The following is a 46,580-nucleotide window of genomic DNA, read 5'->3' on the forward strand; positions in this document are numbered from 1 at the left end:
ACCGGTCAACAAATCAAAAGCAGGACAGTCGAAGACGTCAGTCTCTAAGCGGGTCAGACCACTCGGATGCCATCAACATCATCCTCACAGTCTCTTATCTTTTGTCTTTAGACGGAAGGAGCGGCACCGTAGGAACCCAAGAGCCAGTCGTTGGGTGAGAACAGCTCGAAATGCACCCGCTCGCTGGGGATTCCGGCCGCCAGTAGCTGCGCGTGCAGCGATTGCAGGAAGCCTGCGCCGCCGCAGAGGTAGTAGTCGGCGTCCTCGGGGAGATCGACCTCGGCCAGGTTCATTCGGCCGTGGTCGAGGGCGGAGTACCAAACTCGGAGGTCGGCGTTGTGGAGTGCGGCGACCAAGTCCACGACCGTGTCATGCAGCGGGTGAGTGATGGCTGAGCGGTCGGCGTGGAGGACGAGTGTTCGGCGGGAAGGGGTTTCGGCGGCTAGGTGTTCGAGGATGCCTGCCATGGGGGTTACGCCGATACCTGCTGAGATCAGAACCAAGGGGGTGGTGGCGGCGGGGTCGATGGTGAGATCGCCGAAGGGGAGGGTGATTTGGAGGCGGTTGCCTGGAGAGATGGTGTTGTGCAGCCAGGTTGAGACTTCGCCTGCGGGGGTGTTCGAGTCGGCGGGAACCTTGCGGACTGTGAAGGCGAGGCGGGCGGAGCCGGGGTGGTTGGTCAGGCTGTATTGGCGGAGTTGGCGGGCGCTGTCGGGGAGGTCTGCGCCTACCGAGATGTACTGGCCGGGTTGGAAATCCGGGAGTGGGAGCGCGGGGGTGGCGGATTCGACTATGAAGGTGGCTGCACCGGATGGGTCGTCGATGCGTTGCACCACACAGGTTTCGCGGAATACGTCACCGGGTTGGACACCGGCGGATTCGTAGAGGGACTGTTCGAGGTCGATGAGAGTGGTTGCCATCAGCCAGTAGACGCGGTCCCAGGCGGCGGCGATTTCGGGGGTTACGACGTCTGCGCCGAGGACTTCGACTATGGCGGAGAACAGGTGCTCGTGCACGATCTTGTACTCATCGGGGGTGACGCCGAGGGAGGCGTGTTTGTGGCCTATGCGGGACAACAGTTCTCGGGGGTGCGGGAGTGTCGGGTCTACCAGGTGAGTGGCGAAGGTGGCGATGGAGGCCGCGAGTGCTCGCTGCTGGGCGCCTTGCTTTTGGTTGCCTCGGTTGAAGCGGTCACGTAGGAGCTCGGGGTGGGCCTGGAACATCTTGCGGTAGAACAGCGGAGTGATGTCGTCGATGCGCGAACCGACCAGTGGCAGCGTCGCCCGGATGAGGTCGGCGTGGTCGGGGTCCAACTCCGGAACCGTATGCGGAGCGGAGTTCGGTGCGATCGTCATTGATGTCTCCTACTCGTTGACCAGTGCTACCGCCGGGAAGACCGGCAGATGCAGCAGCTCGACCGTGCGGCGGTCCACCAGATCGGCGAGGGTGTATTGGTCGAGTTCCCGGTAGAACGCGGCTTGCGCTTCGGCGAGGAGTTTCCGCAAACGGCAGGCGCTCGCCAGGGGGCAGGGATTGTCGCCGAGGCATTCGATTACCTCGGTATCGCCTTCGAGGGCGCGGACAATTGTCCCGACCGTGGTGGATCGGCCTGATTCGGTGAGGAAGATTCCGCCGGTGCGGCCCCGATGGGACTGGACGTAGCCCAGCTCGGAGAGTCTGGATACGGCTTTGGCCACGTAGTTCTCGGACGCGTTCACCTGTCGCGCAATGAGTTTGACGGTGACGCGCTCCTCGGCGTCGCCACTGACGGCCAGCCGCATGAGCGCCCGCAAGCCGAGATCGGTGAACCGGGAGAGCTGCATGCCCCCTACGGTACTAATTCCGACTCGGAAAAGCCGATTTGGAGCGTGTGGGCTTTAATACGCGAATTCTCGCAGATTATGTAACCGGCGCCACAACCGTTCACTGAGCCGAATGGATAGCGAGCAAATCCCCGGCAGCGCGAATGGCCTCCGGGGAATTCGCGTCAGGCGGGCTGTGCGAGCTTGGTGCGCGAGGCGAGCACGTAGTAGATGGGCAGGGCCAGGCCGCAGCCGATGAACCAGCTGTATTGGGCTGCGGTGTGCATGCCGTAGACGTCCTTGGCCAGTACCGGGAAGACCGCGGCCGCGGCGCCGAGGACGGTGGCGATCACCGCCACGGGGTTGAATCCCTTGCGGTACCAGTACTTTCCGGTCTCGGACATGGTGAACAGCTCGTCGACCACGATCTCCTTCTTGCGGATCAGGTAGTAGTCGGCGATCAGCACGCCGAACAGCGGGCCGATGAACGCGCCCAGCACTTCCAGCGTGTAGTGGATGACTTCGGGGTTGTTGTAGAGGTTCCAGGGCGTGATCAGCACCGAGCCGACGGCGGCGATCATTCCGCCCATGCGCCAACTGATCTTCTGGGGGCTGACATGGGAGAAGTCGAAGGCCGGGGAGATGAAGTTGGCGACGATATTGATGCCGACCGTGGCGATGGTGAAGGTCAAGGCGCCCAGCACGATCGCGAACGTGGAGTCGATGCGCGAGACGGTCTCGACCGGGTCGGTGATGAGTTCGCCGTACACCGGGATCGTCAATGACGCGGTGATCACCACGAGCAGCGAGAAGGCCAGGAAGTTCACCGGCAGGCCGAGCAGGTTGCCGCGCTTCACCGCGGGCATGGACTTGGCGTAGCGGGAGAAGTCGCCGAAGTTCAGCATGGGGCCGCAGAAGTACGAGACGACCAGGGCGATCGCGCCGAGCACCACCGGCAGGGCGTCCCAGCCGTGGTACTTGACCTCGCCCAATTGCAGGTTGATCGAGCCCCAACCGGCCTTGTAGATCAGGTAGCCGCAGAGCAGGAACATCACGACATACACAGCGGGACCGCAGAAGTCGATGAACTTGCGAATGGACTCCATGCCTTGCCAGAACACGGCCGCCTGCACCACCCACAACACCAGGTAGGCGCACCAGCCGAGCAGCGACAGCCCGAGGAATCCGTAGTCACCGGCCACGGCGTACGGCGCGAGGCTCGGGAACAGTTTCACGGCAACGACTATCAGCGCGGCCGAGGCCAGATAGGTCTGAATCCCGTACCAGGCCACCGCGATCAGGCCGCGGATGATGGCCGGAATATTCGCGCCGATCACGCCGAAGGAGCTGCGGCACATGACCGGGTACGGCACTCCGGCCTGCTGACTGGGTGCGGCGACAAGATTGCACAGAAAATATACGATCGTGATGCCGATCAGCAGCGCCGCCAGCACCTGCCAACCGGCAATGCCCAAGGCGAAAAGGCTTCCGGCCGTGACGTATCCGCCGACGCTGTGCACATCCGACATCCAGAAGGCGAAGATGTGGTAACTGCCCCAGCGTTGTTCACGCAATGGGGCCAGATCGTCATTGGTGAGCCGAAGGTCGTACGCTGTGGAAGGAGCCGCGGCAGGGGATGTCACGGCGGGGGTGACGATATCGGTCATGGCCAATCCGATCCGATGTCAAACGATGGTCGGACCAAGGTAAGAATCGGCCATTGCCCCGCCGTTGCACTTCCATTGCCCGCGTATTGCGGAATCCATATATCGTTTCGGGCGCGCGTTCGCGCAGGTCACATCATGTCGGCGTGCAAACGGCCGGGGCCGGTGGTGATTCCGGGGCCGAGGCAGCCCATGACCATTTCCGGGGTCATCATCTCGTATTCGGCACTCACCCGGACCCAGCCGCCCTGGCCCAGGCCGTCCATGACCTGCATCGGGCCGACGGTCGGCTGCGTCATGCCCACCGGCCACGGCGCCCACAGGGTGGAGGTCTCACCGTCGTTCCAGGTGATGTTCACGGTGAGTGGGCCGTCGGCCGGGTGCATGCAGTCCGACCACGCCTCATGCACTCCGGTGAAGCTGCCGCCGGTAATGCCGGGGACCCCGACGCAATCCCACAGCCTGCCCACGGAGGTGAAGGTCAGCAGCTTGGGCGTCATGCCGATCGCGCCGTTGACGGCGGTCCAGCGGAAGTCGCCGCCATTGCAGCTGCCGATGGACGCCTGGGTGGCGGCGGTCGAGGGCGCGGCGGGCCAGAGGACTGAGGCGACGGAAACAGCCAGTGCCGCCGCGACTTTCATAGCCACGGGCATCGTCGGGGTCTTCGGCACAGCAACGAACCTCGGCACAGCGTTCCTCGCTTCCGGATCTCGGTGACGCGCGACTACGCAGGGCGGTTCTGCGATTCGGTCGAACGATAATCCGGGCGGGCGGCCGAGCCGCGGATTGGCGGTCGCGCGCGGCGTCCATCGGCGCGGCGACCGCCTGCCTCACTTCCGTTTCCGCAGGCTCGCGCGCGTCGCCTTGATGGTGTCCCACGGGATGTCGGGGCGCTTCATATTTCGGCGGCGCAGGTAGGCCGTGGCGGCGCGATGGCCCTGCCGAGCGAGGCCGATCATCTGCAGGGGCGAGCCGGTATTGTTCACCAGCGTCACGGGCGTGAAAAACACTGCGCCGTCCCGGCTTTCGATCACTCCCCGGGACAGCACGGAACGCAGCCCCTCCCCCGCCTCGTCATGACTATGGGTCAGTAGCGAGGCCGGTCCGTCGGCGGCCTCGAACCATTTCGGCCGGTCCGCCACGAGTTCGTCATCATCCAGGCGGAGCCGACAGCGCATGCTGACCGGATAGCCGGTGAGATCGGCGGCGGTGAGCACGACGCCGTCCGGGAAGCGTTGTACTGAGGCGTGGACCTGCTCTGCGAGTGTCATGACAGCGTCACCTCGTGCGGGGTGGCCGTCATATCGCGGCCCGGCCACCATCGGATGCGGACGGGTTTGATGCGAATCTTCAATCGCATGTAGTACCACCAGAAGACGCGCTTGGTGATCGGATCATTGCCCATGCCGCGGGATTGCAGGGCCCACACCTTCCGGTATTGCCGCGCCAATTCCTCGTCCCACGTGATGATTTCGGAAACCTCGGCATCGCCCTGTACGAGGACGGCGGGCGGGTTGTCGAGACCACTGGCGGTGGGATTGGAATACAGCAGCGCCACCTTCGGATCGCGGCGTGCGTTGAATGCCTTGCGCGGGACACCGATTCCGGTGCTCACCAGAACTTCACCACGTTCGGGGAGCCAGAGCGGAGCCACCGGGACGGTGACGGGCGTGTGGTCGCGGGAGTAGGTGGACAGTTCCGCGGCGAAGAACCGATCCAGGACGGCTCCGACCTCCGCGGGTAATGGGGTGGGATTGGTCATGTACCACGATTGCGCCCACCCGCTGCCCGGCGCAACCGGCTCGGCGAGTCCGGCCGGGAGCGAGACAGGCGGGTTAACTCCTGGCAGCATGGCGCGCATGGACGTGATTTCCCAGATCGAAGCCGCGGCGACCCTGCTGGCACCGGTCATTCGAAGGACTCCCGTGGTGACCTCACGGGTATTGGCCGAACGCACCGGCCACGACGTGCGACTCAAATGCGAGAACCTACAACGAACCGGATCGTTCAAACCGCGCGGAGCCTACAACCGCATCGCGAATCTGTCCGAGGCCGAACGGGTTCGCGGCGTGGTGGCGGCCAGCGCGGGCAATCACGCGCAGGGCGTGGCCTGGTCGGCGACCTCGCTCGGCATCGAATCCACGGTGTTCATGCCGCTCGGCGCGGCGCTGCCGAAGCTCGTGGCGACCAAGTCGTACGGGGCGACCGTGCACCAGGTCGGCGACACCATCGACGAGTCCCTCGCGGCCGCCCGGGAGTTCGCCGAGCAGACCGGGGCGACACTGGTGCATCCCTTCGACCACGTGGATATCGTGGCCGGGCAGGGGACGGTGGCGCTGGAAATCCTGGAGCAGATTCCGGATGTCGGCACGGTGCTGGTGCCCACCGGCGGTGGCGGGCTGCTGGCCGGTGTGGCCGCGGTGATGCAGCGGCTGGCCCCGCAGGTGCGGGTGATCGGCGTGCAGGCCGAGGCCGCTGCGGCCTGGCCCGCATCCCTCGCGGCAGGCAAACCGGTCGCACTCGAATCCATGGCGACCATGGCCGACGGCATCGCTGTCGGACGGCCCGGCGAGGTTCCGTTCGAGCACATCCTGGAATGCGCCCCGACCATTCTCACGGTCGATGAGGACGCCCTGTCCAAGGCGCTGCTGCTCTGCATGGAACGCGCCAAGCTGATTGTCGAGCCCGCCGGTGCCGCCGCCGTCGCCGCGCTGATGACCTGCACCCCTGAGGAACTCGCGCTGCAAGGACCGGTCTGTGCCATCCTCTCGGGCGGCAATATCGATCCGCTGCTGCTGACCCGCGTGATCGGTCACGGCCTCAGTGCCGCCGGGCGCTATATGGCCGCCCGCGTCACCATCTCCGACCGCCCGGGCAGCCTCAGCCGTCTGCTCGCCGAGCTCGGCCGCACCGGGGCGAGCGTCCTCGACGTGGTCCACTCCCGTACCGGCGCTTGGCTGGCCATCGACGAGGTGGAGGTCCTGCTCACCCTGGAAACCCGGGGCCCCGCCCACCGCGACGATATGCTCTCCGCGCTCTCCGACGCGGGATATGTGGTGCACGTACAGGATTGAGCGCTCGGCTCAAGCCCCACCCAGTTCGAGAGCCAGCACGCCGGCGATCACCAGGCCGATCCCCCCGACCTGCACCAGCGTGAGGCTCTCGTTCAGGAACAGCGCCCCGATGGTCGCCACCGCGACCACGCCCACCGCCGACCAGATCCCGTACGCCACCCCGATGGACATGCCCCGCTTCAGCGCCTGCGACAGGAAGTAGAACGCCGCCCCATACCCGATCACCACGATGATCGACGGCACCAGCTTGCTGAATCCCTCCGAGATCTTCAACGAGACGGTCGCCGTCACTTCACAGGCGATCGCCAATCCCAGCAGCAACAAGGTCATTGCCGCAGGATAGCCGCGTCCTGATCAGCGCCGCGGCAGCGGTGGGACTCCGATGCGGAGTCCCACCGAAAAAAGAGGATGCACGATCGGACGGCGTGTGGTTAACCTGGATGCCATGTGGATCATCCTGTTCTCCTGATCGCGTCTTCAGCGAGCGCCCGGCCGTCTTCCGGCCCCGCGGCGCCGTTCCCTTTGCCGCACAGCGGCATTCCGATTCGACCGGCATCTCTCCGGTGGACCGGTCACGCATTCCCTAGGAGGACCTGTGCCTGATCACTCGTCTATGCACGACCCCAATTCCGCAGTCCCGCAAGACCGTCCACTCTCGCGGCGTGAACGCCGAGGCAAGCACAAGGCCGATCAGCAGCAGCTGAACAGCGGCAAGGTGCACTCCCCCGGCCGTGTCGCCGTTCCCGCCGCCAAGCACGTCAACTACCGGCGCGGCTGAGTCGCCCGCGCGGGCTCAACCGTCCTGGTCGATACCGTTGATCAGGCGATCGAGGTCGCGCGGTTCGAGCCGTTTCGGCTCTACCTCGAAGGCACGGGTGAGCTTCACTCCTCGTCCGTCCCGTTGATCAGGCGGTCGAGGTCGCGTGGATCCAGACGTTTGAGCTCTTCTTCGAAGGCGCGATCGTAATGGCGGTCGTTCGGGTCACCGCCATAGCGGCGGCGCGAGACTCGGCCGTACGCCCTCATGAAGGGCTCGATCTGGGCGCGGAGCCGGTCTTCCCGTTTGGACATCAACCGAAAGTAGCCACCGCGAATGCGCGGTGGCTACTGGTTTTCCGGGCGGGTCGGCGCTGGTCAGCGCAGCCAGGACCGCGCTTCGGCGGCGGTGGCGCGGACTTCCTCGATTTGCTTGGCGACCTGGGTGCCCGCGGTGCCGCCGCGGGCATTGCGGGAGGCGATGGAGCCCTGGACGGTCAGGACCTCGCGGACTGCGGGGGTGAGGGCCGGGTCTACGGCGGCGAACTCCTCGTCGGTGAGTTCGTCCAGGCCGACGCCGCGTGCTTCGGCGACTCGGACGCAGCCACCGGCGGCCTCGTGCGCCACGCGGAACGGGACGCCCTGGCGGACAAGCCATTCGGCGATATCCGTGGCGAGGGTGAACCCGGCCGGGGCCAGCTCGGCCATGCGGTCGGTGTGGAAGGTGAGGGTGGAGACCAGGCCTGCGATGGCGGGGAGGAGGAGTTCGAGTTGGGCTACCGAGTCGAAGACCGGTTCCTTGTCCTCTTGCAGGTCACGGTTGTAGGCGAGGGGCTGGGCCTTGAGGGTGGCGAGCAGGCCGGAGACATTGCCGATGAGGCGTCCGGCCTTGCCACGGGTCAGTTCCGAGACGTCGGGGTTCTTCTTCTGCGGCATGATCGAGGAGCCGGTGGACCAGGCGTCGGCGAGGGTGATGTAGCCGAATTCCGGTGTGCTCCAGATGATCACCTCTTCGGCCATGCGGCTCAGGTCGACGGCGATCATGGCGAGCACGAAGGCCGCCTCGGCCGCGAAGTCGCGGGAGGAGGTGGCGTCGATGGAGTTCGCGGCCGAGGCGTCGAAATCCAGTTCCGCGGCAATGGCTTCCGGGTCCAGGCCCAGCGAGGAACCGGCGAGCGCGCCGGAACCGTAGGGGGACACCGCGGCCCGCTTGTCGAAGTCGCGCAGGCGGTCGATATCGCGCAGCAGCGGGTGGGCGTGCGCCAGCAGGTGGTGCGAGAGCAGGACGGGCTGCGCGGCCTGCAAGTGAGTCTTACCCGGCATGACCGCATCCGGGTGCGCGGCGGCCTGCGCGACCAGCGCGTCCACCACCTCGAGCACACCGAAGGCCACGCGGCGCACGGCATCCCGCAGCCACATGCGGAACAGGGTGGCGACCTGGTCATTGCGCGAGCGGCCCGCGCGCAGGCGGCCACCGAGTTCGGTGCCGACCCGGTCGATCAGGCCGCGTTCCAGCGCGCCATGCACGTCCTCATCGGAATCGGCGGGGACGTACGCGCCCGACTCCACGTCCACCGCAAGCTGATCCAGGCCGACGAGCATGGCGGCGAGATCGCTCTCCGACAGCAGTCCGGCCTTGTGCAGCACGCGCGCATGGGCTTTCGAGGCGCGAATGTCGTAAGGCGCGAGCACCCAGTCGAAGTGGGTCGACTTGCTCAGCGCCGCCATGGCCGCGGCCGGTCCGGATGCGAAGCGACCGCCCCAGAGCGCGCCCTCGTTGGTGCCGTGCTGCTCGGTCATGGCGTGCTGTCTCCTCCGGGTCGGATTGCGGTCATCAGTATGTGCCTGGTCATTTCTTCGGCCGGGACCGCGGCTACTGCACGCCCGTGACCGGCGAGGACTTCCCTCGGATCGGCGGGCGTCACGGTCCAGCCCTGCTCCCGGAACCAGTCGACCGGGTGGTTGCGGCCTTCGAACGGGTACCACAGGGCATTGACGTCGACATGGACGCCCTGCGTGGCCATGAACTTCGCCCGTTCCCCGTCCGCCTGCTTGGCCTGCGGCGATCGGGCTCCCGACATATTGAGCGCGACCCTGCTACCAGGGGCGCTGGCGGCGATCACGTTTTCCAGCAGTCGATCCTGCGCGTCCGCCGGGAGATAGCGCAGCAGTCCTTCGATGAGCCATGCGGTCGGCGCGGCAGGGTCGAATCCATTGTCGCGCAAGGCGGCCGGCCAGTCGTGACGCAGATCCACGGCGACGGTCCGGCGATCGACGGTGAGCCGCGCGGCGTACTCGTCGAGCGCTTTCGCCTTGAAATCCAGCACCTTCGGCTGATCGAGTTCGAATACCGTGGTGCCGGTTGGCCATTCGAGCCGGTAGGCCCGAGCGTCCAGCCCGGCGGCCAGGATCACGAACTGCCGGATGCCCGCCTGCGCCGCGTCCTGGAAGTACGCGTCGAAATAGAGGGTCCGCGCGACCATGAAGTCATTGAACTGGGTGAAGTTCGCGGCGACCGACTCTTCGTAGTCGCCGCGACCCAGCCGCTGCCAGAGGGGCGAGTCGACCGCTGTCACAAGGATTTCCGCGTACGGATCCTGAAACAGCGCATCCGGGCGGCGCGTCTCCGCCGCACGCATGGCCGCGACCCCGAGCGCCGTGGCACCCACGCTCTCGGTGATCTCCCAGCTGTCGTCTTCGCTGCGCATGACCGCCTCCGTCCGGGCCGTCCACCGGGGGACGGGGCGGCCCGGTTTCGAGGCTACTTCTTGCCGAGGTCCCGGCGGGCCGCGACCTTCGAGGACAGGCCGTGGATCTGCACGAAGCCCTTGGCCATGGACTGGTCGAAGGTGTCGCCCGCATCGTAGGTGGCCAGGTTGAAGTCGTACAGCGACTCGTCGGAGCGACGGCCGTTGACGACCACGCTGCCGCCGTGCAGCACCATGCGGACATCACCGGAGACGTGCTCCTGGGTGCTGGCCACGAAGGAATCCAGGGCACGCTTGAGCGGCGAGAACCACAGGCCGTCGTACACCAGCTCGCCCCAGCGCTGCTCGACCTGACGCTTGTACCGGCCCAACTCGCGCTCGACGGTGACGGCTTCCATCTCCTGGTGCGCGGTGATCAGCGCGATGGCACCGGGAGCCTCGTAGATCTCGCGGCTCTTGATGCCGACGAGACGGTCCTCGACCATGTCGAGGCGGCCGACGCCCTGGCGTCCGGCGCGCTGGTTCAGCTCGGTGATGGCTTCCAGCATGGAGACCGGGCGGCCGTCGATGGCGACCGGAACACCCTTGTCGAAGGTGACGATGAGCTCGTCGGGCGCTTCGAAGTTGACGGTCGGGTCGACCGTGTAGTCGTAGACGTCCTTGGTCGGCGCGTTCCACAGATCCTCGAGGAAGCCGGTTTCGACGGCACGGCCCCAGAGGTTCTGGTCGATGGAGAACGGCGACTTCTTGCTGACATTGATCGGCAGCTTGTTCTCGGCGGCGAACTCGATGGCCTTCTCGCGGGTCCAGGCGTAGTCGCGGACCGGCGCGATCACCTTCAGGTCGGGCGCGAGCGCGCCGATGCCGACCTCGAAGCGGACCTGGTCATTGCCCTTACCGGTGCAGCCGTGCGAAACGGTGTCCGCGCCGTGGTATTCGGCGGCCTCGACCAGGTGCTTGACGATCAGCGGGCGGCTGATGGCCGAGACCAGCGGGTAGCGGCCCATGTACATGGCGTTGGCCTGAATGGTCGGCAGGCAGTACTCATTGGCGAACTCGTCACGGGCGTCCACCACGATGGACTCGACGGCACCACAATCCAGCGCGCGCTGACGGACCTCGTTCATGTCCTCACCGCCCTGTCCGAGATCGATCGCGACGGCGATCACCTCGGCCCCGGTCTCCTTGCCGATCCAACTGATGGCGACGGAGGTATCCAGCCCGCCGGAGTAGGCGAGTACGACGCGCTTGGTCATAGTCCGTGTGCTCCTCGATTAGTGCCTGTAGGTGTGTCCGCCCGCGCTGAGCGGATACCTGGCCGGGCCGGTGCGCTCTTCGCGGCCCTGGCCTTCGTCCTGCAAATGATTATGCATGATGATGCAATCCCATTCATAACCGGGGTCCCGCAACCGGGGCGATGATAGGTCTTGCCGTACGTCCGGCGCGATGCTGCCATGGAAGAACGTACGAACGCGCCAGGAGGCGTGATGCACGATCCGATCATCGGCCAGATTCCCGACTCACTCAGATACAGCGACGGCCGGTATGTGCCCGAGCGAGTTCCCTCCGACACCGCACCGACTCTGCGCCAGGTACGAAGAATCACGCGGCCGCTCAACATGGTGCAGCAGACCCTGTTCGCCATCCGGCTGCCGCGCGGCGTCGGCGTACTCACCACCACCGGGCGCAAGAGCGGCCAGGAGCGCCGCTGCCTGATCAAGGCGATGCGGGACGGGGACAAGGTCTACACGTACTCGATCCTGGGCGAACATGCGTTGTGGCTGAAGAACATTCGAGCCAACCCCGCGGTACGGGTGCGCTTGCGCGGCGGCACATTCGACGGGATCGCAAGGGACCTGCACGATGAGGAGGAACGCCGGGCCGCATACTCGGCGCTCTGCGAGGCGGTCCATCCGTTCGACTACCTCGAGAACGCGTTTCATCGTCGGGGGATACCTTCGCGAACCAAGATTCTCGAGCTGCACCGCGCTTGGTTCGCCGGTGGCACTCCGCTGGTGGTCGAGCTGCGGTAGGCGCTACTCGAGGTCTGCGACGCTTTGGCGGATCTGGGCGTCGGAGATCTCCCAGCGCCGGGAGAGGCGGTATTCGAAGTCGAGGCTCACGCTCATGTCGGCACGCTTGATTCGGAAGCGGCACACCTTCCAACCCGGCTCGCCGGGGTCGGTCATGGCGGAGCGCAGCTCTACGAAGCGGTCGAGGGCTTCGCGGTCCTGCGGGATCAGGGATCGGGCACGGCCGTCGGCGGTGTAGATGTAACCGCTCAGGCTTTCCCCGCGTTCGCGGATTTGGGAGATCAGGGTGAGGCCGTCCCAGGGACGGTTCTTGAAATTCTGGTCGTCGACAACGAGTTCCGCGAGGGACTCCACTATGCGCACCGCCTCCTCGGATACGAAGGCGGGCCCGGCCAACTCCCTGCGCAGGGCGATATCCGCCAGTGTCGTCCACTTCGTACGCTTCACGGCGTGAGCTTACTGGCGGACTCCGACATGCGGCCCGCAATGCCCTTCAACGGGATTCAGAGGCAAACGGGCCGGTACTCCCGGTGAGACTGGGTGCGATCCTGCGTCATCGCGGGCTCCGACAGGTCGAGTTCACATAGCCCGGCATCATCGGTGAGCCGGAGCAATTCCGGCGGGCTGGTGGGCAGGCGCAGGCCGACCCGGTCGATGTCCCGGGGGTGGGTCGGGAGTAGCCGGGCGGTGCGGCCGCCGGGCTCGAGCGGAGGCTCGGGAGGCAAGGGGCGCACCGGGAAAGCGGAGTACGCGTGGCGCATGACGGTCTGGCGTTCCGCGCGGAACAGGACGCCGCCGCGACGGAAGTCGAAGGCGAGCACCCGGCCCGTGAGCGCGACCTCGAGCGGTTTGAACCTGGTGTCGTACAGGCCCGGCGCGGGCGTCGACAGGGCATGAAACCCGCAGGTGCAGTAGACATCCGGGGCACGATGCGCCATGCCGAGCGCGCACGTGGCCACCGCGTCGATGGGATAGGGCGTGCCGCCGGTCACCGGCTGGAAGCGATCCCCCACCGGCCGGGCCACCTTGTGCGCCCACACCATCCACACGCCGTTCTCGGTCCGAGTCAGGCAGGACGCGATGGGTTCCGGCACCACCGGCCGTTCTCTCGTCCCGGCAATGAAGGATGCGACGAATCTTCCGCCTTCACACATAGTGCGTTACCTCGCTCGAAGAGCCCTTGCTGAGCACTGCTTTTTCTCGACGGTACGCCCGCACACGCGCAACGCCAGAGTTCTTCCAAGTCCACAGGAAAAGCTCAGCTCGCGTGGGCTCGAACCATGGTGTCGACGAGGGTGTCCAGGGGCGGCCAGGGGAAGCTGGGGCGATCCTGATGCAGCGTGATCAGGCCGTGCATGGCCGACCAGAGGCACAGCGCGGTGGATGTGGGATCGGTTGCGCCGCAGTCTGTTACATCGTCGACCAGGAGCTGGAAGGTGGGCAGTCCGGGCAGCTGATCGGCCGTCGGTTCCCACCCGGGAGTGCCCGCGGTGCCGAACAGGACTCGGTAGTGGCCGGGGTGCGCGACCCCGTAGTCGACGTAAGCGTGGCAGAGGGCATTCAGCCGATCCCCTGGAGTGTCGGCCGCGGCGTGTCGAGCGGTGTCGAGCGCGACCCGCAGTTCCGTGAACCGCACCGCATAGACAGCGGTAAGAAGTTCCCGCCGATCCGCGAAATGCAGGTACACACTCTGCGGAGCAATACCCGCCTCCCGCGCGACCGCCCGCAGCGACAGCGACTCCTGCCCCTCGAGCGATTCCAGCAGCCGACTCGCGGCCGCCACCAATTCATCCCGCAGCCGAGACCCTTCGCCGCGTGGATTCCGGTTTCGCGCAGTGGATTTCACCTTGACAGCATAACAAGACAAGCGTCTACTGACACCCGTAAGCAGACAGTCGTCTTCCCAGAGAGTCCCGCGATGCTCACAGTCACCCGCGTAGTCCACGCCAGCGTCCTCCTCGACTTCGGCGGAGCCCGAATCCTCACCGACCCTTGGCTTTCCGAACGCCGCTTCTACTACCAGGGCGAACCCCGCAGCATCGCCACCGCCGCCGACCTCCCCGACCTCGCGGGCATAGTGATCAGCCACGAGCACTACGACCACTGCGATCTCGATGCCCTGGCGTCCTACCCGGACAAGTCCGTCCCCTTCGCGGTCGCGAAGGGCATCGCCGCAAAAGTCCGCGCGGCAGGCTTCCCCAATGTCACCGAGCTAGACCCTTGGCAGACCACCAGATTGGGCCCGGTCGAAGTGATCGCCACCCCCGCCAGCCACGGAGTCCACGAAGTCACCTTCGTCCTCCGCGCCGACAACCACACCGTCTACTTCGGCGCGGACACCCGCCGCATAGACGACCTGGACGAAATCGCCCACCGCTACCCCGACGTCGACGTGGCCCTACTCCCCATAAACGGCTTGAAGATTCGACCGCTGGCCAACCGCCAAATGGTAATGAACGCCGCAGAAGCCGCCGAGTTCACCAGCACCCTGCGCCCCCGCCTCTCCATCCCCATCCACTACGCCTTCACCAGCGGCCCGATCGGCGACCGCCTCATGACCAAGTCCACCCGCAACCGCCCCGACCTATACCGCGACGCCGTAACCGACCTCGCACCAGACACGACCGTGCACATACTCGCCCCCGGCGAACCGCTGGCAGTTCCGGACTAGCATCCCCGCTGACCCATGGGTCAGCGTCGATCCCGTCTACCGCACCGCATTCAACTCCCGCCCACTGGAATTCGGCGCCCCCCTAGCCGACGCCGACCACTCCCCCGAATTCAACATCAACGCAAAGAATTTCCTGAACCTAGCCGACCAACTGAGCTGCTGACCACCAGTGAAACACGTTCAGGAGGGACATTAGGCAGGGGTAAACGGACAAAACCCCGGCTCATGTCCCCCTCGACGTCAAGGGGCCAAGAATTCGACCCGTTCGGCGAAGCGAAGCGAGCCGAGAGGGTCTTCTTCTCTTCTTGTCCAGGCATCTTTTATCTCTTGTCTTTTGTCTTTTTCTTGTTCTCTGCTCTATCCCCAGCTCAGACGCACGGGAGTAACACCAGCAAACCGTGAGCGATTTCCTCCACACAAACACCTATTCAGGAGGTCGGAATGCTATCTGCGAAGCGGCTTGCTGCCAGCGCCGTCGTTGCTACCGCAGCTGCGGCAGCTGTGCTGGCTGGTGGAGGTGCAGCACAGGCTGATGTGCCGGTATGGGAGGCCAATTGCCACCTGTACAACATCTTCAATACCGGCGGAATGTCCAATTGTGAGCTGCCGACCTGGCATCAGGTGAAGCTGACGTGTGTGGCGTGGCCTGTCCCGTTCACCTACTGGAAGTACGGCCCCATTCAGTACGGCCAGAACCAGTCGTGGGCCAGTTGCGACTCGTTCAACGCCCTGGTGGGCCTCGAGGTTATTCAGGCGTACCCGTAAGGGCGGTTACGGCTCAGGCCAGTAGTTCGATTTTGGAGGCCAGCTCGGCTCCGGTCATGGGCTCGCGGGCGATGACGGCAACGGTGTCATCGCCCGCAATCGTGCCCACGATCTCGGGGAGAGCGGCGCGGTCGAGGGCGCTGGCCAAGAAATGAGCCGCCCCGGGCGGGGTTCGCAGGACGGCGATATTGCCGCTGGAATCCGTGGAGACCAGTAGGTCTCCGAGAAGCTTCGACAGGCGTTCGGTGCCGCCGGTGACTCCCCGGACGGGGCTGCCGTCTTCGGGGACCACATAAACGCCCGCGCCGCCGTCGGCCGCGCGGAGCTTGACGGCACCGAGTTCGTCCAGGTCGCGGGAGAGCGTGGCCTGCGTGGTGTCGATGCCCTCACCCGACAGCAATACGGCGAGTTCGGATTGGCTGCGGACCTCATGCTGGGAGAGGATCGCGACGATTCGGGCCTGGCGGCCAGCTCGGGTGCGGGCTATGGCCGCACCCGATCTGCCGGATACCGGTGCGGGAGAGCGGCGTTCGCCGGTGCTCACGCTTCGCCTCGCTCGAACTTCTCGAGCAACCAGACGAGAAGAGCCTTTTGGGCGTGGAGGCGGTTTTCGGCCTCGTCCCAGACCGCGCTGTGGGTGCCGTCGAGGACCTCGTCGGTGACTTCCTCGCCGCGGTGAGCGGGGAGGCAGTGCAGGACGGTGACATCGGAGGCCGCCCGGGAGAGCAGGTCGGCGTTCACCTGGAAGGGACGGAAGGGGGCCACGCGGTCGCGGCCGTCGTTCTCCTGGCCCATGGACATCCAGGTGTCGGTGACCAGGGCGTCCGCACCTTCGGCCGCGGCCTGCGGGTTGTCCGTGAAAGTGATGGTCGCGCCGGTTTCGGCGGCTCGCTTCTGCGCGAGGTCGACGATCCACGGGAGCGGCTCGAAGCCGATGGGGGCGGCGATGGTGACGTTCAGGCCCGCGGTGACGCCGCCCAGTAGGAGCGAGTGGGACATATTGTTCGCGCCGTCGCCCAGGTAGGTCAGGTTGCGGCCGACGAGGTCGCCCTTGCGTTCCTTCAACGTCTGAAGGTCGGCGAGGACCTGGCAGGGGTGGAACTCGTTGGAGAGCGCGTTCACGACGGGAACGGTTGCAGCTCCAGCCATTTCGTCCAGGCGAGTCTGCTCGAAGGTGCGCCAGACGATGGCGTCCACGTAGCGGGAGAGCACGCGGCCGGTGTCGGCGAGGGTTTCCTCGCGGCCGAGCTGGGTGTCGCGGCCGTCGACCACGACGGCGTGACCGCCGAGCTGGGCGATGCCCATTTCGAAGGAGAAGCGGGTGCGGGTGGAGTTCTTCTCGAACATGACCGCGATGCCGCGCGGGCCCTCGAGGGGACGCCGGGACAGGGGGGCCTGCTTCAATTCCGCTGCGATGGCCAGGATTTCGGCCTGCTCGGCGGGGGTGACGTCATCGTCGCGCAGGAAATGCCGGATAGTCACTTGGTGCCCTTCTCCGCGGTGGCCTGCGCGACATCCAGGATGCCGGGCAGGTCGGACAGGAAATTGTCGACCTGGGTTTCGGTGAGCACCAGGGGCGGCGCCAGCCGGAGCACATTGGGCTTGGCGGGATTCAGCAGGTAGCCGGCCTCTCGTGCGGCCTCGTCGACCTGGGCCGAGACATTCCGGGTGAGCTGGATGCCGATCAGCAGGCCCGCGCCGCGCACACTGTCGATGAGCGGGTGGTCGAGGCTGTCGATGCCGTCGACGAGGATCTTGCCGACCTTCTCGACGTGAGCCAGCAGCCCGTCCTCGTCGATGGTGCGCAGCACCGCTAAAGCCGCTGCGGCACACACGGGATTGCCGCCGAAGGTGGTGCCGTGCATGCCGGGCTGCAAGAGATCGGCCGCGGCACCCTGGGCCAGCACCGCACCGATGGGCAGGCCGCCGCCGAGGCCCTTGGCCAGGGTGATGACATCCGGCACGATGCCCGCCGCCTGATGCGCGAAGAACGCGCCGGTGCGGCCGATACCGGTCTGCACTTCGTCCAGGATCAGCAGTGCGCCTTGCTGTTTGGTGATGGCGCGCGCCTTGGCCAGGTAGTCGGCCGGGGGCACCACGACGCCGCTCTCGCCCATGATCGGTTCGAGGAATACCGCGGCGGTGTCATTGTCGACGGCCGCGGCGAGGGCCATCGCGTCGCCGTAGGGCACGTGCACCACGCCGGGCGGCATGGGCTCGAACGGCGTCCGCTTGGACGGCTGACCCGTCAACGCCAGCGCACCCATGGTCCGCCCGTGGAACGCCTCCTCACACGCGACGATCTTGCGCTTGCCGGTGAGCCGCGCCATCTTGAACGCGGCCTCATTGGCCTCGGTGCCGGAATTGCAGAAGAACGCCTTGCCATGCCCGTCACCGAAGTGCGCGAGCAGCCGTTCGGCCAACTCCACAACCGGTTCGCTGGCATACAGATTCGACACGTGGCCGAGGGTGCCGAGCTGGTTGGTGACGGCCTCCAGAATCGCCGGATGCGCATGGCCGAGGCTATTGACCGCGATGCCGCCGAGGAAGTCCAGATAACGCTTGCCGTCGGCGTCGTAGACCACCGCGCCCGCGCCGCGCACCAGCGCGATCTTCGGGGTGCCGTAGTTGTTCATCAGCGCGGTGTTCCACCGCTGCTGAATATCGGCTGTGCTCATAGCTTCACTCCGTCCGAAGACTCGACCGGGGTGACCATCGTGCCGATGCCCTCCCCGGTGAACAGTTCCAGCAACACCGAATGCGGTACCCGGCCGTCGATCACATGCGCGGTCGGGACACCGCCTTCCACGGCGCGCAGGCAGGCTTCCATCTTGGGCACCATGCCCGCATCCAGACTCGGCAGCAACTTGGCCAGCTCGTCGGCGTCGATGCGGGTGGTCAGCGAGGACCGGTCCGGCCAGTTGGTGTACAGGCCTTCGACATCGGTGAGGACGACCAGTTTTTCCGCCCCGATCGCCTCGGCCAGGGCGGCCGCCGCGGTGTCGGCATTGATGTTGTGCACCACGCCGTTCGCGTCGGGGGCGATGGTGGAGACCACCGGAATACGCCCGGCGGCAATGAGATCCAGTACGGCGTCGGGGTTGACCGAGGTGACGTCGCCGACCAGGCCGATATCGGTCGGTTCACCGTCCACGTCCACGGTGCGGCGAGTCGCGGTGAACAGGTGCGCGTCCTCGCCGGAGATGCCGACCGCGTAGGGCCCGTGCGCATTGATCAGCCCGACCAGTTCGCGACCGACCTGTCCGAACAACACCATTCGCACCACATCGAGGACCTCGGGTGTGGTGACGCGGAAGCCGCCCCGGAATTCGCCTTGCAGGCCGAGGCGTTTCAGCATGGCGCTGATCTGCGGCCCGCCGCCGTGCACCACCACCGGGTGCACGCCGACCGTGCGCAGGAACGCCATATCCGCGGCGAAGGCCTGCTTCAACTCTTCGTCGATCATGGCGTTGCCGCCGTATTTGACCACCACGATCTTGTCGCGGAACTTCTGCAACCAGGGCAGGGCGTCCGCGAGAACGTGCGCCTTGTCCAGGGCCGAGAGCTGTGTGATGTCCGCGCTCATGAGCTGTATGCCGAATTCTCTTCGACGTAGCCGTGCGAGAGGTCGGTGGTCCGGATCGTGGCCTCACCCGCGCCAAGGCCCAGGTCGACCTGCACCTGAATATCGGGCCCGGACAGATCCACCTCGCGCGCACCGGGCGCACCCGCGCCATCGACGCAGACCGGAGAGCCATTGAACGACACCGAGATCCGGTTCGGGTCCAGCTCGATCGGCGCGATGCCGATGGCGGCCAGCACCCGGCCCCAGTTCGGGTCGGAGCCGAAGAACGCCGTCTTCACCAGGCTGTCCCGGGCGAGGGCACGCGCGCCGATCAGCGCCTCGTCCTCGCTGACCGCGCCGGAGACGGTGATGTGGACCCGCTTGGTGACGCCCTCGGCATCGCCCATGAGCTGCTCGGCCAGGTCGTCGCACACCGCGAGCACGGCGGCGTTCAGCTCGTCCTGGCTGGGCGCGACCTCGCTGGCCCCATTGGCGAGCACCAGCACGGTGTCATTGGTGGAGCAGGAACCGTCCACATCGAGGCGGTCGAAGGTCATGCGGGTGGCATTGCGCAGCGCTTCGTCCAGCTGAGCCGGAGTGGCCACGGCATCGGTGGTCAGCACGACCAACATGGTGGCCAGCGACGGCGCGAGCATGCCCGCGCCCTTGGCCATGCCGCCCACGTTCCACTTGTTCTTGTGGTGGTACGCAGCCTCTTTCGGCACGGTATCGGTGGTCATGATGGCGCGCGCGGCATCGCCTCCGCCGGAGATCCCGCCGCCCATCTCGTGCACGATCTCGGTAACGGCCGGAATCAGCTTGTCCATGGGCAGCCGGTCGCCGATGAGACCCGTTGAGCAGACCGCGATCTCGCCCGCGCCGGTCTCGGTGCCCCAGTTGCTCAAGGCCTTCGCGAGTTCCTCGGCGGTGGCATGGGTGTCCTGGAATCCGCCCGGACCCGTACACGCGTTCGCCCCACCGGAATTCAGGATCACCGCCCGCAGGCGACCGCCGGTCAGCACCTGCTGCGACCACAGCACGGGCGCGGCCTTCACCTTATTGCGGGTGAAGACACCGGCGGCGGAGTACTCCGGGCCCTCGCTGAATACCAGCGCCAGATCCGGCTTACCGCTCTTCTTGATCCCGGCCGCAATACCCGCGGCGCGGAAACCCAGCGGCGCGGTGACGCCCTGGGTCCGGACCAGCTTGCCGTCGTTGCTTGAAGTCACGGTGCCACTCCTACGGTGGAAAGTCCTGCGGTCTCCTCGATTCCGAGGGCCAGGTTCATGGATTGCACCGCGGCGCCCGCGGTGCCCTTGGTCAAGTTGTCGATCGCGCCGATGACCACGAGCAGTCCGGCGTCGGCATCCACGGTCACCTGCAGGGTGACGGCATTGGAGCCGAGCACCGACCCGGTCTGCGGCAGTACGCCTTCGGGCAGCAGGTGCACGAAAGGCTCGTCGGCGTAGGCCTTCTCATAGACGGCGCGGGCCTGTGCGGCATCGACTCGGGTGGGTGCGGTGCAGGTGGCCAGGATGCCGCGCGGCAGCGGGGCCAGGACGGGGGTGAAGGAGACGGCCACATCGACCGCGCCGGTGGGTGATTCACCGCTGGCGGCCTTCAGGTTCTGAGCGATCTCGGGGGTGTGCCGGTGCGCGCCGGCAATGCTGTAGGCGCGCAGCGAGCCCATCACCTCGGAGCCGAGCAGGCCGACATCGAGTTTGCGTCCCGCGCCCGAGGTGCCGCTCACCGCAACCACATTCACGTTCGGCTCGATAATGCCCGCGGCGATGGCCGGGGCCAGCGCGAGGCTGGATACCGTCGGATAGCAGCCCGGCACCGCGATGCGAGTCGCGCCGCGCAGCTTGTCACGTCCGCCCGGTAGCTCGGGCAGACCGTACGGCCAACTGCCCGCGTACGGGGAGCCGTAGTACTTCTCCCACGCGGCGGCATCGGTGAGCCGGAAGTCCGCACCGCAGTCGATGATGATCGTGGACTCGGGCAGCTGCGTGGCGATGGCCGCGGACTGCCCGTGCGGCAGTCCCAGGAAGACGACATCGTGCCCGGCCAGCTCGTCGAGAGTGGTCGGTGCGAGCACCCGGTCCGCGAGCGGCAGCAGATGCGGTTGCAGTTCGCCGAGCTTGGTTCCGGCATTGGATCCGGCGGTCAACGCACCGATCTCGAGGCGGCCGGTTCGGTAGGCTGGATGCCCCAGCAGCAGACGCAGGACTTCGCCGCCCGCGTACCCGCTCGCACCAGCCACCGCGACCCGAAGAGAGGGCCCACTCGAGGTATCCGCCATGTGATGATTATGCACGACCGTGCAAGCTCATTCACCAGCGGGTGCGAATCTGACAGCACGCGAAGGTTCCGGCACACTCGACAACGCCATGTACGACGACGACACCGAGCAGCTCCCGGTCTATCGCCCCGAGGGCGGCAGCCGCCGAGCAGCCGAGACGCCCACCCCCGCACCGCGCCGTACCCGGCGCGGCCGCCCGACCTCGCATCGGCGGCGCGCGGAGCATTCCGGCAATTCCCGGCTGCGCTATGCCGGGCGCGGGGTGATGTCGCTGGTCGCGGTCGGCATCATCGGCATCAGCGGTGTCGCCTGGTACGGCGAGAACAGCCTGGAATCCGGGTTCATCCGTTCCGGCGCGATCGCCCCGGAGGACCGCAGCCTCGATGGCGACAAGAACATTCTGCTGATCGGCTTGGACACCCGCAAAGATCTCAATGGCAATGACCTACCCAAGGCGATCCTCGACCAACTGCACGCGGGCGATGGCTCCGAGGGCGGGTACAACGCCAATTCGCTGATCCTCATTCACATCCCCAAGGATCTGAAGAAGATCACCGCCTTCTCGATTCCCCGCGATGACTACGTCTCGGTCTCCGGCATTCCCGGCTACGACAAGGTCAAGATCAAAGAGGCGTACGGGCTGAAGAAGTTCACCGTCGAGGAGAAGCTCAAGGCGCAGGGCGTCACCGACAAGGTCGACCTGGAACGCCAAGGGCGAGAAGCGGGCCGCACGTCGATCGTGCAGAACGTGAAGGCGCTCACCGGGGTGCCGATCAATATGTTCGCCGAGATCTCCCTCGCGGGTTTCTATGACCTGGCGACCGCGCTGGGCGGCGTCGATGTGTGCCTCAATCACGCGGTGGACGACAGCTACTACTCCGGCGCGGTCTTCCCGGCCGGACCGCAGCATCTGGACGGCTCCGACGCACTCGCCTTCGTGCGGCAGCGGCACGGGCTGGAGAACGGTGACCTCGACCGCACGCATCGGCAGCAGGCGTTCCTCACGTCGGTGGCCTCCTCGCTCAAGAGTTCCGGCACGCTCGCCAATCCGGTCAAACTCAAGGCGCTGATGGATGCCGCGCACCGCAATGTGGTGCTCTCGGATGGCTGGAACCTGCTCGATTTCGTCAATACCCTGGGCCACGCGGATTCGCCGTCGGTGGAATTCCAGACGTTGCCGGTGCTGCGTTACGACAATATCGACGGCCAGGACGTGAACATCGTCGATCCGGCGGCCATCAAGAAGGTGGTGCGCGCGGCATTCGGTGTGGAGGCTCCGGCGGTGGCCAGCGCACCCAAGACCACACCCGTCAGCACCCTGGACGTGGTCAATGCCAGCGGAACCCCGGGCAAGGCGGCCAAGGTGTCACAACTGCTGGGCGCCAAGGGATTCACGCCCGGGCGGGTCGACAATGCGTCCTACAACGACGGCACCACCACGACCGTGTGGTACGGCACCGGCGGCGAGGCCGATGCCCAGCAGCTGTCGGAAATGCTCGGCGGCATCTCGATCAACTCCTCCGCCAATGTCTCCCCCGGCCATATCAAGCTGGTGGTCGGCACCGACTTCGAGATCCCCGAAACCCTGGATCCGACCGCGGCCACCACGACCACCACCACGACGACGAAGACCGCGACCACCACCACGACGGACGCACCCGATTCCGGCAAGGGCGTCACCACCACCATCGGTTCGAAAGTCCCCTGTGTGAACTGATTCCGGTTCTGGCAGTGTTGTCCCCGAGACGGCCGACAGACGGAGAGGCGCGATGACCAAGTTCGAAACCTTCCGCACCCTGCATCACGCGGAGCAGCCGCTGATCCTCCCCAATGCCTGGGACTACGCCTCCGCCGCCCTGCTCGCCGACGCCGGATTCCCGGCCATCGGCACCACCAGCCTCGGCGTAGCAGCCGCCGCGGGCCTCCCCGACGGCACTGCCGCCACCCGCGCCGAAACCCTCACCCTCGCACAACGACTCGGCCGCCTCCCGATCCCGGTGACGGTGGATATCGAAGGCGGTTTCAGCACCGACCCCGCCGAGGTAGCCGACTTCTGCGCCGAACTCGCCGCCGCGGGCATAGCGGGCATCAACCTCGAAGACAGCCGCGACAACAATTCCCTCGCCGACCCCGAAACCCACGGCGAACTGATCGCGGCCGTAAAATCCCGCACCCCTGAGCTTTTCATCAACGCCCGCACCGACACCTACTGGCTCGGCACCGACCAGGACTCCACCTTCGCCCGCACCCAGCATTACGAAAAGTGCGGAGCGGATGGCATCTTCGTCCCCGGCCTCACCGACTTCGACGAAATTCGCACCCTGACAACCACTCTCACGGCCCCGCTGAACCTGCTGTTCTCCCCCACCGGCGGCACCATTCACCAGCTCGCTGCCCTCGGCGTCCACCGAATCAGCACCGGCTCCCTCCTCTACCGCGCCGCTCTGGCCGCAGCCATCCGCACCGCCACCGCGGTAGCCGAAACCCGCCCCCTCGACCCCGACATCCCCAACTACACCACCATCCTCGACCTGCTGCGCTGAATGGCCATGGCTTCGATCAGCGGCGGCTGACGACTCACTGGACAGTGTGTAAAGTGAGTCGCGATCCGTCGGCCCACGCAAGGGGGAAATAGATGTCTGGCAATGATTCCGGGACCGGCAAGCTGAGGTTGACTGGGCGGTTCAATCATTTTTGGAGCACCTATTGCGGTCCGGTGGCCCGGTTCTACGGTCGGGTGCACCAGCGGCTGTATGTGCGATCCGGGGGGACGCGGTTCGCCACGCTGGAAGGTAGTCCGGTGTTTCGGCTGACGGTGGTCGGTCGCAAGTCCGGGGAGCCGAAGCCTGTGATGCTCATGCTGGCGCGCGATGGCGACGATGTGCTGGTGTGCGGGTCCAATGGGGGGAATCCCGGGAAGCCGAACTGGTGGAAGAACCTGGTTGCGGCCGGGAAGGCCGAGGTGCAGGTCGGGCGGGACAGCTGGCCGGTGGACGTGCGGGTTGTCGCGGACGAGGCCGAGTATGAACGGCATTGGCGCACACTGGTTGCCGCCTACCCCAATTTCGCGACCTATGCGGTGCTGAGCGAGCGGCATTTTCCGATCGCGGTGCTGAGCCGGGCCACCGCCTGAGCGCTGGCGTCGTCCAGGCGCCACTCAGGCCACGGACGGGCGGGTGATGCTCGACCAGAGAGGGTCGCGTTGGGTGGCGAAACGTTGGGCCAGTTCGCCTCTGGCATCGGTGACGCCGGTGCCGCCGGAGACGCAGAACTCGGTTTCGGCGACCGTCAGCAGTTTGATGTTGACCAGGCGGATGGAGCCCAACGGGCCATCGACGGTGTCGGGGACTTCGTCGCCTGCCATGCCCAGCAGGACGCAGGCGTCTCCATTGGCATCGAGGTAGGTGCCCGCGGCTTCCTCGGGGAGTTGCAGACCCGGCAGTGACAGCGAGAGGGTGCCGTAGCGTTCCAGGTTCTGGGTGAAGACCAGGCCGTGTTCGGTCACGGTTTTCGCCACGTGCCAGACCGTTTGGCCGAGCCAGGTTTCGGTGACGAGTTCGTGGGGGCGGCCGTCGGCGGGGACGCCGGAGGCTGCCGCGTAGAGCTCGACGCCGACGCCATTGACGGGGTCTCCGTCGTGGTTCCAGCGGTCGGGGAAGGACAGGCCGTAGGTGGTCAGCAGGACCCCGTAGGCGCGGCGGACCACGGCGAAGCTGGGCGATTCCACGCTGGGCGGTTCGGTTTCCTGCACGCCCATGTTCTGCCAGATCTCGGCCGGGATGAACCGGGATTGGTAGCGTTCCGCGGCCATTTCCGGATCGAGCCGCCCCCACGAGTTCCACACCGCGTCGAGGACCTTGCCCGTCTCCTCCGCGTACCGATCGGCGTCGGATAGGTCTTGTTCACTCACCGTGCGGACGCTATCGGTGCATTGCGGTCGATGCAACGGATTCAGGAGTCTTCGGACCACACCGCCAGTTCGCCGCCGGGCATGCAGACGATCAGGTATTGCCCCGGTGCGGTGACATGCCAGGCCTCGAAGTAGCGGTCGGGTTCGACCACCAGGCGGTTGCCGGAGTCGAGGTCGATGCGTAGCTCACCGGTGGAAGTGACTGCGGCGGTGACGATCTCACCGGACAGCGCGGCGGCCAGATCCTCGGTGTGCGGCTCCCCCGCGATCCGGTGCACGGTCGGCCCGTCCGGATTGTGCACGGCCAGTTCACCCTCGATATGCAGTTCGTGCACGCCCGCCCCGAGGGTCAGGACGTACGGGCCGGAGGACAACACCGTCAGGCGTTCACCGGTGATCGGCAGATCCATGGTCGTTGCTCCCGTCTCGAACCGTCTGTTCCACTGTGCCGCAGAACAACAGCGGCTCGCTCCCGCAGGAAGCGGGAACGAGCCGATTCAGTGCCGAGTCTCACACAAGGATGGCGAACAGGAGTGCCGCAACCGCGAAACTGACCACCGACAACACGGTTTCCAGCACGGTCCAGGTTTGCAACGTCTGCTTGACGGTGAGGTTGAAGTACTTGGAGATGATCCAGAAGCCACCGTCATTGACATGGCTGAGGATGATCGACCCGGCCGCGATGGCCATGGCGATCAGGGCGAGCGCCACCGGCGAGTAGTCGTGCCCGGTGACCAGCGGCTGCACAATGCCGCCGGTGGTCACGATGGCGACGGTCGCCGAACCCTGGGCGACGCGCAGGCCGCAGCTGATCAGGTAGGCGAGCACGATCACCGGCAATCCGGCCGCCGCCATGGTGGAGGCCAGGGCCGCACCGATTCCGGTGGCCGCGATGATCTTTCCGAAGAACGCGCCCGCGCCGACCACCAGCAGCAGCATGCCGACCGGCCGCAGTGACTCCGCGGTCAGAGTGCTGAGCTCCTGCACGGTGGACCCGCGCCGCAGACCCAGCACGTAGAAGGCGACCAGCACCGCGATCAGCAGCGCGACAGCGGGCGTGCCCAGGAAGGTCAGCACGGCGAGGGGCCGCGAACCGGCCGTGAGCATTTGGCTGCCGAAGGTCGCGCCCAGAATCAGCACCAGCGGAATCGCGATAATGCCGCCGATCAATCCCACCGACGGGGCCTTCTGCTGCACGGTCGTGGTCGCGGCGGGAGCCGTGGCCGCGCCCGGACCCTCGTTCGCGGCCTCGTCCTGCTTGCGCACCAGGAATTCCGCGGGCACCTCGACGTGCACCCGCTTACCGATCCAGCCACCCCATACGATGCCCGCCGCGATGAATCCCGGAATACCGCAGACGAATCCCATGATGATCAGCCAGCCGAGGCTGACCCCGAGCAGACCGCCCAGCGCGACGGGACCGGGATGCGGCGGCAGGAAGGCGTGCGTCATGGACAGACCCGCGAGCATCGGCATGGCGTACAGCACCAGCGATCGCCCACCGCGCTTGGCGGCGACATAGACCAGCGGCGCGAGCACGAAAATACCGATATCGAAGAACACCGGAATGCCGAAGATGAGCCCGAGCAGGCCCATGGCGATCGGCGCGCCCTTCTCACCGAAGATGCCCAGCAGCTTCCCGGTGAGCACATCCGCGCCGCCGGAACGTTCCAGGATCGCGCCGAGCACGGTGCCGAGTCCGATGATCACGGCGATATGGCCGAGAATCCCGCCGAATCCGGTTTCCAAGAGCGACTCACCGGGTTTGGCCACGGTGCCGACGATCTTACCGACCGGCAGCCCGGCGGCCAGCGCCAGCGTGAGGCCGGTGAGCAGTAGTGCGATGAACGGTTCGAGCTTGAACCGGATGATGGCGATCAGCAGGACCGCGATCGCCAATCCACAGAGCACCAGGAGTCCTGGGGTGGTGGTGCGCAGCCAGTCAACAGCGCCCATGGTGGTACCTCAATTCATGGATGAAACGAAAAATGCAGCGCGAGCGGCGATCTCGGACCAGCGTCCCGCGGCCACATCGGCGGGCGCGACGACATCGGTGCCGGCGGTGACCGCCAGCGCGCCGTGCGCGAGGAATTCGGCGGCATTGCCCGCGTTCACGCCGCCGGACGGGATGAGCAGGGCGTCCGGGAACGGCCCGCGCAGGTCCTTCAGATAGCCGGGTCCGAGCGTCCGGGCGGGGAAGATCTTCACGGCCGCCGCGCCGAGGTCCATGGCCTGCATGACCTCACTGGGCGTGAAAGCGCCCATCACCACGGGGATTTCGTGCCGCGCGGCCACCAGGGCCACCTCGTCACGGATTCCCGGGGTGACGAGGAACTGTGCGCCACTGTCGATGGCGGCCGCCGCCTGCGCACCGTTGAGCACGGTGCCCGCTCCCACCACGCCGTGTCCCGAGTCGGCGGCCTTGCGCAGGGCCTCGAGGACGCCCGGTGTGGTGAAAGTCAGTTCCATGGCGCGGATTCCGGCTCCCGCCAGTGCCTCGGCGAGGGCGGCCGGGTCCGGTATCTCCGGGGCGCGGACCACGGTCAGCACCCGGTCGGCGCGGATGATGTCGATGGCGGTCAACGGGTTTCTCCTCGGGTGGAATCCATGCGCAGGGCGCGACCGGCCCGCACACCGGTGGGTTTGCCGTCGTCGAGCGCGAATTCGCCATTGACGAGGACGTACGGGATGCCTTGCGCCTGCTGCTTGGGGTGATCGAATGTGGCTGTGTCGCGCACTGTTTCGGGATCGAACAGGACCAGGTCGGCGGCATATCCGGACCGGATGAGTCCCCGGTCGCGCAACCGCAGCCGTTCCGCCGGGCGACCGGTGAGATGGTGAACGCAGTCCTCCAGGCCGAGCACGCCGAGTTCGCGCACATAGTGACCGAGATAGCGGGGGAAGGTGCCCCAGGCGCGCGGATGCGGGCGCTCCCCCACCAGTAGCGCGTCACTGCCGCCCATGTGGCGGCCGTGCCGCATGATGGTGCGCACGTTCTCCTCGTGCCCGACGTGCTGAAGAATGCTGGTGGCCAGGCGATCTCGGGTCAGCAGGTCGAAGAACACCTCGACCGGCGGCATATCCCGGTCCACGGCGATCTCGGCGAGGGTGCGCCCGATATACCGGTCCAGCTCGGAGTTCGCGACGCCGCTGATCTGAATGGTGTCCCATTCCACGGTCACGCCGTGGCAGCCGTCCGAGCCGTGCACATTCACGTCCTGCGCGATCCGCAGTCGCATATCGAGATCGGCGATGCGCTCCAGCGCCGCATCCGGTCCGCCGGACATGGCCCAGCTGGGCAGCAGCGCCGAAAGGGTGGTCGCCCCGGGCAGATACGGGTAGGTGTCGAGGCTGATATCGCAGCCGTCCGCGAGGGCCGCGTCCACCAGGGCGAGGAATTCCGGTGCGCGCCCGCGGTTCACGCCGAAGTTCATGGTGGCGTGGGTGAGATGCAGGGCGCAGCCGGTCCAGCGCGCCAGGTCGATCATCTCGGCGTAGGCCTCCAGCGCGCCCGCACCGTAGGAGCGGGTGTGCGGGGCGTAGAAGCCACCCGCCTCGGCCACCACCTCGCACAGCGCCGCGAGTTCGGCTGTGTCGGCATACATTCCGGGCGTGTAGGTGAGCCCGCTGGACATGCCGACCGCGCCCTCGGCGAGGCTGCGCGCGAGCAGTTCCCGCATTTGCTCGATCTCAGCAGCGGTGGCGGCGCGTTGCTCGCTGCCGACCACCATGAGCCGCAGCGTGCCCTGCGGCACCAGGTAGGCGGCATTAGGCGTGATGCCCGCGTCGAGCCGGTCCAGGTACTCGCCGACCGTGCGCCAGGAGAAGTCGAGATCGACGGGATTGCCATTCCACCCGGCGATTTGGCGTCGCACGATGTCGAGGGCCGCCGGATCGTTGGGTGCGTAGGACAGCCCGTCCTGCCCGATCACCTCGGTGGTGATGCCCTGGCTGAGCTTCGGGAAATGGTCGGGCTCGGTGAGTAGATGCAGGTCGGAGTGCGCGTGCATATCGATGAATCCCGGTGCGAGGACAAGGTTACCGCCGCCGTCGAGCACCCGATCGGCCTCGGGTGCCGCGCCCGGCGCGGTGATCTCGGCAATGCGTCCGCCATCGACAAGCACATCACCCCGGTATTGGGCAGAGCCCGTGCCGTCGATAATGTCGATATCGCGAATCAGTAAGTCGGCCATCAGATTCCGATCAGAAGAAGGTCGGCAGGAAGTCAACGATGCGGGGCCGTTCCGCATCGGAATCGTCGATCACCGGGATGAGCCGCCACTTGTCGAAGGCCGTGCACGGGTGTGAGAGACCCAGTCGCACCACACTTCCCACCGGTACATCGGCCGCGCTGCCGCCGGGCAGCCGCAGGAAGGTGTGCTGATCATTGAGGGCCGTCACCGTGGCCCCCTCCGGAATTGGTTGAACCGCCGGTCCCGCCATGCGTTGCGGAACCGGCAGCCCCTCATCGAACGGAAAATCGCGCTTTCCCGCATCCAAGAGCGCGAGTTCCGTTTCCGGCCGGGACACGCTGCGCGCCCAGCCGTGCATTGCCGACCGCAGCGGGTGGTCGGTCCGTCCCGCCGCGAGCGGGGAGATTCCGGAGTAGAAGCCGTCGTCGTGAATGAGGTATGCGCCCGAGCGCAGTACCACCGTGGTCGGAATGCCTTGTGCGCCTTCCTCATCGGCCAGTCCGGCGAGGTGATCGACCACCAGGTCCGGGTAGGCGCTGCCGCCCGCGGTGACGATGGCGCGGTCGCCGTACCAGCCCGCCTCGGCGATCGAGCGGTGCAGCCAGGCGATCTCAGTGAGATAGCGGCGCACCGCGGCCAGTCCGTCGGCACTGCGATCGTGGGCGAGTGCGCCCTCATAGCCGCCGATACCGGCGAGAGTCAGTCGCGACGAATTGTGTACCGCCTCGGCGACTTCCAGCGCCTCGGTGACGGTTCGCGCACCGGTGCGCCCGTGCGGTCCGCCGAGTTCGACGATCACCTTCAGGCGCACGTTCGCCGACTCTAGGTGGCGTTCCATCTCCTTGACGGTGTCGACACCATCGACCCAGCTGAAGAGTTCGAACTCCGGATGCGCGGCGGATTCGGCCGCGGCCCAGCGCAATCCGATCGGATCGGTGAGCGCATTGGCCAGCATGATCCGATTCAGGCCGAACGAGCGCCCCACCTGCGCCTGCCAGCCGGTGGCCAGGGTGATTCCCCAGGCTCCGGCGGTCAGCTGTTCACCCCACAGCTGCGGGGACATGGTGGTCTTGCCGTGCGGGGCCAGCCGCACCCCGGCGGAGCGCGCCCAGTCCGCCATGACAGCGAGGTTGGAGTCCATCGCGGACCGGTCGAGGGTCAACACCGGCGTCTGGAGGTCGTCCAGATGCGGTGCGCCCGCGAGGAATTCCCGCACGGTCTTGCCCCATGCGGCGGGCGGGAGCGATTTGTGCTCCGGGCCCAGAACTCGGTCTTTCAGGGCTGCAACGACATCGTTGTCGATGGCCATGGCACTCCTTCTCGATCCTAAACGCTATAGCTAATCGCTATTGCATATTCTGCAACGCTTGTTGCACATCATGTTGATGCTGGTTATTGTGCACGTGAGGACCTTGCCCCGCAACCATCTGAAGGAGATTGGTGTGAGCCAGCCGACCATGCGTGCTGTGACCGTCGGCGAAGGACTCGCCGTACTCATCGCACAGCCCGGCCCGCTGGAGGATTCGCCCGTCTTCGAACGCGGCGCGGCGGGAGCCGAAGCCAATGTCGCCGCCGTGCTGTCTCAGCTCGGCGTGCAGACGGCCTGGATCTCCCGGCTCGGCGATGACGGGTTCGGTCGCTATCTGATGCGGCAGCTGGCCGAACGCGGCGTGGACACCACGGCCGTGACCATCGATCCGGCCCGACCCACCGCCGTCTATGTGAAGGAGCGCGGCGAGGGCTCCGATCGGCCGACCGACCTGGCCGCCGGGGCCAGTCGAATGCTGTATTACCGCACCGATTCCGCGGGCAGCGCGCTCTCGCCCGCCGATCTCGTCACCGCCGCTCCGGTACTCGATCACGCCGCGCTGATCCACAGCACCGGCATCACCACCGCTTTGTCACCCTCGGCGACCGCGCTCACGGGTGCCCTGCTCGATCTCCCCCGTGCGGGGAGGCTGATCAGCTTCGACCTCAATTACCGCCCGGCACTGTGGGCACGCCGCACCGATCTACCCGCCGCCGGACCCGGCTCGGCAGCCGATATCTTGGCCCGCCAAATCCGGGGCAGTGATGTGGCCTTCCTCGGCGCGGATGAGGCCGAGGCCGTCTTCGGCGTCGGCGATGCCGAGGCGCTGCGCGAATTGTTCCCGCAGCCAAGACATCTCGTGGTGAAGAACGACAAACATTCGGTGACCGGATATTTCGGCGCGAAACAGCTCGAGGTGCCCGCATTGGAGTTGGAAGTGACCGAACGCATCGGCGCGGGAGACGCTTTCGCGGGCGGCTACCTGGCCGCACTGCTGCAAGGCCGCCCGCACGAACAGCTCCTGCGCTTCGGACACCTGTGCGCCGCGGCCGCTCTCACCGGAACCGGTGATATCGCCGAACTACCGCCTCTGCCCGTCCTGGAATCCCTAGCGACGGTCACCCGCGAGGAATGGGCCCGCCTGCACTACGGCCCTCACCCCTCCGTACCCGAGAATGTGGCCTCATGAGCCAGAGTCTGCAACGCGCGCTGATCATCCTCACCGAGCTGGGCGAGGAGTCGAAGTCGCTGGACCAGTTGGCAACCCAGCTGGGCGTGCACAAGTCGACGGTGCTGCGACTCCTGCAAACCATGGAGGCGCAGCGCTTCGTCACCCACGACAGCGACCACCGCTACCGGCTAGGCTCCCGGCTCTTCGAACTGGCCAACCGCTCCCTCGAGGGTCGCGATGTGCGCACCGTGGCCCGCCCATTCCTGACGGCCCTGAACGCGGCCACCGGCCAGACCCTGCACCTGGCCGCGTATGAATCCGGCGAGGCCGTCTACATCGACAAACTCGATGCGACACAAAGCGTTCGGATGTACTCCCGGGTCGGCCGCCCCGCTCCCCTGCACTGCACCGCGGTCGGCAAGATCCTGGTGACCGCACAACCCCGCGACCAATGGCGAGCCATTGCCGAAAGCATCGAGTACCGGCCCTTCACCGACCGCACCATTCGCACCCCTGACCAGTACCTCGCCGAGCTGGAACTGGTTGCCGCGCAAGGCTATGCGGAAGACCACGAGGAACACGAAACCTTCGTGAACTGCGTAGCCGTGGCGATCCGCAATGGCACCGGCGCGGTAGTAGCCGCCCTCTCCATGTCGGTCCCCGACATGCTCCTCGACCACGACCAGGTACTCGGCCAACTCCCGCGCATGCGCGAAACCGCCGACGCCATCTCCACCGAGCTCGGCTGGAGCCCGAGCCGCCAACCATGAAGGGACCCACCATGACCGAAAAGATCGCCGTCCGCACCACCGAGGCCCCCGCCCCCGCCCACACCTTCTCCCAGGGCATCCGCAAGGGCCCCTTCGTCCAGGTCTCCGGCCAGGGCCCCGTCGACCCGGCCACCAGCGAATACCTCTACCCCGGCGACGTAGCGGCCCAAACCACCCGCACCCTGGAAAACGTCAAGGCGATCGTAGAAGCCAGCGGCGCAACCTTCGACGACGTAGTCATGCTCCGCGTCTACCTCACCAAGCGCGAAGACTTCCCCCTCATGAACGACGCCTACGGCGAATTCGTCACCAAGCACACCACCGACGGCGCACTCCCCTCCCGCACAACAGTTTTCACCGGCCTCCCCCGCGAGGAAATGCTGGTCGAAATCGACGGCATCGCCATCACCGACAACTGAACCCCGTCACGCGCGATTTCTCGGGTCGAGGTATTCGACGCCTACTAGGATCGGCAGGATGGCAGGAGCGAGAGCACGGCGGCGGCCGCAGACCAATGAGACCGGGCGCGGAACCGTGTTGTATCCGGCCATTGCCGAGGCCGCGGATCGGGTGGGGGCGAAGGCGATCGGGCTGATCGACGTGGGTTGTTCGGCTGGGTTCAATCTGACTGTCGATCGCGTCGGGATCAGCTATAGCAGTGGGCAATTGCTGGGGGATTCGTCGTCGGCTGTGCAGCTGTCGTGTTCGATCGTGGGTGAGCGGCCCGTTCCGGCGCGGGCAATGCCCGAGGTTGTCGCCCGGATCGGGATCGACACCGATCCGGTCGACGTTACCGATGCGGAGGCTGCCCAATGGTTGCGCGACGGGATTGCGCCGGATCAGGCGGCGAGGCTCGAGGCGGAGATTGCCTTGGTGGCCTCGGCCTCTCCGGTGCTGCTGGCGGGCGATGTCCTCGAGCTGACGCACGACGCCATCGCCCAGGTTCCCGAGGATGCGCTGCCCGTGGTCACCACGACCTGGGCGCTATCGCGGTTTCCGCTGGAGAAGCGGCTGCGGTTTCTGCAGCGGCTCGATGCCGCGGCTACCCACCGGGCGGTGGCATGGGTATCGGTCGAGGGGGTCGGAGTCGCCCCGGCCATACCGACATTCGGTGACCGCCCGGCCTCCGGCCACAGCATTATGGGCGTGGCGCTGTTCGACCATTCGACGCTGCGCGCCGAGAGCATCGGCCGCTGCTGGTCGCGCGGCCGCATGCTGTCGTGGCTGACGGACTAGATCACTTGCCCGCGATGGCGGCGAGCACCGGCTCCGAGAGGAAGAACGGTTCCAGGCGTTCGCGAACCAGCTTGGCCAGCACACCATTTCGCTTGGCGGCCTCGACCACGGCGGGGCCGTAGCGGAGGATTTCGCCCGCGATGATGTCGTTGGACAGGCCCAGTTCGGGGAGCATGGCGGCCAAGGTGTGGTCGCCGTACTTCTCGTAGAAGATCTCCACGCACTCGTCGACGAGGACGCCGAAGTATTCCTTCTCGCGGGTCGTGAGGGCGATCTGGTAGATGATCACCGCGAGCTCGTTGAGGTCCTTCTGCGAAAGGTATTCGCGCAGGCCGCTGACGGGTTCACCGGCGTGCAGGTCCCAGAATTCCATGGCCGCGTCGTGCACGGGGGCGTCGCGGAGCATTTCGCGAATGGCGTTATTGGTGCGCTTGAGCGCGAATTGCGCACCCTTACCGGCCATTTCGCCGAGGAACGTGCCGTCGCCGGTGGCCTTCTCGGCCGCCTTGCGGGCCTGTTTGGCGGCGGAGGTGCCCAGCGACACCAGCGAGGAGACGCCGGGAATTTTCGCGGCGACCTGACGGTTGGCGTCCATGAAGTCATTGATCAGCTTGTCCACGAACTTGGACGCGACGGTGGCGACCAGCGGGCTCTCGGTGAGCCGTTCCAGGATTCGCTCCTGCGCCTGGTGCATGGAGAAGATCTTCTCGAGCAGCTGCTCGACCGGCTCGCGCTCGACCACATCACCGAGGGTGACCTCGTTGTTCGCGGCAATATTGTCGTAGATCGAGTTCGCGAAGGTGGGGACGGATTCCTTCAGGACCGGGCTGCCGCCGATCAGGTTGATCACGTTCGCGACGGTCTGCTTGGCCTGGTCGAGCTCCACCACATCGCGGAATGCGATGGTGTCGGCGACGCCGACCACCGCCTCCACATCGCGGGCGATCACCTCGGCGAATCGGTCGCCGGTCACCTCGGCGACAATGAAGTCGACTTGCAGGTCCAGCAGCCGTTCGGCGATTTCGCGAGGCTCGGTCATCGGTTTATCCACCCATCGATAAATCGGACCGCCGGAAATCAGTCGTTGTCGTTGCCGCGCATCGACTTTCGAATCTGTTCCAGGCGTTCCTTCGCGGCTTTGCGCCGCTCATCCCACTGTTCATCGACGCTGCGGCCCACGGGTGTCTGTCGATCGAGCTCGCCCATCCCCTGTGAAGTGCCGTAGCGCTGCTCGACCTTATCCCGAACTGACTCGAAAGTAGGGACGCCGGATGACGTATACCCGCCAATGCCCGGCGGAACGGGCATACCCGTCGGCGGTACCGGTATTCCGGAAGCCCCGGGAGTGGCCTGGACCTGCCCAAACGTATCCGGCGTCGCCGGTTGCGCATCCTGTCCATCCAGAATCGTGTCAGGAGTCACATCGATGACATCGGCCGCATGATCCACGGTCGTCGTCAGCGCCGCGGCGACCGCATGCAACTCCGCCAGCGCCGCCCGGCCCTCCGTGGCCACCGCCACCACCACCGCCAGCTCCGCATCGGAGAGCTGCGCCAACTGCACCGCAAGTTCCTTGGCATCGGTCATGGTTTCCAGGCTACGCAGCCCGGCAGAGCATGGGGGTGACGATCGGGCATTGCGCGATCGTCGAGGTTGGGCGTACCGTGGTGGCGTCGCAATCCCGTGGATGCAGGTCGACGAAGTTCCCTCCCACGCGATTTCTTCCCTCTCCGAGTTCAGTTCAGCGGTGTTCTTCCATACCCGCTGACATCCACTCGGATTCACCGGCGGCCCAAGCCGCCATCTCGGCCGTACTCGGCCATTCCAATCACGCACTACCGGTACGCAAGTCACCGAATCCATTCAGGAGAACCAGAAATGACCACCATCAATCCCGCGCCCCGCGGCCTCGAGCCCGAGTCGGCGCAATCACTCAACAACATCGAAACCCTGACGCTCGCAACGGGAATCCTCGATATGGCCGGACCGTCCGCGTTCCTGCGGCACGACGGCTACCTGCCCGGTCCGGACGATATCCACGTACCCAACCGGCTGATCCGCGAGCACGGACTGCGCCGCGGTGATCTGATCACCGGCCTGGCTCAGCCGAATGCCAAGGGCGGCAAGCTCGCTCCGCTGGTGCGGGTCGACACCGTCAATGCCCGCCCACCCGCCGAAGCCGCCGCCCGTCCGCGTTTCGCGGACCTGACGCCGGTCCATCCCGACGAGCGGCTCCACCTGGAGACCGGCCCGAAGGGCCTGATCACCCGCGTCACGGACCTGATCATGCCGATCGGCAAGGGCCAGCGCGCCCTGATCGTCGCGCCGCCCAAGGCGGGCAAGACCTCCGTGCTGCAAGCGATCGCGCACGGCGTCGCCAAGAACCATCCCGAATGCCATCTCATGATGGTGCTCGTCGGCGAACGCCCGGAGGAGGTCACCGATCTCTCGCGTGGCATTCCCGGCGAGGTGGTCGCCGCCACCTTCGACGAGTCCCCCGCCAAGCAAACCGCACTCGCGGAACTCGCCATCGAACGCGCGCAGCGGCTCGTTGAACACGGCCTCGACGTAGTCGTCCTACTCGACTCGCTGACCCGGCTGGCCCGCGCCTACAACATGACCGCCCCCTCGTCCGGCCGAACCCTGTCCGGCGGAATGGATGCCAGCGCGCTGCTGCCGCCCAAGCGGTTCCTCGGCTCGGCCCGCAATTTCGAGAACGGCGGCTCGCTGACGATCATCGCCACCGCGCTGGTCGAAACCGGTTCGCTGGCCGACAGCCTGATCTTCGAGGAGTACAAGGGCACCGGCAATGCCGAGCTCAAACTCGATCGGAATCTGGCTGCCCGCCATATCTTCCCCGCCGTGGACATCGCCCGCTCCAGCACGCGGCGCGACGAACTCCTCTTCGATCCCGCCGAACGCCTGGCCGTCGACAAGCTCCGCCGCACCCTGGCCGAACTCGACGATCAGCGCGCCCTCGACCTGCTGCTGGACGGCCTGCGCCGCACCGGCAGCAATGCCGAGTTCCTGACCAACATCATTCACAAGTAAGCGACGCCGAATCATTCGAGGACATCGTCGATCATCCGCTCGGCGAGCTCCGCCAAATCGGATCGGGTGAGCGACGCGTGTGCCCGGCTCTGATCCAAGGCAGCCGCTCGGCGAACCTCCTTATGGTGCAGGGCAAGCCAGATTCGATCCCGGGTCAGGGGAAGCACGGTGAATCGAATGCCGGTGGCGTCACGCACGGCATTGGCCAGGGCGGGGGCCACCGGGTTGAAGGGACTCTCACTCATGGATTTGGCTCCGAGCGGACCGATTTCGTCGCTGGTCGGCATGAAGGTGACCTCGGTGCGCGGGACATCGGCGAAGGCGGGGAGCCGGTAGCGTCGGAAAGCGGCGGTGCTGACCTCGCCGCGATCGTCGATGCGAACATTCTCGAAAAGCGTTGCGCCGAGCGCCTGTGCCACACCGCCTTCGACCTGGCCCCGGCATTGCATGGGGTTCATGACCTTTCCGGCGTCGGCGGCGTGCACGCTGCGCAGGATGCGGAGTTCGCCCGAGCCGGGGTCGACCGCGACGTGGAAGAGCTGGGCATTGAAGGCAACCGATCTCGGTGTTCCACCCCAATGACCGTCCGCAGCAAGCGTTTCCCCTTCCGCGTCGGCGATGACGCGCAGCTCACACAGTGAGATGCGCTGGGAGTCCGCCACCACCGCATCCTCGGTCAACCGGCACTGCTCCGGCCGCACGCCGAGCTGTTGCGCGGCGAACGCGAGAATCCACGCGGCGAGCGCACGACTCGCATGCAGCACCGCCTTGCCTGCGACCACCGTCCCGGTCGAACCGAATGCGCCGGTGTCATGAGGGACCACATCGGTATCGGACTGCCGGATCGCCACGCGGCCGGTGGTCGTGCGCAATTCCTGCGCCACGATCTGACGATGCACCGTGGTCGTGCCATTGCCGAATTCGGCGGTGCCGACGGCGAGGTCATAACTGCCATCAGGCAATAGCGTGACCGTGGCATCGGCGAAATGCCCACCCGGGGGGCCGGTCGCGATCATGGACAGCGCGAATCCGGTACCGGTCAGCCAGCCCTCCGGCGCGGGCGGGAACGGGTCGGCGAGTGCCGTGCGAATAATGCCCAGGCACTGGTCGAGGCCGTAACTCGCGATGTGCAGGTCCTCTTCGTGGCCGCCCGGAGCCACCATCGGCTCACCGGGGCCGATCATATTGAGCTCCCGGAAGGCCAGCGGGTCCATGCCGACACGACGTGCCAGCTCGTCCATCACCGATTCCATGGCGAAGACAACCTGGCCCAGTCCATATCCCCGAAATGCGCCTGCCGGAACGGTATTGGTGTAGACGGAGTAGCCGTCCGCCTTCTTGTTCGGGCACCGGTACACGCCGAAGGACTCCCCGACCGAGTGGAAAAGCACTGCGGGGCCGTGATTTCCGTATGCGCCGGTATTGGACACGATCCGCGCCTCGAGCGCCGACAGTGTGCCGTCCCGGCGCGCGCCCGCCTTGACCCGGATGGTGAACGGATGCCGGGTGGTCGCACCGTAGAACTGTTCGGCCCGGGTGTATTCCAGCTTTACCGGCCGCCGCAATCGCAGCGCCGCCAACACCACGATGTCTTCGACCAGCATCTCCTGCTTGCCACCGAAGCCGCCACCGACGCGACCGGCCACCACCCGGATTCGATCCGGCGGGAGGTCGTACAGCGCGCACAGCGCCCGCCTGGTCAGGAAGGGTGTCTGCGTGCTGGAGCGCACCACCAGACGGTCGTCCTCGTCGAACCAGGCGACCGCGCCATGGGTTTCCAGACTGCCGTGCTGCACCCGCTGGGTGCGGAAGGTCTCCTCGTATATCACCGCCGCCTCAGCGAAACCCGCTGCCACATCACCCATCTCGCCGTGCACCTCACCGACCACATTGACCTCCGGCCGGGAGATGCGCGCCAACGCAGCATCCTTGGCGTGCACCAGCGGAGCGCCGGGGCGCATGGCCTCCTCCGGATCGAGAACGTGCGGCAACACCTCGTAGTCGACTTCGATACGGCGACAGCCTTCTTCCGCGGCGGCCTCACTGTCGGCGACGACCGCGGCCACTCGCTGCCCGATATAGCGCATGACCTCGTCGAGCACGCGGGTGTCGTCGGGATCCTCTTCGGGATGCTCGTGACGCGCGCTCGAATAGTGCTTGTCCGGAGCGTCACGGTGGGTGAAGACGGCATGCACGCCGGGGACGGCCAGTGCGGCGGCGGTATCGATACTCCGGATCCGGGCGTGTGCGTGCGGTGAACGCAGCAACTTCATGTGCAGCAGGCCGGGGACATCGATATCGAAGGTGTACCGGGCGGTTCCGGTGACCACCTGCGGTCCGGCAGGTGCGCCGAGATTGCGGCCGACCGCCGCACCCGCCTCAGGATCCTCGGCGTGTTTCACACCCCGAATCGCGTCCTCGATGGCGCGATATCCGGTGCAGCGGCAGAGGTTTCCCTTCAAAGCGCGAGGGAGGTCGTCCTTCTGCTCGTCGCTCAGCGCCGCCGTCGTCATGAGGAAACCCGCTGTGCAGAAGCCACATTGGAACCCCTGCGCATCCAGGAACCGCTGCTGCATCGGATGCAGCTCGCCATCCGTGGCCAGCCCCTCCACGGTGGTGACCGCGTGCCCATCGGCCCGGAAGGCCGGATAGAGACAACTGTGCACGGGCGCGCCATCCACGTGCACGGTGCAGGCTCCGCAGTCCCCCGCATCGCAGCCCTTCTTCACACCGAAGCAGCCGCGTTCACGCAGGTAGGTCCGCAGGCACTGCCCCGCGCGCGGCTCCGCACCGAAAACCTTTCCATCGACCTCGATCTCGAAGCTCATGCCAGCTCCCTCCTGATCTCTTCGGCCAGCCGCAGCGTCATATGCCTGCGCCATTGCGGCAGCCCGTGAATATCGTCGAACCACACGTCCTCGGGCACGGCCTGATCGATCGCCGTACCGAGCTCGGTTTCGCTGGGCCGCAACCGGAATCGGAGCACGATCGGACGGGTGGTCGACGCGGTGATGGTCACCGCGAATGCTCCCGACCGATCCCGGGTGCCGATCACCAGCACGCCCGACCGGCCGAGCCCATACAGCGAGGCCTGCCGGAACGCCGTGCGCCGGGCCAGCGCGGCAGCGGGCAGCGTCACCGACCGCAGCAGCTCGCCCGCACGCAATACGTTTTCCCCTGCGCCCGTGACGAATTCGGCCGCCGGAACCCATCGCAGCACACCGTCCTGCGCACGCAGCATGCACTCGCCATCGAGTGCGGCCGTCAGCGAGATCATCGGCCCGGCCGGCAGCGAATTGCACAGGTTGCCACCCACCGTGGCCATATTCCAGATCTTGAACGACGCCAGGAACGCATTACAGCACTCCCGAAACAAAGGCCGGTCGGTGAATCGGAACAGGTCAGCCACCGTGCACGTGGCGGCGATCTCCAACGCGCCGCCCTGCAACCATCGCAAGGGCGTCCATCCGGTCCGGCTCAGATCGACGAAGCGGCGCAGATGCGGCTGCGGTTCGGAGAACAGATACGTCCCCCCGCCCAGCCAGGCGTCACCGGTTCGCCAGTCCTGGAATTCGCGTGCGTCGCACACCTCCAGCACGGTGTTCAGGTCCATGGCGGCACTCCTCGAAATCGCTGATTCGCCGATTCAAGCCGGTCGCGAGCGGGCTGCCATCGGTGCGCGCATACGAAAATCCGGGGGCCTGAGGCCGAATTTCGGTTGATCGAACAAGACGTGGCCACCATCGAGCGAACCCATCTACGATGCGATGTCGGCCGTCCGATGGCGGGCGTGAGAGGAGCAGATCATGCGGGTGGATGACCTGCTTCGACTGGAGACCCTCGGATTGCAGCTGGTGTGGGGTGAATCCGACCTGCTCCGGCAGGAGATCGGCGGCGTCACCGCCACCGACCTGCTCGACCCGACCGAGTATCTCCAGAACGGCGAAGTAGTACTGAGCGGCCTGGTCTGGTGGACACCCCGCAATGGGCGGCAGAAAGCCGACCGATTCGTAGCGGCCCTGCGAAACGCTGGCGCGGTGGCACTACTGGCGGGCGTGGTCCGACACCGCGGGCTGCCCGATGAAGTGCTGCGCGCCTGCCGCGAACAGGGCATCGTGCTGGCGGCCGTACCCGCCGAAACCACCTTCCGCACCATTACCGACGAGATCTACCTGCGCCGCTGGGGCGCGCTCACGGCCTCACCGCATTCCTCACTGCCCGATCACGTGCGCACCGGGCTCGACCAGTTGATCCGCGACCGGGCCGAACCGACCGAGGTGCTGGACCGGATCGCGGTACATCTGGGCGGGCTGCCGTGCACGCTGGTCACCGCGAGCGGACGCACCATCGCCCGCTCCTCCGCCGCGCCCCGGCAGGCACCGGCCGCCATCGTCCGCAGCCTGCGCCGCGGCGAGAAGGCGAATCATTCGATAGGACCGGCGGATTCGCCCTACGACACCTGGTATCTGCGACTACCCGGACCGCCCGCGCCGCCGCGACTGGTGCAGGAGGTCGCGGAAATACTGTGTCATTTCCGGGATCTCGCCATGCAGGAGCAGGATCGGCAGGCGGAATCCGCCACCGAGCTGGCGACTCACCTGGACCGGGACGATATCGAAAATCCCTCGGTAACAGAGTTTGTGAAGTCTATCGGCCCCGGCCCGTACCGCATGGTCACGGCGATCACCGCTCCCCACCGCCCCGGTCTCGCGGTCGCGGCATTGCGGGAACTCTTGGCGCACTGCACCGATCAGCCGCCCGCCGTCGGCCCGCACGGCGAACGGGCGGTCGCCGTCATCCCCGATATCGGCGACCCGATCGATCGACTGCTGTCCCTGCACGAACTGGTCCGATCCTGCGATCCCACACTCGCCCTGCACGTCGGCGTAGGCTCCGCGAGCGAAACCCCGATCGGCCTGCGAGACAGCCTGATTCGCAGCGACCACGCCTGCCGCGCAGCCGCGCACCTCGGCCGCGGCGTCACCACCGCCGAACAACTCACCACCCTGGGTGAACTACTCGCCGGTGTACCAACCCCGGTCCGAACAACTTTCAGCACCCAGGTCCTGGGCGAACTACTCGACCCGGACCCCGCCCGCACCGAACTCCGCGCCACCCTCATCGCATTCCTCAAGCACAACGGCTCCTGGACCCGCACCGCCGAAGCCCTCTACCTCCACGTCAATACGGTCCACTACCGCATCGAACGAATCGAAAAACTCACCGGCCGCAACCTCTCCCGCCTCGACGACCGCATCGACCTCCGCGCTGCCCTGCACACCCTCGACGACCCCGAAAGCGTGCCTCGCGCCGGGTGAAGGGAGTACGACGGCGGGATGTCCGACCCGGCACACCTTCTGCTGCTCTCGGTGATCGACGCGTCTACCGATCCACATCACGACCTCTGTCCGGTCGGACACCTGACGCCTGGTCGGCACGTCGCCACGACCCTATTGCCGGTCTCGTGTTGACTGGCACCGTGGAGGGATTCACGGACGAGCAAGCTGCGCTTCTCATCGATGGATTGAGTGTGCCTCGGCCCGCGGATCTTCGAGCCTGCCATGTGGCCGCTTCGGACCGCCCGGGTCGCGGCACTATCGCGCGTTGGTGGGCTGTTCGGCTTTTCGGTCGAGCCGTATAGCGAAGCCATCCAGGAGCGAGCGCAGGCCCAGCTCGAACAAGTCGTCCAGGATAAGGTCGTAACCTTCTGCGGCCAGGGTGGTGAGCATCGTGGCGAATGTCGGGTAGCGGCCGGATTCGGTTATCGACCGCAACGCCGGCGCTTGGTGGTCCATCCAGTCGTCCTCGGATAACCCGGACGCACCGAGCGCGTGTTGCTCGCGCTCGAGGTGGATCGCAATGCCTTGCACATGGGTGAACAGCAGCACGTGCATGTCGCACATGGCCGACGCACTGAGGCCGAGACCGTCCAGTGCGGCGAGTGCCCATTCCGCGTGTGCCGCCAGGCTGGGCAGCGGAAGCGGCCGGGTGATCGGGGTGAGCTGGGCCAGCCAGGGATGCTGTCGGTACAGCGACCACAGCGTGCGCGCGCAAAGCTCCAGGCGCATCCGCCAGCCGGGCGGCGACTGCGCCGGGTAGCCGCGCTCGCCGAACGCGGCGTTGGCCATCAACATGACCAGCTCGTCCTTACCGGCCACGTGCCGGTACGGTGCCATCGCCGCGACTCCCAGCCGTGCCGCGACGCCGCGCATGGACAGTGCGGCCAGTCCCTCAGCGTCGGCGATGGCGATGGCGGCTTGGACAACCTGCTGACGGGTGAGGTCCTGCTGTTTATCGTGGGCGGGTCGGCGCGAAGACCGTTGCACCGGTGCGGTTTTCGCCGCTGATCGCCGACTCGGGCCGGTGACCATGGTGCCGGAACGGGGTTCGGAGTAGGCCAATCCCTCCTGAATCAGGACAGCGAGTGCTTTGGCAGCGGTGGCTGTCGCGACTCCCCACTCATCGGCAATCCGTCGGGTCGAGGGCAACTTGGCACCCGGAACCAGCTCCCCCCGCACGATCCGGTCCCGCAGGTCGGCGGCGATGCCCAGATACCGCGGAATGGTCGGCATCCCCGCTCCCTTCTGCACTAGCACAGATTACCGACTGTACTAGGCCAGTTCGGGCCTATATGGCTGATCAATGGCACAGTGCGCACTATAGGCCGATAGGCGCGTACAGCGTCTCGACCGTGGAGGGAACCATGCGGAACGTCTTGATATCCGGGGGCGGTATAGCCGGCCCGACTCTGGCCTATTGGCTGCGCCGCAAAGGCTTTTCGGTGACCGTGGTGGAGCGAGCAGATGGCGTGCGCAACGGCGGCCAGGCGATCGACATCCGGGGTGTCGCCCTCGATGCGATGGACCGAATGGGCCTCGGCGAGCGGATGCGTGCCGCGCGCACTCGGATGCGTGGAATGTCGGTACTCGACGGCGACGGCAACGAGATCTTCCGGTCGGAGGAGCACGTCTTCAGTAGCGGTCGGCTCGATAGCGAGGACATCGAGCTGCTGCGTGAGGACTTGGTGGCGATGCTGTACGAGGCGACCAAAGACGACGTGGAATACATGTTCGACGACTCGATCGTCGACATACAGGAGGGTGAGCACGAAGTCCGCGTCGAGTTCGAGCGCGGCGGCCTCCGCGATTTCGACCTGGTCATCGGCGCGGACGGCATGCACTCCACCGTGCGGCACCTTGCGTTCGGTCCGGAGCAGCAATTCAGCAGACACCTCGGCCAGTACCTGGCGATTTTCTCGACCGCCAACTTGCTGGGCCTGGACAACTGGCAGATGTGGTTCAGCGACACGGCCTCCGGTGCCGGTGGCGCCGTCTATCCAGCGCGGGACAACACCGAGTTGCGAGTGATCCTCGGCTTCGCATCCGAGCCGGTGCGGTATGACTATCGAGATATCTTGCAGCAGAAGCAGATTGTCGCCGAACGGCTGGCGGATGTGGGCTGGCAGATTCCGAAGCTGCTGGCGGCCATGGCCGACGCACCGAACTTTTATTTCGACGCGATGGCGCAGATCCGCATGGACCACTGGACTTCCGGTCGAATCGCTCTGGTCGGCGATGCCGGATACTGCGCCTCGGCGCTGTCCGGGCAGGGCACCAGCCTGGCCTTGGTCGGCGCATACGTGCTGGCCGACGAACTCGGCCGGCCGCAGGTCGACCACGCGACCGCGTTCGAAGCCTACGAACGGCGGATGCGGCCGTTCGTCGCGCTCAACCAAGCGCTGGCAACCGAGAACCCCAACGGCCCCGCCGCCGAGGAGTCGGTAGAGCGCGCAAAGAACAGCATCTCCCTCGACGCCAACCCGGTCGACTTCGTTCAGTCGAGATGATCTCGGCCGGTGCGCCTTCCGGACTCCGCCGCGAACCGCCCGGGTCGCGGCGTGAGCGTGCGTTTCGGATCTCCTGTCGAGTTCTTGATACGTTCGTGCTTCCGAGGCAAGTCTGGGACGAGGTGAGCAAGTGGGGCTCGACTACAGCTACGAGGTGTACGTTCACCGCGATTCCGCACGTCCGCTGTTGGAGGCCGTGAAAGCCCGCTGCGCGCCCTCTCCCGACACGACTACCGCAGTCGAGTTTCCTGACGGCCGGCGCCAGAGACGTTGGCCTCGTTGATCTTCAAGGGTGCCCCGTGATGGCCGGTTCGGTCAGCGCGCCATGCGGCATAGTGCTTTCGGGCGGTCTCGGATGTCGATCCGACGCACTCGATTCCGAGGGCCTCCTCGCCGCGCGGGCAAGGATGCTCGCCAGTGGTAGCAAGTCCGGTGATCTGCTGCACCCCGCGCCCGCGGCCACCAGTTCGGTCATCCGAGCGGTCAGGGTCGGTACCGATAGTCGCCGTCGGGCACACGTAGCCACATGTCCGGTGGTCCAGCGAAGGCGCGCGCGTCGCGCGGGCGCAAACCGGCCCACGCGCAGCAGTAGGCGAGGACGTCGTGCTGATACAGGTACGAGGTGAGGATGTCCTCGGCGGAATCATCCTCGGACGGGTCGAGGGCGGGACTGATATCCGAGCCGGTGAGCGCGCCGTCGAGACTGGTGCTGCCCTGGCAGCCGCCCTTCGGGTTGAAGTACATCCCATAGCATTTCGTGCCGGGAGACAGGCGGGTGGAGATGCCGGGCATCGAGGCGATGTAGGACCAAGGTTGGGCGATCACGCAGCCGCCGGGCACGTCGGTCGCCCACATCGTCAACTCGGTGTCAGCGGACAGAGGCCAGCTCGCCATGTCGTCCGGAGTCACCGATCCCGCCGGGACGACCTCGGCGTCCAACCGGCGGACAGCCTCGGCCGCGTCGATGCCCGCGACACAGACCAGGCTCACCCCGTCGATCCATGGTCGGCTCAGTGCCATGGTCAGCTGGCGTCTTTCCTCGACTGAGGCCTGTTCGGAGGCCGACAACTCGCCGGTGACCAGCGGATGCTGCCCAGCCAGGCTCAGCCTTGCCGGGGACCAGCCCGCCATCATCGGTCGCGCCGGGTCAGCGCCCGCAGCCAGCAACGCGCGGGCGTTGTCGGGACGGTTGGCGTACACCGCACGCCACAACGCGGTACGGCCCCACGCCATCGCGTCGACATCACACACCCGCGACGCCACCTCCGCCACCACCTCCGCAGACCCCTGCGTGGCGGCCATATCCAACGGTCTCTGCTCGCCACGCAGTAGGACATCGGGGTCGGCACCCGCTTCTAGACGTGCGCGTATCTGCCCTGGATCGGTCCATGCCGTCCGGCCGAGGCCAGCCCAGCCACCCTGCTCATCGTGCATGACTACAGTGTGCAATCTCGAACACGCGTTCGACAAACCGCTGCGTCAGTCATGGCAAACCGAACCCTCCGAGATCCGCACCCTTGATGCTCCTATAGATGTCAAGCGGCTGGATAGATGTGGTGGTTGGGTGCGGCCGGTGGGTCGGTCAGGGCGTGGTAGGCCTCTCGGGCGATGAATCGTTTGAGGCAGCGCAGGATGTCTTTCTTCGAGAGTCCTTGTTGAGTGCGGCGTTCGACGTAGGCGCGGGTGCGTGGGTCGTGGCGCATGCGGACCAGGGCGATGGTGTGCAGGGCGTTGTTGGCGGCGCGGTCACCGCC

General features: G+C 66.3%; 47 protein-coding genes and 1 pseudogene. 15 read left to right on the forward strand and 33 right to left on the reverse strand.

Annotated elements, in window-relative coordinates; all coding sequences use genetic code 11:
• Positions 1-107: 107 nt before the first annotated feature.
• From AB0N05_RS38230 to AB0N05_RS38255, 6 genes are all read right to left on the reverse strand, one after another.
• Positions 108-1,355, reverse strand: a complete 1,248-nt coding sequence (locus tag AB0N05_RS38230) for a globin domain-containing protein (RefSeq protein WP_364703973.1) — start codon at positions 1,353-1,355, stop codon at positions 108-110.
• Positions 1,356-1,364: 9 nt separating this feature from the next.
• Complete coding sequence (locus AB0N05_RS38235; protein ID WP_364703976.1) at positions 1,365-1,823, reverse strand: Rrf2 family transcriptional regulator; 459 nt, start codon at positions 1,821-1,823, stop codon at positions 1,365-1,367.
• A 164-nt stretch (positions 1,824-1,987) separates the two neighbouring features.
• Positions 1,988-3,469, reverse strand: a complete 1,482-nt coding sequence (locus AB0N05_RS38240) for an NCS1 family nucleobase:cation symporter-1 (RefSeq protein ID WP_364703979.1) — start codon at positions 3,467-3,469, stop codon at positions 1,988-1,990.
• A 128-nt stretch (positions 3,470-3,597) separates the two neighbouring features.
• Positions 3,598-4,113 carry a hypothetical protein gene (locus AB0N05_RS38245; protein WP_364703982.1) on the reverse strand — a complete coding sequence of 172 codons (516 nt, stop codon included), beginning with the start codon at positions 4,111-4,113 and terminating at the stop codon, positions 3,598-3,600.
• Positions 4,114-4,296: 183 nt separating this feature from the next.
• Positions 4,297-4,737, reverse strand: coding sequence for a hypothetical protein (locus AB0N05_RS38250; protein ID WP_364703984.1), 441 nt, complete (start codon positions 4,735-4,737; stop codon positions 4,297-4,299).
• Positions 4,734-5,228, reverse strand: coding sequence for a pyridoxamine 5'-phosphate oxidase family protein (locus AB0N05_RS38255; RefSeq protein ID WP_364703986.1), 495 nt, complete (start codon positions 5,226-5,228; stop codon positions 4,734-4,736). The genes AB0N05_RS38250 and AB0N05_RS38255 overlap by 4 nt, the downstream gene beginning before the upstream one ends.
• Before the next feature lie 88 nt (positions 5,229-5,316).
• Here AB0N05_RS38255 and ilvA point away from each other — a divergent pair, with 88 nt between their 5' ends.
• Positions 5,317-6,540 (forward strand): threonine ammonia-lyase, encoded by a 1,224-nt coding sequence (gene ilvA / locus AB0N05_RS38260; RefSeq protein ID WP_364703989.1) that lies wholly within the window; start codon positions 5,317-5,319, stop codon positions 6,538-6,540.
• Between the two features lie 9 nt (positions 6,541-6,549).
• On the opposite strand, the gene AB0N05_RS38265 is transcribed toward ilvA, so the two are convergent.
• Entirely contained in the window at positions 6,550-6,870 is a 321-nt protein-coding gene (locus AB0N05_RS38265; protein ID WP_364703991.1) for a multidrug efflux SMR transporter, read from the reverse strand.
• A 283-nt stretch (positions 6,871-7,153) separates the two neighbouring features.
• Here AB0N05_RS38265 and AB0N05_RS38270 point away from each other — a divergent pair, with 283 nt between their 5' ends.
• The gene (locus AB0N05_RS38270) at positions 7,154-7,318 is read left to right on the forward strand and encodes a hypothetical protein (protein ID WP_364703994.1); all 165 of its coding nucleotides are present in this window, start codon (positions 7,154-7,156) and stop codon (positions 7,316-7,318) included.
• 104 nt (positions 7,319-7,422) lie between these two features.
• Here the strand turns inward: AB0N05_RS38270 and AB0N05_RS38275 are convergent, their stop codons facing one another.
• The 4 genes from AB0N05_RS38275 to AB0N05_RS38290 form a co-directional block, all read right to left on the reverse strand.
• Complete coding sequence (locus tag AB0N05_RS38275) at positions 7,423-7,611, reverse strand: hypothetical protein (protein WP_364703997.1); 189 nt, start codon at positions 7,609-7,611, stop codon at positions 7,423-7,425.
• Positions 7,612-7,674: 63 nt separating this feature from the next.
• Positions 7,675-9,096 carry an argininosuccinate lyase gene (argH, locus tag AB0N05_RS38280; protein ID WP_364704000.1) on the reverse strand — a complete coding sequence of 474 codons (1,422 nt, stop codon included), beginning with the start codon at positions 9,094-9,096 and terminating at the stop codon, positions 7,675-7,677.
• Positions 9,093-10,004 (reverse strand): class I SAM-dependent methyltransferase, encoded by a 912-nt coding sequence (locus tag AB0N05_RS38285; protein ID WP_364704002.1) that lies wholly within the window; start codon positions 10,002-10,004, stop codon positions 9,093-9,095. Before AB0N05_RS38285 ends, argH begins: the two co-directional genes overlap by 4 nt.
• 53 nt (positions 10,005-10,057) lie before the next feature.
• The gene (locus AB0N05_RS38290) at positions 10,058-11,260 is read right to left on the reverse strand and encodes an argininosuccinate synthase (RefSeq protein ID WP_364704005.1); all 1,203 of its coding nucleotides are present in this window, start codon (positions 11,258-11,260) and stop codon (positions 10,058-10,060) included.
• A gap of 231 nt (positions 11,261-11,491) precedes the next feature.
• Here AB0N05_RS38290 and AB0N05_RS38295 point away from each other — a divergent pair, with 231 nt between their 5' ends.
• Positions 11,492-12,037, forward strand: coding sequence for a nitroreductase family deazaflavin-dependent oxidoreductase (locus tag AB0N05_RS38295; protein WP_364704007.1), 546 nt, complete (start codon positions 11,492-11,494; stop codon positions 12,035-12,037).
• A gap of 3 nt (positions 12,038-12,040) precedes the next feature.
• Here the strand turns inward: AB0N05_RS38295 and AB0N05_RS38300 are convergent, their stop codons facing one another.
• From AB0N05_RS38300 to AB0N05_RS38310, 3 genes are all read right to left on the reverse strand, one after another.
• The gene (locus AB0N05_RS38300) at positions 12,041-12,484 is read right to left on the reverse strand and encodes a hypothetical protein (protein WP_364704010.1); all 444 of its coding nucleotides are present in this window, start codon (positions 12,482-12,484) and stop codon (positions 12,041-12,043) included.
• Between the two features lie 56 nt (positions 12,485-12,540).
• Positions 12,541-13,134 carry a hypothetical protein gene (locus AB0N05_RS38305; protein WP_364704013.1) on the reverse strand — a complete coding sequence of 198 codons (594 nt, stop codon included), beginning with the start codon at positions 13,132-13,134 and terminating at the stop codon, positions 12,541-12,543.
• A gap of 161 nt (positions 13,135-13,295) precedes the next feature.
• On the reverse strand, positions 13,296-13,883 hold the full coding sequence (locus AB0N05_RS38310) for a TetR/AcrR family transcriptional regulator (RefSeq protein ID WP_364704016.1): 588 nt from the start codon (positions 13,881-13,883) through the stop codon (positions 13,296-13,298).
• Positions 13,884-13,955: 72 nt separating this feature from the next.
• Between AB0N05_RS38310 and AB0N05_RS38315 the strand changes: the two genes are divergently transcribed.
• Together AB0N05_RS38315 and AB0N05_RS38320 are read left to right on the forward strand one after the other, a co-directional pair.
• Positions 13,956-14,708, forward strand: coding sequence for an MBL fold metallo-hydrolase (locus AB0N05_RS38315; protein ID WP_364704018.1), 753 nt, complete (start codon positions 13,956-13,958; stop codon positions 14,706-14,708).
• A gap of 441 nt (positions 14,709-15,149) precedes the next feature.
• Positions 15,150-15,473 (forward strand): hypothetical protein, encoded by a 324-nt coding sequence (locus AB0N05_RS38320; RefSeq protein ID WP_364704021.1) that lies wholly within the window; start codon positions 15,150-15,152, stop codon positions 15,471-15,473.
• Between the two features lie 13 nt (positions 15,474-15,486).
• On the opposite strand, the gene AB0N05_RS38325 is transcribed toward AB0N05_RS38320, so the two are convergent.
• Genes AB0N05_RS38325 through argC form a run of 6 tightly spaced genes read right to left on the reverse strand, consistent with a single transcriptional unit; the run spans position 15,487 to position 21,340 of the window.
• Positions 15,487-15,960 (reverse strand): arginine repressor, encoded by a 474-nt coding sequence (locus AB0N05_RS38325; protein WP_364704094.1) that lies wholly within the window; start codon positions 15,958-15,960, stop codon positions 15,487-15,489.
• A gap of 53 nt (positions 15,961-16,013) precedes the next feature.
• Positions 16,014-16,955 (reverse strand): ornithine carbamoyltransferase, encoded by a 942-nt coding sequence (gene argF, locus AB0N05_RS38330; RefSeq protein ID WP_364704024.1) that lies wholly within the window; start codon positions 16,953-16,955, stop codon positions 16,014-16,016.
• A complete protein-coding gene (locus AB0N05_RS38335; RefSeq protein WP_364704027.1) occupies positions 16,952-18,151 on the reverse strand; it encodes an acetylornithine transaminase in 1,200 nt (399 codons plus the stop codon). Before AB0N05_RS38335 ends, argF begins: the two co-directional genes overlap by 4 nt.
• The gene (argB, locus tag AB0N05_RS38340) at positions 18,148-19,059 is read right to left on the reverse strand and encodes an acetylglutamate kinase (protein ID WP_364704030.1); all 912 of its coding nucleotides are present in this window, start codon (positions 19,057-19,059) and stop codon (positions 18,148-18,150) included. Before argB ends, AB0N05_RS38335 begins: the two co-directional genes overlap by 4 nt.
• Positions 19,056-20,267 (reverse strand): bifunctional glutamate N-acetyltransferase/amino-acid acetyltransferase ArgJ, encoded by a 1,212-nt coding sequence (gene argJ, locus AB0N05_RS38345; protein ID WP_364704033.1) that lies wholly within the window; start codon positions 20,265-20,267, stop codon positions 19,056-19,058. The genes argB and argJ overlap by 4 nt, the downstream gene beginning before the upstream one ends.
• Positions 20,264-21,340: an N-acetyl-gamma-glutamyl-phosphate reductase gene (argC, locus tag AB0N05_RS38350; RefSeq protein WP_364704036.1), complete on the reverse strand. Its 1,077-nt coding sequence runs from the start codon at positions 21,338-21,340 to the stop codon at positions 20,264-20,266. The genes argJ and argC overlap by 4 nt, the downstream gene beginning before the upstream one ends.
• 88 nt (positions 21,341-21,428) lie before the next feature.
• On the opposite strand from argC, the gene AB0N05_RS38355 reads away from it, so the two are divergent.
• From AB0N05_RS38355 to AB0N05_RS38365, 3 genes are all read left to right on the forward strand, one after another.
• Positions 21,429-23,057 (forward strand): LCP family protein, encoded by a 1,629-nt coding sequence (locus AB0N05_RS38355; RefSeq protein WP_364704039.1) that lies wholly within the window; start codon positions 21,429-21,431, stop codon positions 23,055-23,057.
• Positions 23,058-23,109: 52 nt separating this feature from the next.
• Positions 23,110-23,883, forward strand: coding sequence for an isocitrate lyase/phosphoenolpyruvate mutase family protein (locus tag AB0N05_RS38360; protein WP_364704042.1), 774 nt, complete (start codon positions 23,110-23,112; stop codon positions 23,881-23,883).
• A 92-nt stretch (positions 23,884-23,975) separates the two neighbouring features.
• A complete protein-coding gene (locus tag AB0N05_RS38365) occupies positions 23,976-24,473 on the forward strand; it encodes a nitroreductase/quinone reductase family protein (RefSeq protein ID WP_364704044.1) in 498 nt (165 codons plus the stop codon).
• Positions 24,474-24,497: 24 nt separating this feature from the next.
• Here AB0N05_RS38365 and AB0N05_RS38370 read toward each other — a convergent pair whose 3' ends face one another.
• The 6 genes from AB0N05_RS38370 to AB0N05_RS38395 form a co-directional block, all read right to left on the reverse strand.
• A complete protein-coding gene (locus AB0N05_RS38370; protein ID WP_364704047.1) occupies positions 24,498-25,250 on the reverse strand; it encodes a hypothetical protein in 753 nt (250 codons plus the stop codon).
• Positions 25,251-25,291: 41 nt separating this feature from the next.
• On the reverse strand, positions 25,292-25,660 hold the full coding sequence (locus AB0N05_RS38375) for a DUF6188 family protein (RefSeq protein WP_364704049.1): 369 nt from the start codon (positions 25,658-25,660) through the stop codon (positions 25,292-25,294).
• 100 nt (positions 25,661-25,760) lie between these two features.
• Entirely contained in the window at positions 25,761-27,206 is a 1,446-nt protein-coding gene (locus AB0N05_RS38380) for a gluconate:H+ symporter (protein WP_364704052.1), read from the reverse strand.
• Positions 27,207-27,215: 9 nt separating this feature from the next.
• Positions 27,216-27,833 (reverse strand): bifunctional 4-hydroxy-2-oxoglutarate aldolase/2-dehydro-3-deoxy-phosphogluconate aldolase, encoded by a 618-nt coding sequence (locus tag AB0N05_RS38385; RefSeq protein ID WP_364704055.1) that lies wholly within the window; start codon positions 27,831-27,833, stop codon positions 27,216-27,218.
• A complete protein-coding gene (locus AB0N05_RS38390; RefSeq protein ID WP_364704058.1) occupies positions 27,830-29,443 on the reverse strand; it encodes a D-aminoacylase in 1,614 nt (537 codons plus the stop codon). The genes AB0N05_RS38385 and AB0N05_RS38390 overlap by 4 nt, the downstream gene beginning before the upstream one ends.
• A gap of 10 nt (positions 29,444-29,453) precedes the next feature.
• On the reverse strand, positions 29,454-30,752 hold the full coding sequence (locus tag AB0N05_RS38395) for an amino acid deaminase (protein ID WP_364704060.1): 1,299 nt from the start codon (positions 30,750-30,752) through the stop codon (positions 29,454-29,456).
• 133 nt (positions 30,753-30,885) lie between these two features.
• Here AB0N05_RS38395 and AB0N05_RS38400 point away from each other — a divergent pair, with 133 nt between their 5' ends.
• From AB0N05_RS38400 to AB0N05_RS38415, 4 genes are read left to right on the forward strand one after another with little or no spacing between them, the layout of a single operon-like run.
• Positions 30,886-31,941, forward strand: coding sequence for a sugar kinase (locus AB0N05_RS38400; RefSeq protein WP_364704063.1), 1,056 nt, complete (start codon positions 30,886-30,888; stop codon positions 31,939-31,941).
• Positions 31,938-32,693, forward strand: coding sequence for an IclR family transcriptional regulator (locus tag AB0N05_RS38405; protein WP_364704065.1), 756 nt, complete (start codon positions 31,938-31,940; stop codon positions 32,691-32,693). The genes AB0N05_RS38400 and AB0N05_RS38405 overlap by 4 nt, the downstream gene beginning before the upstream one ends.
• An 11-nt stretch (positions 32,694-32,704) precedes the next feature.
• On the forward strand, positions 32,705-33,112 hold the full coding sequence (locus AB0N05_RS38410) for a RidA family protein (protein ID WP_364704067.1): 408 nt from the start codon (positions 32,705-32,707) through the stop codon (positions 33,110-33,112).
• Between the two features lie 58 nt (positions 33,113-33,170).
• Positions 33,171-33,929, forward strand: coding sequence for a DUF2332 domain-containing protein (locus tag AB0N05_RS38415; RefSeq protein ID WP_364704069.1), 759 nt, complete (start codon positions 33,171-33,173; stop codon positions 33,927-33,929).
• Position 33,930: 1 nt separating this feature from the next.
• Here AB0N05_RS38415 and AB0N05_RS38420 read toward each other — a convergent pair whose 3' ends face one another.
• Positions 33,931-34,968: a hypothetical protein gene (locus AB0N05_RS38420; protein WP_364704072.1), complete on the reverse strand. Its 1,038-nt coding sequence runs from the start codon at positions 34,966-34,968 to the stop codon at positions 33,931-33,933.
• Between the two features lie 38 nt (positions 34,969-35,006).
• Positions 35,007-35,516, reverse strand: a complete 510-nt coding sequence (locus AB0N05_RS38425; RefSeq protein ID WP_364704074.1) for a hypothetical protein — start codon at positions 35,514-35,516, stop codon at positions 35,007-35,009.
• A 291-nt stretch (positions 35,517-35,807) separates the two neighbouring features.
• Between AB0N05_RS38425 and rho the strand changes: the two genes are divergently transcribed.
• Positions 35,808-36,980 carry a transcription termination factor Rho gene (gene rho, locus AB0N05_RS38430; RefSeq protein WP_364704076.1) on the forward strand — a complete coding sequence of 391 codons (1,173 nt, stop codon included), beginning with the start codon at positions 35,808-35,810 and terminating at the stop codon, positions 36,978-36,980.
• An 11-nt stretch (positions 36,981-36,991) separates the two neighbouring features.
• On the opposite strand, the gene AB0N05_RS38435 is transcribed toward rho, so the two are convergent.
• Both AB0N05_RS38435 and AB0N05_RS38440 read right to left on the reverse strand, forming a co-directional pair.
• Positions 36,992-39,808: a molybdopterin-dependent oxidoreductase gene (locus AB0N05_RS38435; RefSeq protein WP_364704079.1), complete on the reverse strand. Its 2,817-nt coding sequence runs from the start codon at positions 39,806-39,808 to the stop codon at positions 36,992-36,994.
• Complete coding sequence (locus AB0N05_RS38440) at positions 39,805-40,593, reverse strand: FAD binding domain-containing protein (protein WP_364704082.1); 789 nt, start codon at positions 40,591-40,593, stop codon at positions 39,805-39,807. The genes AB0N05_RS38435 and AB0N05_RS38440 overlap by 4 nt, the downstream gene beginning before the upstream one ends.
• Before the next feature lie 193 nt (positions 40,594-40,786).
• Between AB0N05_RS38440 and AB0N05_RS38445 the strand changes: the two genes are divergently transcribed.
• Positions 40,787-42,298 (forward strand): helix-turn-helix domain-containing protein, encoded by a 1,512-nt coding sequence (locus tag AB0N05_RS38445; RefSeq protein ID WP_364704085.1) that lies wholly within the window; start codon positions 40,787-40,789, stop codon positions 42,296-42,298.
• 276 nt (positions 42,299-42,574) lie between these two features.
• Here the strand turns inward: AB0N05_RS38445 and AB0N05_RS38450 are convergent, their stop codons facing one another.
• Complete coding sequence (locus AB0N05_RS38450) at positions 42,575-43,552, reverse strand: TetR/AcrR family transcriptional regulator C-terminal domain-containing protein (RefSeq protein WP_364704088.1); 978 nt, start codon at positions 43,550-43,552, stop codon at positions 42,575-42,577.
• 131 nt (positions 43,553-43,683) lie between these two features.
• Here AB0N05_RS38450 and AB0N05_RS38455 point away from each other — a divergent pair, with 131 nt between their 5' ends.
• Positions 43,684-44,826, forward strand: a complete 1,143-nt coding sequence (locus AB0N05_RS38455; protein ID WP_364704097.1) for an FAD-dependent monooxygenase — start codon at positions 43,684-43,686, stop codon at positions 44,824-44,826.
• A 483-nt stretch (positions 44,827-45,309) separates the two neighbouring features.
• Here the strand turns inward: AB0N05_RS38455 and AB0N05_RS38460 are convergent, their stop codons facing one another.
• Together AB0N05_RS38460 and AB0N05_RS38465 are read right to left on the reverse strand one after the other, a co-directional pair.
• A complete protein-coding gene (locus tag AB0N05_RS38460; RefSeq protein WP_364704091.1) occupies positions 45,310-46,260 on the reverse strand; it encodes an ankyrin repeat domain-containing protein in 951 nt (316 codons plus the stop codon).
• Positions 46,261-46,361: 101 nt separating this feature from the next.
• Positions 46,362-46,580, reverse strand: a pseudogene (locus tag AB0N05_RS38465) (IS110 family transposase); the annotation flags it as partial.

This window comes from Nocardia sp. NPDC051030 (assembly GCF_040683015.1).
In the GTDB taxonomy this organism is placed as follows: domain Bacteria; phylum Actinomycetota; class Actinomycetes; order Mycobacteriales; family Mycobacteriaceae; genus Nocardia.

Bases quoted from the DNA above. Each gene is read 5' to 3' on its own strand.
- AB0N05_RS38405 (WP_364704065.1), top strand. From the start codon at position 31,938: ATGAGCCAGAGTCTGCAACGCGCGCTGATCATCCTCACCGAGCTGGGC.
- AB0N05_RS38415 (WP_364704069.1), top strand. From the start codon at position 33,171: ATGGCAGGAGCGAGAGCACGGCGGCGGCCGCAGACCAATGAGACCGGG.
- AB0N05_RS38395 (WP_364704060.1), bottom strand. From the start codon at position 30,752: ATGGCCATCGACAACGATGTCGTTGCAGCCCTGAAAGACCGAGTTCTG.
- ilvA (WP_364703989.1), top strand. From the start codon at position 5,317: ATGGCGCGCATGGACGTGATTTCCCAGATCGAAGCCGCGGCGACCCTG.
- argB (WP_364704030.1), bottom strand. From the start codon at position 19,059: ATGAGCGCGGACATCACACAGCTCTCGGCCCTGGACAAGGCGCACGTT.
- AB0N05_RS38315 (WP_364704018.1), top strand. From the start codon at position 13,956: ATGCTCACAGTCACCCGCGTAGTCCACGCCAGCGTCCTCCTCGACTTC.
- AB0N05_RS38255 (WP_364703986.1), bottom strand. From the start codon at position 5,228: ATGACCAATCCCACCCCATTACCCGCGGAGGTCGGAGCCGTCCTGGAT.
- AB0N05_RS38320 (WP_364704021.1), top strand. From the start codon at position 15,150: ATGCTATCTGCGAAGCGGCTTGCTGCCAGCGCCGTCGTTGCTACCGCA.
- AB0N05_RS38235 (WP_364703976.1), bottom strand. From the start codon at position 1,823: ATGCAGCTCTCCCGGTTCACCGATCTCGGCTTGCGGGCGCTCATGCGG.
- AB0N05_RS38450 (WP_364704088.1), bottom strand. From the start codon at position 43,552: ATGCCGACCATTCCGCGGTATCTGGGCATCGCCGCCGACCTGCGGGAC.
- AB0N05_RS38435 (WP_364704079.1), bottom strand. From the start codon at position 39,808: ATGAGCTTCGAGATCGAGGTCGATGGAAAGGTTTTCGGTGCGGAGCCG.
- AB0N05_RS38390 (WP_364704058.1), bottom strand. From the start codon at position 29,443: ATGGCCGACTTACTGATTCGCGATATCGACATTATCGACGGCACGGGC.
- AB0N05_RS38270 (WP_364703994.1), top strand. From the start codon at position 7,154: ATGCACGACCCCAATTCCGCAGTCCCGCAAGACCGTCCACTCTCGCGG.
- AB0N05_RS38250 (WP_364703984.1), bottom strand. From the start codon at position 4,737: ATGACACTCGCAGAGCAGGTCCACGCCTCAGTACAACGCTTCCCGGAC.
- argC (WP_364704036.1), bottom strand. From the start codon at position 21,340: ATGGCGGATACCTCGAGTGGGCCCTCTCTTCGGGTCGCGGTGGCTGGT.
- AB0N05_RS38355 (WP_364704039.1), top strand. From the start codon at position 21,429: ATGTACGACGACGACACCGAGCAGCTCCCGGTCTATCGCCCCGAGGGC.
- AB0N05_RS38335 (WP_364704027.1), bottom strand. From the start codon at position 18,151: ATGAGCACAGCCGATATTCAGCAGCGGTGGAACACCGCGCTGATGAAC.
- AB0N05_RS38410 (WP_364704067.1), top strand. From the start codon at position 32,705: ATGACCGAAAAGATCGCCGTCCGCACCACCGAGGCCCCCGCCCCCGCC.
- AB0N05_RS38455 (WP_364704097.1), top strand. From the start codon at position 43,684: ATGCGGAACGTCTTGATATCCGGGGGCGGTATAGCCGGCCCGACTCTG.
- AB0N05_RS38230 (WP_364703973.1), bottom strand. From the start codon at position 1,355: ATGACGATCGCACCGAACTCCGCTCCGCATACGGTTCCGGAGTTGGAC.
- AB0N05_RS38265 (WP_364703991.1), bottom strand. From the start codon at position 6,870: ATGACCTTGTTGCTGCTGGGATTGGCGATCGCCTGTGAAGTGACGGCG.
- AB0N05_RS38285 (WP_364704002.1), bottom strand. From the start codon at position 10,004: ATGCGCAGCGAAGACGACAGCTGGGAGATCACCGAGAGCGTGGGTGCC.
- AB0N05_RS38420 (WP_364704072.1), bottom strand. From the start codon at position 34,968: ATGACCGAGCCTCGCGAAATCGCCGAACGGCTGCTGGACCTGCAAGTC.
- AB0N05_RS38380 (WP_364704052.1), bottom strand. From the start codon at position 27,206: ATGGGCGCTGTTGACTGGCTGCGCACCACCACCCCAGGACTCCTGGTG.
- rho (WP_364704076.1), top strand. From the start codon at position 35,808: ATGACCACCATCAATCCCGCGCCCCGCGGCCTCGAGCCCGAGTCGGCG.
- AB0N05_RS38375 (WP_364704049.1), bottom strand. From the start codon at position 25,660: ATGGATCTGCCGATCACCGGTGAACGCCTGACGGTGTTGTCCTCCGGC.
- AB0N05_RS38460 (WP_364704091.1), bottom strand. From the start codon at position 46,260: ATGCACGATGAGCAGGGTGGCTGGGCTGGCCTCGGCCGGACGGCATGG.
- AB0N05_RS38290 (WP_364704005.1), bottom strand. From the start codon at position 11,260: ATGACCAAGCGCGTCGTACTCGCCTACTCCGGCGGGCTGGATACCTCC.
- AB0N05_RS38275 (WP_364703997.1), bottom strand. From the start codon at position 7,611: ATGTCCAAACGGGAAGACCGGCTCCGCGCCCAGATCGAGCCCTTCATG.
- AB0N05_RS38360 (WP_364704042.1), top strand. From the start codon at position 23,110: ATGACCAAGTTCGAAACCTTCCGCACCCTGCATCACGCGGAGCAGCCG.
- AB0N05_RS38365 (WP_364704044.1), top strand. From the start codon at position 23,976: ATGTCTGGCAATGATTCCGGGACCGGCAAGCTGAGGTTGACTGGGCGG.
- AB0N05_RS38240 (WP_364703979.1), bottom strand. From the start codon at position 3,469: ATGACCGATATCGTCACCCCCGCCGTGACATCCCCTGCCGCGGCTCCT.
- AB0N05_RS38295 (WP_364704007.1), top strand. From the start codon at position 11,492: ATGCACGATCCGATCATCGGCCAGATTCCCGACTCACTCAGATACAGC.
- AB0N05_RS38440 (WP_364704082.1), bottom strand. From the start codon at position 40,593: ATGGACCTGAACACCGTGCTGGAGGTGTGCGACGCACGCGAATTCCAG.
- AB0N05_RS38445 (WP_364704085.1), top strand. From the start codon at position 40,787: ATGCGGGTGGATGACCTGCTTCGACTGGAGACCCTCGGATTGCAGCTG.
- argH (WP_364704000.1), bottom strand. From the start codon at position 9,096: ATGACCGAGCAGCACGGCACCAACGAGGGCGCGCTCTGGGGCGGTCGC.
- AB0N05_RS38425 (WP_364704074.1), bottom strand. From the start codon at position 35,516: ATGACCGATGCCAAGGAACTTGCGGTGCAGTTGGCGCAGCTCTCCGAT.